Origin of the sequence: Streptomyces polygonati, from assembly GCF_042650325.1 — a bacterium.
GTDB lineage: Bacteria > Actinomycetota > Actinomycetes > Streptomycetales > Streptomycetaceae > Actinacidiphila > Actinacidiphila polygonati.
This window is the reverse complement of the sequence record NZ_JBHSBB010000003.1, coordinates 1-56,460: the sequence shown is the minus strand read 5'-3', so window position 1 is coordinate 56,460 and position 56,460 is coordinate 1. Positions and strand designations below refer to the sequence as shown.

The 56,460-nt window shown below is 71.9% G+C and carries 53 protein-coding genes and 1 pseudogene (1 of these 54 only partly in view); 35 read left to right on the top strand and 19 right to left on the bottom strand.

Annotated elements, in window-relative coordinates; translation table 11 throughout:
- Together ctaD and ctaC are read right to left on the bottom strand one after the other, a co-directional pair.
- Positions 1-1,169, bottom strand: partial view of an aa3-type cytochrome oxidase subunit I gene (gene ctaD / locus ACFO3J_RS02235; protein WP_386425495.1) — the 5' portion only. It extends 598 nt beyond the left edge of the window; the window shows 1,169 of its 1,767 coding nt (coding positions 1-1,169); it begins with the start codon at positions 1,167-1,169; its stop codon lies off the left edge, out of view.
- Positions 1,166-2,158, bottom strand: a complete 993-nt coding sequence (gene ctaC, locus ACFO3J_RS02230; RefSeq protein WP_386425492.1) for an aa3-type cytochrome oxidase subunit II — start codon at positions 2,156-2,158, stop codon at positions 1,166-1,168. The genes ctaD and ctaC overlap by 4 nt, the downstream gene beginning before the upstream one ends.
- A 250-nt stretch (positions 2,159-2,408) precedes the next feature.
- Here ctaC and ACFO3J_RS02225 point away from each other — a divergent pair, with 250 nt between their 5' ends.
- Positions 2,409-3,800 (top strand): cysteine desulfurase/sulfurtransferase TusA family protein, encoded by a 1,392-nt coding sequence (locus tag ACFO3J_RS02225; RefSeq protein WP_386425489.1) that lies wholly within the window; start codon positions 2,409-2,411, stop codon positions 3,798-3,800.
- 192 nt (positions 3,801-3,992) lie between these two features.
- On the opposite strand, the gene ACFO3J_RS02220 is transcribed toward ACFO3J_RS02225, so the two are convergent.
- Entirely contained in the window at positions 3,993-4,970 is a 978-nt protein-coding gene (locus ACFO3J_RS02220; RefSeq protein ID WP_386425486.1) for a carbohydrate kinase family protein, read from the bottom strand.
- A 184-nt stretch (positions 4,971-5,154) separates the two neighbouring features.
- Between ACFO3J_RS02220 and ACFO3J_RS02215 the strand changes: the two genes are divergently transcribed.
- Positions 5,155-5,370 carry a hypothetical protein gene (locus tag ACFO3J_RS02215; protein WP_386425483.1) on the top strand — a complete coding sequence of 72 codons (216 nt, stop codon included), beginning with the start codon at positions 5,155-5,157 and terminating at the stop codon, positions 5,368-5,370.
- Between the two features lie 131 nt (positions 5,371-5,501).
- On the top strand, positions 5,502-7,106 hold the full coding sequence (locus tag ACFO3J_RS02210; RefSeq protein ID WP_386425480.1) for a hypothetical protein: 1,605 nt from the start codon (positions 5,502-5,504) through the stop codon (positions 7,104-7,106).
- 136 nt (positions 7,107-7,242) lie between these two features.
- On the opposite strand, the gene ACFO3J_RS02205 is transcribed toward ACFO3J_RS02210, so the two are convergent.
- Entirely contained in the window at positions 7,243-7,602 is a 360-nt protein-coding gene (locus tag ACFO3J_RS02205; RefSeq protein ID WP_386425477.1) for a HesB/IscA family protein, read from the bottom strand.
- Between the two features lie 362 nt (positions 7,603-7,964).
- On the opposite strand from ACFO3J_RS02205, the gene nadA reads away from it, so the two are divergent.
- The 5 genes from nadA to ACFO3J_RS02180 all read left to right on the top strand — a co-directional run bounded on the left by nadA (position 7,965) and on the right by ACFO3J_RS02180 (position 12,827).
- Positions 7,965-9,137 carry a quinolinate synthase NadA gene (gene nadA, locus ACFO3J_RS02200; protein WP_386425474.1) on the top strand — a complete coding sequence of 391 codons (1,173 nt, stop codon included), beginning with the start codon at positions 7,965-7,967 and terminating at the stop codon, positions 9,135-9,137.
- Between the two features lie 22 nt (positions 9,138-9,159).
- Positions 9,160-10,107: a GNAT family N-acetyltransferase gene (locus ACFO3J_RS02195; RefSeq protein WP_386425472.1), complete on the top strand. Its 948-nt coding sequence runs from the start codon at positions 9,160-9,162 to the stop codon at positions 10,105-10,107.
- Between the two features lie 152 nt (positions 10,108-10,259).
- Positions 10,260-10,781, top strand: a complete 522-nt coding sequence (locus ACFO3J_RS02190) for a hypothetical protein (protein WP_386425469.1) — start codon at positions 10,260-10,262, stop codon at positions 10,779-10,781.
- A gap of 124 nt (positions 10,782-10,905) precedes the next feature.
- Positions 10,906-12,129 (top strand): sensor histidine kinase, encoded by a 1,224-nt coding sequence (locus ACFO3J_RS02185; protein ID WP_386425466.1) that lies wholly within the window; start codon positions 10,906-10,908, stop codon positions 12,127-12,129.
- Entirely contained in the window at positions 12,126-12,827 is a 702-nt protein-coding gene (locus ACFO3J_RS02180; RefSeq protein WP_386425464.1) for a response regulator transcription factor, read from the top strand. The genes ACFO3J_RS02185 and ACFO3J_RS02180 overlap by 4 nt, the downstream gene beginning before the upstream one ends.
- A gap of 8 nt (positions 12,828-12,835) precedes the next feature.
- On the opposite strand, the gene ACFO3J_RS02175 is transcribed toward ACFO3J_RS02180, so the two are convergent.
- The 5 genes from ACFO3J_RS02175 to ACFO3J_RS02155 all read right to left on the bottom strand — a co-directional run bounded on the left by ACFO3J_RS02175 (position 12,836) and on the right by ACFO3J_RS02155 (position 16,467).
- Entirely contained in the window at positions 12,836-13,087 is a 252-nt protein-coding gene (locus ACFO3J_RS02175; RefSeq protein ID WP_386425461.1) for a hypothetical protein, read from the bottom strand.
- Positions 13,088-13,204: 117 nt separating this feature from the next.
- A complete protein-coding gene (locus tag ACFO3J_RS02170; RefSeq protein WP_386425458.1) occupies positions 13,205-14,059 on the bottom strand; it encodes a hypothetical protein in 855 nt (284 codons plus the stop codon).
- Between the two features lie 118 nt (positions 14,060-14,177).
- Positions 14,178-14,789, bottom strand: coding sequence for a hypothetical protein (locus ACFO3J_RS02165; protein WP_386425456.1), 612 nt, complete (start codon positions 14,787-14,789; stop codon positions 14,178-14,180).
- A 569-nt stretch (positions 14,790-15,358) separates the two neighbouring features.
- Positions 15,359-15,577, bottom strand: a complete 219-nt coding sequence (locus tag ACFO3J_RS02160; RefSeq protein ID WP_386425453.1) for a DUF397 domain-containing protein — start codon at positions 15,575-15,577, stop codon at positions 15,359-15,361.
- 5 nt (positions 15,578-15,582) lie between these two features.
- Positions 15,583-16,467, bottom strand: coding sequence for a helix-turn-helix domain-containing protein (locus ACFO3J_RS02155; protein ID WP_386425451.1), 885 nt, complete (start codon positions 16,465-16,467; stop codon positions 15,583-15,585).
- A 302-nt stretch (positions 16,468-16,769) separates the two neighbouring features.
- On the opposite strand from ACFO3J_RS02155, the gene ACFO3J_RS02150 reads away from it, so the two are divergent.
- Positions 16,770-17,183, top strand: a complete 414-nt coding sequence (locus ACFO3J_RS02150) for a hypothetical protein (protein ID WP_386425448.1) — start codon at positions 16,770-16,772, stop codon at positions 17,181-17,183.
- A gap of 37 nt (positions 17,184-17,220) precedes the next feature.
- Complete coding sequence (locus ACFO3J_RS02145; protein ID WP_386425445.1) at positions 17,221-17,673, top strand: ATP-binding protein; 453 nt, start codon at positions 17,221-17,223, stop codon at positions 17,671-17,673.
- Positions 17,674-17,745: 72 nt separating this feature from the next.
- Here ACFO3J_RS02145 and pspAA read toward each other — a convergent pair whose 3' ends face one another.
- Entirely contained in the window at positions 17,746-18,024 is a 279-nt protein-coding gene (gene pspAA, locus ACFO3J_RS02140) for a PspA-associated protein PspAA (RefSeq protein WP_386425443.1), read from the bottom strand.
- A 94-nt stretch (positions 18,025-18,118) separates the two neighbouring features.
- Positions 18,119-18,910 (bottom strand): PspA/IM30 family protein, encoded by a 792-nt coding sequence (locus tag ACFO3J_RS02135; RefSeq protein ID WP_386425440.1) that lies wholly within the window; start codon positions 18,908-18,910, stop codon positions 18,119-18,121.
- Between the two features lie 207 nt (positions 18,911-19,117).
- On the opposite strand from ACFO3J_RS02135, the gene ACFO3J_RS02130 reads away from it, so the two are divergent.
- The 3 genes from ACFO3J_RS02130 to ACFO3J_RS02120 all read left to right on the top strand — a co-directional run bounded on the left by ACFO3J_RS02130 (position 19,118) and on the right by ACFO3J_RS02120 (position 21,784).
- Entirely contained in the window at positions 19,118-19,711 is a 594-nt protein-coding gene (locus ACFO3J_RS02130) for a DUF3043 domain-containing protein (protein WP_386425438.1), read from the top strand.
- Positions 19,712-19,791: 80 nt separating this feature from the next.
- The gene (locus ACFO3J_RS02125) at positions 19,792-20,556 is read left to right on the top strand and encodes a class I SAM-dependent methyltransferase (RefSeq protein WP_386426014.1); all 765 of its coding nucleotides are present in this window, start codon (positions 19,792-19,794) and stop codon (positions 20,554-20,556) included.
- Positions 20,557-20,686: 130 nt separating this feature from the next.
- Positions 20,687-21,784 (top strand): S1C family serine protease, encoded by a 1,098-nt coding sequence (locus tag ACFO3J_RS02120; RefSeq protein WP_386425436.1) that lies wholly within the window; start codon positions 20,687-20,689, stop codon positions 21,782-21,784.
- 69 nt (positions 21,785-21,853) lie between these two features.
- Here the strand turns inward: ACFO3J_RS02120 and ACFO3J_RS02115 are convergent, their stop codons facing one another.
- The gene (locus ACFO3J_RS02115) at positions 21,854-22,108 is read right to left on the bottom strand and encodes a hypothetical protein (RefSeq protein WP_386425434.1); all 255 of its coding nucleotides are present in this window, start codon (positions 22,106-22,108) and stop codon (positions 21,854-21,856) included.
- Positions 22,109-22,274: 166 nt separating this feature from the next.
- On the opposite strand from ACFO3J_RS02115, the gene ACFO3J_RS02110 reads away from it, so the two are divergent.
- The 12 genes from ACFO3J_RS02110 (at position 22,275) to ACFO3J_RS02055 (ending at position 40,056) form a co-directional block, all read left to right on the top strand.
- Complete coding sequence (locus ACFO3J_RS02110) at positions 22,275-23,465, top strand: bifunctional adenosylcobinamide kinase/adenosylcobinamide-phosphate guanylyltransferase (protein WP_386425431.1); 1,191 nt, start codon at positions 22,275-22,277, stop codon at positions 23,463-23,465.
- Positions 23,466-23,577: 112 nt separating this feature from the next.
- Positions 23,578-24,699: a nicotinate-nucleotide--dimethylbenzimidazole phosphoribosyltransferase gene (cobT, locus tag ACFO3J_RS02105; RefSeq protein WP_386425428.1), complete on the top strand. Its 1,122-nt coding sequence runs from the start codon at positions 23,578-23,580 to the stop codon at positions 24,697-24,699.
- A 1,064-nt stretch (positions 24,700-25,763) separates the two neighbouring features.
- Positions 25,764-26,561 (top strand): adenosylcobinamide-GDP ribazoletransferase, encoded by a 798-nt coding sequence (locus tag ACFO3J_RS02100; protein WP_386426013.1) that lies wholly within the window; start codon positions 25,764-25,766, stop codon positions 26,559-26,561.
- Positions 26,562-26,747: 186 nt separating this feature from the next.
- The gene (locus tag ACFO3J_RS02095; RefSeq protein ID WP_386425425.1) at positions 26,748-28,256 is read left to right on the top strand and encodes a leucyl aminopeptidase; all 1,509 of its coding nucleotides are present in this window, start codon (positions 26,748-26,750) and stop codon (positions 28,254-28,256) included.
- Positions 28,257-28,470: 214 nt separating this feature from the next.
- The gene (gene lpdA / locus ACFO3J_RS02090; protein WP_386425423.1) at positions 28,471-29,859 is read left to right on the top strand and encodes a dihydrolipoyl dehydrogenase; all 1,389 of its coding nucleotides are present in this window, start codon (positions 28,471-28,473) and stop codon (positions 29,857-29,859) included.
- Positions 29,860-29,911: 52 nt separating this feature from the next.
- The gene (sucB, locus tag ACFO3J_RS02085) at positions 29,912-31,759 is read left to right on the top strand and encodes a 2-oxoglutarate dehydrogenase, E2 component, dihydrolipoamide succinyltransferase (RefSeq protein WP_386425420.1); all 1,848 of its coding nucleotides are present in this window, start codon (positions 29,912-29,914) and stop codon (positions 31,757-31,759) included.
- 194 nt (positions 31,760-31,953) lie between these two features.
- Positions 31,954-32,607: a GntR family transcriptional regulator gene (locus tag ACFO3J_RS02080; RefSeq protein WP_386425418.1), complete on the top strand. Its 654-nt coding sequence runs from the start codon at positions 31,954-31,956 to the stop codon at positions 32,605-32,607.
- A gap of 221 nt (positions 32,608-32,828) precedes the next feature.
- Positions 32,829-35,507 (top strand): pyruvate dehydrogenase (acetyl-transferring), homodimeric type, encoded by a 2,679-nt coding sequence (gene aceE / locus ACFO3J_RS02075; protein WP_386425417.1) that lies wholly within the window; start codon positions 32,829-32,831, stop codon positions 35,505-35,507.
- A gap of 307 nt (positions 35,508-35,814) precedes the next feature.
- The gene (locus tag ACFO3J_RS02070; protein ID WP_386425414.1) at positions 35,815-36,810 is read left to right on the top strand and encodes a GNAT family N-acetyltransferase; all 996 of its coding nucleotides are present in this window, start codon (positions 35,815-35,817) and stop codon (positions 36,808-36,810) included.
- Positions 36,811-36,935: 125 nt separating this feature from the next.
- Positions 36,936-37,448 (top strand): DUF4240 domain-containing protein, encoded by a 513-nt coding sequence (locus ACFO3J_RS02065; RefSeq protein WP_386426011.1) that lies wholly within the window; start codon positions 36,936-36,938, stop codon positions 37,446-37,448.
- Positions 37,449-37,572: 124 nt separating this feature from the next.
- Entirely contained in the window at positions 37,573-38,475 is a 903-nt protein-coding gene (locus ACFO3J_RS02060) for a TIGR01777 family oxidoreductase (RefSeq protein ID WP_386425411.1), read from the top strand.
- A gap of 183 nt (positions 38,476-38,658) precedes the next feature.
- Positions 38,659-40,056 carry a pyridoxal phosphate-dependent decarboxylase family protein gene (locus ACFO3J_RS02055; RefSeq protein WP_386425408.1) on the top strand — a complete coding sequence of 466 codons (1,398 nt, stop codon included), beginning with the start codon at positions 38,659-38,661 and terminating at the stop codon, positions 40,054-40,056.
- Positions 40,057-40,115: 59 nt separating this feature from the next.
- Here the strand turns inward: ACFO3J_RS02055 and ACFO3J_RS02050 are convergent, their stop codons facing one another.
- Positions 40,116-41,771, bottom strand: coding sequence for a regulator (locus ACFO3J_RS02050; protein WP_386425405.1), 1,656 nt, complete (start codon positions 41,769-41,771; stop codon positions 40,116-40,118).
- Positions 41,772-42,116: 345 nt separating this feature from the next.
- Here ACFO3J_RS02050 and lipB point away from each other — a divergent pair, with 345 nt between their 5' ends.
- From lipB to ACFO3J_RS02030, 4 genes are all read left to right on the top strand, one after another.
- Positions 42,117-42,893 (top strand): lipoyl(octanoyl) transferase LipB, encoded by a 777-nt coding sequence (lipB, locus tag ACFO3J_RS02045; protein ID WP_386425403.1) that lies wholly within the window; start codon positions 42,117-42,119, stop codon positions 42,891-42,893.
- Between the two features lie 138 nt (positions 42,894-43,031).
- Complete coding sequence (locus ACFO3J_RS02040) at positions 43,032-43,985, top strand: lipoyl synthase (RefSeq protein ID WP_386425400.1); 954 nt, start codon at positions 43,032-43,034, stop codon at positions 43,983-43,985.
- Positions 43,986-44,104: 119 nt separating this feature from the next.
- Positions 44,105-44,332 carry a hypothetical protein gene (locus tag ACFO3J_RS02035; RefSeq protein WP_386425397.1) on the top strand — a complete coding sequence of 76 codons (228 nt, stop codon included), beginning with the start codon at positions 44,105-44,107 and terminating at the stop codon, positions 44,330-44,332.
- Positions 44,333-44,448: 116 nt separating this feature from the next.
- On the top strand, positions 44,449-45,126 hold the full coding sequence (locus ACFO3J_RS02030) for a DUF4191 domain-containing protein (RefSeq protein ID WP_386425394.1): 678 nt from the start codon (positions 44,449-44,451) through the stop codon (positions 45,124-45,126).
- A gap of 84 nt (positions 45,127-45,210) precedes the next feature.
- On the opposite strand, the gene ACFO3J_RS02025 is transcribed toward ACFO3J_RS02030, so the two are convergent.
- Entirely contained in the window at positions 45,211-45,678 is a 468-nt protein-coding gene (locus tag ACFO3J_RS02025; RefSeq protein ID WP_386425391.1) for an RDD family protein, read from the bottom strand.
- 197 nt (positions 45,679-45,875) lie between these two features.
- On the opposite strand from ACFO3J_RS02025, the gene glnA reads away from it, so the two are divergent.
- Together glnA and ACFO3J_RS02015 are read left to right on the top strand one after the other, a co-directional pair.
- Positions 45,876-47,285, top strand: coding sequence for a type I glutamate--ammonia ligase (glnA, locus tag ACFO3J_RS02020; protein WP_386425389.1), 1,410 nt, complete (start codon positions 45,876-45,878; stop codon positions 47,283-47,285).
- A 149-nt stretch (positions 47,286-47,434) separates the two neighbouring features.
- A complete protein-coding gene (locus ACFO3J_RS02015; RefSeq protein ID WP_386425387.1) occupies positions 47,435-47,683 on the top strand; it encodes a hypothetical protein in 249 nt (82 codons plus the stop codon).
- A 660-nt stretch (positions 47,684-48,343) separates the two neighbouring features.
- Here the strand turns inward: ACFO3J_RS02015 and ACFO3J_RS02010 are convergent.
- The 3 genes and pseudogenes from ACFO3J_RS02010 to ACFO3J_RS02000 all read right to left on the bottom strand — a co-directional run.
- A pseudogene (locus tag ACFO3J_RS02010) lies at positions 48,344-49,437 on the bottom strand (AAA family ATPase); the annotation flags it as partial.
- Positions 49,434-49,994 carry a flavoprotein gene (locus ACFO3J_RS02005; protein ID WP_386425384.1) on the bottom strand — a complete coding sequence of 187 codons (561 nt, stop codon included), beginning with the start codon at positions 49,992-49,994 and terminating at the stop codon, positions 49,434-49,436. The pseudogene ACFO3J_RS02010 and the gene ACFO3J_RS02005, both read right to left, overlap by 4 nt.
- Before the next feature lie 64 nt (positions 49,995-50,058).
- Complete coding sequence (locus ACFO3J_RS02000; protein ID WP_386425381.1) at positions 50,059-50,715, bottom strand: TetR/AcrR family transcriptional regulator; 657 nt, start codon at positions 50,713-50,715, stop codon at positions 50,059-50,061.
- 135 nt (positions 50,716-50,850) lie between these two features.
- On the opposite strand from ACFO3J_RS02000, the gene ACFO3J_RS01995 reads away from it, so the two are divergent.
- A complete protein-coding gene (locus tag ACFO3J_RS01995; RefSeq protein WP_386425379.1) occupies positions 50,851-52,278 on the top strand; it encodes an MFS transporter in 1,428 nt (475 codons plus the stop codon).
- 19 nt (positions 52,279-52,297) lie between these two features.
- Here the strand turns inward: ACFO3J_RS01995 and ACFO3J_RS01990 are convergent, their stop codons facing one another.
- Positions 52,298-53,203, bottom strand: a complete 906-nt coding sequence (locus ACFO3J_RS01990; protein ID WP_386425377.1) for a PHP domain-containing protein — start codon at positions 53,201-53,203, stop codon at positions 52,298-52,300.
- 243 nt (positions 53,204-53,446) lie between these two features.
- Here ACFO3J_RS01990 and ACFO3J_RS01985 point away from each other — a divergent pair, with 243 nt between their 5' ends.
- The 3 genes from ACFO3J_RS01985 (at position 53,447) to ACFO3J_RS01975 (ending at position 56,114) form a co-directional block, all read left to right on the top strand.
- Positions 53,447-53,617 (top strand): hydrophobic protein, encoded by a 171-nt coding sequence (locus ACFO3J_RS01985; protein ID WP_093735357.1) that lies wholly within the window; start codon positions 53,447-53,449, stop codon positions 53,615-53,617.
- Positions 53,618-53,895: 278 nt separating this feature from the next.
- Complete coding sequence (locus tag ACFO3J_RS01980; protein WP_386425374.1) at positions 53,896-54,705, top strand: alpha/beta fold hydrolase; 810 nt, start codon at positions 53,896-53,898, stop codon at positions 54,703-54,705.
- 2 nt (positions 54,706-54,707) lie between these two features.
- On the top strand, positions 54,708-56,114 hold the full coding sequence (locus ACFO3J_RS01975; RefSeq protein ID WP_386426010.1) for a PP2C family protein-serine/threonine phosphatase: 1,407 nt from the start codon (positions 54,708-54,710) through the stop codon (positions 56,112-56,114).
- Between the two features lie 80 nt (positions 56,115-56,194).
- On the opposite strand, the gene ACFO3J_RS01970 is transcribed toward ACFO3J_RS01975, so the two are convergent.
- A complete protein-coding gene (locus tag ACFO3J_RS01970) occupies positions 56,195-56,386 on the bottom strand; it encodes a hypothetical protein (protein WP_386426054.1) in 192 nt (63 codons plus the stop codon).
- Positions 56,387-56,460: the final 74 nt, after the last annotated feature.

Here is a 56,460-nt window from a genome sequence, read left to right as displayed (position 1 = left end):
TCCACCGGCGGCGCGGCCAGGATGACACCGGTCAGACCGCCGAAGGCGAAGGTGATCAGGAATCCGATCGCCCACAGCATCGGGGTCTCGAAACTCAGTGACCCCTTCCACATCGTGCCGATCCAGTTGAAGAACTTCACACCGGTGGGCACCGCGATGAGGAAGGTCATGAAGGAGAAGAACGGCAGCAGCACTCCGCCGGTGACGTACATGTGGTGCGCCCACACGGTCACGGACAGACCGGCGATGGAAATCGTCGCGGCCACCAGGCCGATGTAACCGAACATCGGCTTGCGGCTGAAGACCGGAATGACCTCGGAGATGATGCCGAAGAACGGAATGGCGATGATGTACACCTCTGGATGGCCGAAGAACCAGAAGAGGTGTTGCCACAGCAACGCGCCGCCGTTCGCGGAGTCGAAGATATGGGCCCCGAATTTTCGGTCGGCCTCCAGCGCCAGCAGCGCGGCGGCCAGTACCGGGAAGGCGAGCAGGACCAGCACGGCGGTCAGCAGCACGTTCCAGCAGAAGATCGGCATCCGGAACATCGTCATACCGGGAGCGCGCATGCAGATGATCGTGGTGATGAAGTTGACCGCGCCGAGGATGGTGCCGAAGCCGGACAGCGCCAGACCCATGATCCACATGTCGGCGCCGACGCTCGGCGAGTGCACGGCGTCGGACAGCGGCGAGTAGGCGAACCAGCCGAAGTCGGCCGCGCCCTGGGGGGTGACGAAGCCGCCGACCGCGATCAGCGAGCCGAACAGGTACAGCCAGTAGGCGAACATGTTCAGCCGGGGGAACGCCACATCGGGCGCGCCGATCTGCAGCGGCATGATCCAGTTGGTGAAACCGGCGAACAGCGGGGTCGCGAACATCAGCAGCATCACGGTGCCGTGCATCGTGAACGCCTGGTTGAACTGCTCGTTCGACAGGAACTGGTTCCCGGGACGGGCGAGTTCGGCTCGCATCATCAGCGCCAGCACGCCGCCGATGAGGAAGAAGATGAACGACGTCACCAGGTACAGCGTGCCGATGGTCTTGTGGTCAGTGGTAGTGAGCCACGAGATCACCACCGAACCGGGGCGCTTGGTGCGGACCGGCAGTTCGTCCGCGTAGGAATCGTCCTCGACGGGGGCCGCCCCCGCCGGTTCGTTGAGAATGCTCATGTGGTCTTGGGCTCCGAGTTCTTCGCGTTGCCCGTGGTGGCAATGCCGGCCGGGATGTAACCGGTCTGGCCCTTCGCCGCCAGGTCCTTGAGGTGCTGCTGGTACTGGGCCGGCGTCACGACCTTGACGTTGAAGAGCATCCGGGAGTGGTCCTGGCCGCACAGCTCGGCGCACTTGCCCTCGAAGGTGCCCAGCTTGTTCGGGGTCACCTGGAAGACGTTGGTGTGGCCGGGGATGACGTCCATCTTCATCAGGAAGGGAATCACCCAGAAGGAGTGGATCACGTCACGCGAGGTGAGCACGAAGCGTACGGACTGACCCTCGGCCAGCCAGAGCGTCGGGCCGGGGTTGCCGGTGTCCGGGTTCTTGCTGGACGGGGTGCCGATGTCGTAGACGCCCTCGGCGCCGGGCGGCAGGTCCAGTTTGTTGGCCGGGATCGTGGAGAGTTCCTTCGGCACGCCCACCGGGGTGGCCGGGTTGCCGTCCACGTTCTCGACGTAGTTGAAGCCCCAGCTCCACTGGAAGCCCACCACGTTGACGATGTGCTGCGGCTTCTTGGACGTGTCCAGGAGCTTCGACTCGTCGCGCGCGGTGAAGTAGAAGAGCACCGCGATCACGATGATCGGGACGATGGTGTACAGCGCCTCGATCGGCATGTTGTACCGGGTCTGCGGAGGGACCTCGATCTTGGTCCGGCTGCGCCGGTGGAAGATCACGCTCCACAGGATCAAGCCCCAGACGAGCACGCCCGTGGCCAATGCGGCGGCCCAGGAGCCCTGCCAGAGGGCAAGGATCCGGGGTGCCTCCGCCGTGGCCGGGCTGGGCATGCCCAGGCGGGGGTAGTCCTTGTACGAACAACCAGAGGCGGTCGCAAGGACCAGGCCCGCGGCCAGCGCCTGCGGCAGCCATCGCCGCATCGGGCGCCGCGACGCGGGGGTGCCACCCACGCCCGCAGGGCCGTGGGGGAGGTCGGAGCCGTTGGGACTCACGTAGCGCCTTCCCGAGAGTCTCGGCCGCGCGTTACGAGTGTTCCGGCCGTCTGCTGGTCGGTCGGCCCGCGCGCGGGCACATTAGGTGTGGATGTTTATGCGGACCAAACCCTACTGGACGCTATTTGGCGTCACGCGGGGAGGGGGGCCAACGCGCCGGGCCTCACCCGGAAGGGATGGAGTGCCGCCCTCCGGTGGTCATCTGACGCCGCACCGAGCCGTTGTCAGGGCTGGGTTGTAGCGTTCCGGCATGCCCTATTTCGACACGGCTTCGGCCGCCCCGCTGCATCCCGTGGCACGTCAGGCGCTGCTCGCCGCGCTCGACGAGGGCTGGGCCGATCCGGCCCGGCTGTACCGCGAGGGGCGCCGGGCCCGGCTGTTGCTGGACGCGGCCCGGGAGGCCGCGGCGCAGGCGGTGGGCTGCCGCCCGGACGAGTTGGCGTTCACCCCTTCGGGGACGCGCGCACTGCACTCGGCGGTGGCCGGCGCCGCCGCGGGCCGCCGCCGGACCGGCCGCCATCTGGTGCTGTCCGCGGTGGAGCATTCGGCGGTGCTGCACGCCGCCGAGCCCTACGACACCACGTCGGTGGGGGTGGACCGCGCCGGCCGGGTGGATCCCGGGGTGTTCGCGGCGGCACTGCGCCCCGACACCGCGCTGGCCGCCCTCCAGTCGGCCAACCACGAGGTGGGTACGGTCCAGCCGGTCGCCGAAGTGGCCGAGGCCTGCCGGGCGGCCGGGGTGCCGCTGCTGGTGGACGCGGCGCAGTCGCTGGCCTGGGGTCCGGTGGCCGGCCGCTGGTCGCTGCTGGCCGGCAGCGCGCACAAGTGGGGCGGACCGCCCGGAGTCGGACTGCTCGTGGTGCGCAAGGGGACCCGTTACGCGCCCCAGGAGCCCGCCGACGAGCGGGAGTCGGGACGCTCTCCCGGCTTCGAGAACCTGCCGGCGATCGTGGCGGCGGCCGCCTCCCTGCGCGCGGTGCGGGCCGAGGCGGCGGCGGAGGCGGCGCGGCTGTCCGCGCTGGTGGACCGGATCAGGGTCCGGGTGCCGCAACTCGTCCCCGATGTCGAGGTGGTGGGCCACGACCGCCTGCGACTGCCGCACCTGGTCACCTTCTCCTGCCTCTATGTGGACGGTGAGGCGCTGCTGACCGGTCTGGACCGGGCCGGCTTCTCGGTGTCGTCCGGTTCGTCCTGCACATCGAGCACGCTGACGCCGAGCCATGTGCTCAAGGCGATGGGGGTGCTGTCCGAGGGCAATGTCCGGGTGTCCCTCCCGGCCGGTACGAGCGAGGAGGAGGTGACGCGCTTCCTCGCGGCCCTGCCGGAGGTGGTGGCCGAGGTGCGCGGCCGGCTCGGCGCGCCGTCCTCCGGCACGGAGGCCGCCCCCGTCGCGGACGCGGTCCCCGTCGAGCCCGGCGCGGACCTGCTGGTGGACTCCCTCGGCAAGCGCTGCCCGATCCCGGTCATCGAACTGGCCAAGGTGATCGGCGATGTCCCGGTCGGCGGCCTGATCACCGTCCTGTCCGACGACGAGGCCGCCCGCCTCGACATCCCGGCGTGGTGCGCGATGCGCGACCAGGAGTACGCCGGCGAGCGCCCGGCCGAACGCGGCACCGCGTATCTGGTGCGGCGCCGCGTCTGAGCGGGCGGGCCGGGGCCGGGCGGGAGCCGGTTAGGGTCTGTCGTTTGGATCTCCGTGGGTGGAGGAGCGGTGTCCGGTGCGTGCAGCTGCAAGGCGGAGGAGGGAGGCGACGCAGAGCGTCGTCGACCGACGAGAACGCGGCAGATGTGCGTGCCGGGCGCCGCGACGCCGCGGAGATCCAAACGACAGACCCTAGGCGTGCAGGTGCTTGCGGACCTCGGCGGCGGCCTCGTCGCCGTACGCCTTGGTGAAGCGGTCCATGAAGTGGCCGCGGCGCAGCTCGTACTCCTGGGTGCCCAGCGTCTCGATGACGAGGGTCGCCAGCATGCAGCCGATCTGCGCGGCGCGCTCCAGGCCGACACCCCAGGCCAGGCCGGACAGGAAGCCGGCCCGGAAGCCGTCACCGACTCCGGTGGGGTCGACCTTGGCCTCCTCCTGCGCGCAGCCGACCTCGATCGCCGGTTCGCCCTTGCGCTCGATGCGCACACCGTGCGCGCCCAGCGTGGTGACCCGGACGCCGACCCGGTCCATGATCTCCTCGGCGGACCAGCCGGTCTTGCTCTCGATCAGGCCCTTCTCGTACTCATTGCTGAACAGATATGCCGCGCCGTCCACCAGCAGCCGGATGTCCTCGCCCTCCATCCGGGCGATCTGCTGGGAGAAGTCCGCGGCGAAGGGGATACCGCGCGAGCGGCACTCCTCGGTGTGGCGGATCATCGCCTCCGGGTCGTCGGCGCCGATGGACACCAGGTCCAGGCCGCCCACCCGTTCGGCCACCGTCTGCAGCTCGATCAGCCGGGCCTCGCTCATCGCGCCGGTGTAGAAGGAGCCGATCTGGTTGTGGTCGCTGTCGGTGGTGCAGATGAAGCGGGCGGTGTGCAGCACCTCGGAGATGTGCACCGAGGCGGTGTCCACGCCGTGCCGCTCCAGCCAGGCGCGGTACTCGTCGAAGTCGTTGCCGGCCGCGCCGACCAGGACCGGCCGGGTGCCGAGCTGACCCATCCCGAAGCAGATGTTGGCCCCGACCCCGCCGCGCCGCACATCGAGGGCGTCCACGAGGAAGGACAGCGAGACCGTGTGCAGTTGGTCGGCGACGAACTGGTCGGCGAACCGGCCGGGGAAGTTCATCAGATGGTCGGTGGCGATGGATCCGGTGACGGCGATACGCACAGCGAGGGCTCCTGGGGGCGGGGAGGACAGGACGATACGCGGTCCGGGCGAGGCGGCGCGGAACAGCGGGAAGAGCGGGGAACGGTGGCGCGCGTGAGGATATCGCGGGCGGCTCGGTAAGACACGGCGAAACTACCTGATAGTAGGGCTTTCTCCAGTGCTGAGGCTTCCCTAGGGTCGGGTCATGAGATCTGTTCCGCCAGTCGTACTCCCCTCCTCCTCGCTCGCCGAACCCGACTCGCTGGAAGCGCTGATCGGCGACAGCCGGCGGATGGCCCCGCACTGGAAGCCCCCGGCCGTCGCGGCACGCGCCGCGGTCGCCCCGGCGAGTCTGCACGGCATCACCGTGCCGGCCGCCTCCGCGCACCTGGTGGACGGGATGTCGCAGTACGGCGACTGAGCATGACCGGGGCGGCCGGAACCGGCGCCGGAACGACCGGGCGGGCGCCGCCCGTCCGGTCGGCGGAACCGGATCGGGGTGAGCCACGTCTCATCGGCATCTGAGGGCAATCGGAGCCGAAGGAGTACGCGGTGAGCACCGAACGCGACGACCGCAGCGTCGAACACCCCGAAGAGAGCGTCACCGGCCCGGCGGAGCGGCATGACGAGGCCGAACGCGTCCGCCGCCCGGCCGGCCGGTCGCGGCTGACGGTGGGCGCGGTGGCCGCGGCCGTGCTGCTGGCCGGGGCCGGCGGGGCCTTCTGGGTGGCGAAGGCCGGTGGCGGTGAGAACCGGACGGCCGAGCGGAACGCGGCGGCGCCGCTGCGGCTCGACGATCCGCGGCCGCCGGGGAGCGGCGCCCCCGCTCCCGGCGGCGCGCTCTTGCGGCTGACCGGGAGCCTTCCCGAGGAGGGCCCGAAGTCCGCCGCCGTCTACCGGGCGACCGCCGCGGTGGACGAGGCGCAGGCCGAGCGGCTGGCCGCGCTGCTCAAGGTCGGCGGTCCCACCGCGTCGGTCAGCGGTTCCTGGCAGGTCGGCCGGGTGACGAACGCCGGCCCGGCGCTGCTGGTGAGCCGGGCCGCGCCGGGCAACTGGTCCTACACCGGCAGCCCGGCCGCCCCTCCCCCCGCTCCGGGTACGGGTACAGGTTCGCCGCCGGTCTCCGCGAGGAGGGCCGAGGCGGTGGCCGCTCCGCTGCTCGCCGGGCTGGGCCTGACCGGGGCGCGGATCGACGCGGCCCAGACGGTCGGGGCCGAGCGGATCGTGACCGCCGACCCGGTGGTGGGCGGGCTGCCCACCAGCGGCTGGCGCACGACCCTGCGAGTCGGCCCGGACGGCACGCTGACCGGCGCGAGCGGGCGGCTGTCCGCGCTCGCCGAGGGCGCCAGCTATCAGGTGGTGTCGGCCACCGCCGCCTTCCAGCGGCTGGTCGCCGCCTCGGGTCCGCATCCCGACCACGGGGTGTCGTCCTGCGTGGTGCCGATGGTCCCGGTAGCTCCGGGCGGCCGGGCCGCGCCGGCCGGGCCGGGCGGGGACCGCAAGCTGGCGCGCACCTTGCCGTGCGTCGCGGGCAGCGGCCACCCCACCCAGGTGCGCGGGGCGGTCTTCGGGCTGTCGCCCGCGTCCGTGTCGGGCGTCCAGACGCTGATCCCGTCCTGGCTGTTCGACACCGCGCCCGCCGGGGTGTCCGTCACCACGGTGCTGGCCGAGCCGGCGGTCGACCCCGCGTACCTCCAGACGCCCGGCGGGGGTCCGGGGACGACGGCGCCCGGCGCCCCGGCCCCGCTGCCGCCCGGTGGCCCGGTCGACCCGGGCGGTCCGATGCGGCCGGGCGGTCCGGCCGCTCCCCCGGTGAGCCAGCGTCCCGCCGACCCGCCGCCGGTGGCCGCGCCGCCCGCCGCCCCGCTGCCGGGCGACCCTTCACCGGCCGGACAGGCCGTCAAGGTGTCCGGCTACCACGCCGACGGCAGCACGCTGGACATCGAGTTCAGCGGCGGGGTCTGCAGTACGTACCAGGCACGGGTCGCGGAGACCGACGGCCAGGTGCGGGTGACCGTGACGGACACGCCGGACGGGAAGCACCGGATGTGTCCGATGATCGCCCGCGATTTCACCCGAACGGTGGTACTCCAGCAGCCGTTGGGTAACCGAACCGTCGTGGACACATCAGACGGGCAGCCAGTCAGGGGACAGTGACTGACTGCCGCACAAAAAGCGGCGGCACCTGGTGGGGGTGCCGCCGCTTTCTCATGCCCTCAAGTCCACTGCCCTGAAGTGCCAGGAGCCCGCGGTGCTCGACCGCCGCGCGCCGGGCCTCAGTGGAGGCCGCGCCTCAGTGGAAGGAGTCTCCGCAGGCGCAGGAGCCCGTGGCGTTCGGGTTGTCGATCGTGAAGCCCTGCTTCTCGATGGTGTCCACGAAGTCGATGGAGGCGCCACCCAGGTAGGGAGCGCTCATCCGGTCGGTGACGACCTTGACGCCGCCGAAGTCCTTGAGGACGTCGCCGTCGAGCGATCGCTCGTCGAAGAAGAGCGAGTAACGCAGGCCCGAGCAGCCGCCGGGCTGGACCGCGACACGCAGCGCGAGGTCCTCGCGGCCCTCCTGCTCAAGCAGGCTCTTCACCTTGCCGGCGGCGGCGTCGGACAGGAGGATGCCGTCGCTCGTGGTCGTCGTGGTCTCGTCCTGAACCGTCATGTGCTTCTCTCCCGGGTTGTACGGACTGCTGGCTACCGATGGCTAACGGGTGCCCTCTCGGATTCATTCCGTGTCGTACCGACGTCCGCTCCGACTTATTCCCTCCATGCTCGCACATGCCCGGCCGCCACAGTCCGCCGTCGGCACACTCGCTGGTCACTCCCCCGCCGAGGGGCCTGTGACCCGCCCCACAGCGAGACCGGCAGCGGGACCGGCGGCGCGGCCCCCGACCCGGGCCCACCCCGCTCCGGCGAATGCGTCACATTGACGAAACCGCCATCGTCAATCTGACGCAAACGGGCTATGATAGATAGCGTCAAGTAGACGAAAAGGTCTGCGTCGAAAGAAAGGGCTACGGGCCCGTGACCACCACAGAAACGCTGGACGTCCAGCCCACGCCGCTCGCGCTGCTCCTGCTCGGCCGCGAGTCCGACCCCCGCAGCGAGCGCGGGGTGGACTGCCCCGGAGACCTGCCCGCGCCGTCGGACCCGCACCTGGTGGAGCGCGCCCGGGCCGCCAAGGCCCGCCTCGGCGGCAAGGTCTTCATCCTCGGTCACCACTACCAGCGGGACGAGGTCATCGAGTTCGCCGATGTCACCGGGGACTCCTTCAAACTGGCCCGGGACGCGGCGGGCAGGCCGGAAGCGGAGTACATCGTCTTCTGCGGCGTCCACTTCATGGCCGAATCCGCGGACATCCTCACCTCCGAGCGGCAGCAGGTGATCCTGCCGGACCTGGCGGCCGGCTGCTCGATGGCCGACATGGCCAGCGCCGAGCAGGTCGCCGAGTGCTGGGACGTGCTGGCCGACGCCGGGGTCGCCGATGTGACCGTGCCGGTGTCGTACATGAACTCCTCGGCGGACATCAAGGCCTTCACCGGTCGGCACGGCGGCACGATCTGCACCTCGTCCAACGCCGAGCGCGCCCTGGAGTGGGCCTTCGGGCAGGGCGAGAAGGTGCTCTTCCTGCCGGACCAGCACCTCGGCCGGAACACCGCGGTACGCGACCTGGGCCTGTCGCCGGCGGACTGCGTCGTCTACAACCCGCACAAGCCCGGCGGCGGACTCACCGTCGAACAGCTGCGGGCGGCGAAGATGATCCTGTGGCGCGGCCACTGCTCGGTGCACGGGCGCTTCTCGCTGGAGTCGGTGGAGGACGTCCGCTCCCGTATCCCCGGGGTCAATGTGCTGGTGCACCCCGAGTGCAAGCACGAGGTCGTCGGCGCGGCGGACTACGTCGGCTCCACCGAGCACATCATCCAGAAGCTGGCGGAAGCGCCGGCCGGCTCGGCGTGGGCGCTGGGCACCGAACTGAATCTGGTACGGCGGCTGGCCAAGGCCCATCCGGACAAGCAGATCGTCTTCCTGGACAAGACCGTCTGCTTCTGCTCCACCATGAATCGGATCGACCTGCCGCATCTGGTGTGGACACTGGAGTCGCTGGCCGACGGCAAGGTCGTGAACCGTATCCAAGTGGACGCCGAGACCGAGCACTTCGCCAAGCTGGCGCTTGAGCAGATGCTGGCACTGCCGTAAGCCGTCGGGCGATGATGGCGGGGTGATCCTTCGACCGGTCCGTGACGACGAGGAGGACGCGGAGGTCGTACGGGAGATCTCCGCGGCGGCCTTCGGCTCCACGCACGCGCTGTACGGCGCCGCCTCCGCGAGCCCCGGCGCCCACTTCAAGGCCGGTTACGGCGCGATCTGGGGCGCGGCCGGCCCGCCGGACGGCCCCGGCGGCTGGCCGGCCGAGCGGATCGCCCGCCACCACGGCCGAACCCGGCACCTGGCCCGTACCGACCCCGGCGGCTGCTGGCTCATCGAGGACCAGGCCGCCGGGCCGGTGGGCGCGGTGCTGTCCTACCGGCGCGAGGGCACCTGGGCGCTGTCGCTGCTCGCGGTGGTGCCGGGCGCGCAGGGCAAGGGCGTCGGCAAGGCGCTGCTCGCCCGGGCGCTGATGCACGGCAGGGCCTGCCTGCGCGGGGTGATCTGCCTGCCGGACGACCCGGTGGCGGCCCGCACCTTCCGGCGGGCCGGATTCCACCTCCACCCCACGATGCGGCTGTCGGGCCTGCCCGATCCGGCCCGGCTGCCCCCGCTGGACGGCCCGGTGCACGCGGGCACCGAGCGCCACCGCGACCTGATGGACTCGGTGGACCGTCGCACCCGCGGCGGCGCGCGCGGCGCCGACCACGAGGAGCTGCTGCGGCACTACGGCCTGCTCGTGGTGGACGACCTGGCCGGCAGCGGCTACTGCTACACCCGCGGCGGCCGGGTCGAAACCCTCGCGGCCACCTCCCGCCGCCTGTCCACCCGCCTGCTCACCGCGGCCCTGCTGGCCGCCCCGCCCGGCGAGCCGGTCCGGGTCGACCACATCCTGGCGGAGACCCAGTGGGCGGTGGACGTGGGCGTCGCGGCCGGCCTGGAGATCACCAACTCCGGCTTCCTCGCGCTGCGCGGCATGCGCCCGGCGGAACTGGCGCTGCCGTCACGGGCGCTGCCGTAGCGCGATGCCCGGGTGACCCGCTGGGCGCGGCGGGGACTGCGGCTTCGGCTGCGGCTGCGGCTCGTCAACCCGTGGGTGGACGAGCGGTGCCAACCCGGGGGTCAACCTGACGGCCGACGTCGCGCGGCGGCGCGAAAGGCAAGCTCAGCGGCATGACGACGACTGATTACCTCATCTCCGCGGCGCTGGTCCTCCTGGTGATCCCGCAGATCCGCGGCGCCCGCCTGACCATGCGCACCACGCTGCTCCCGGTGGTGGCCGTGCTGGCGGCGGCCGCCTACTACCTCAAGTCCTTCCCGACCCAGGGCCACGACGTGCGGCTCGACGTGGTCGGTGTCGTCGCCGGCGCGGTGCTGGGCCTGGCGTGCGGGGCGGCCACCCGGCTGAGCCGCGGCTCGGACGGTGTCGCCTTCGCCAAGGCCGGGGCTGTCGCGGCGGCGCTGTGGATAGCCGGCATGGTCTCGCGGGCCGGATTCGAGTACTGGGCCACCCACGGCGGCGCCGGCAGCGTCGCGCGGTTCAGCCGCGACCGTCTGATCACCAGCTCGGCCGCCTGGACCACCGCGCTGCTGCTGATGGCCTTCGCGCAGGTCCTGTGCCGGCTCGCCGTGGTACGGCTCAAGGCGCGGCAGATCTCCGCGACCGCCGGCGCCACTGTGCCGGCCAGGGCCTGAGTCCATGGCACCGGTCCCGCCGCAGCCCTCGCACCGGACCCGTTCGCCGGCCCGGACCCGCACCCCCGGGCCCGGGCCGGAGGCCGTTGGCCCGGCCTCGGCCCACCCGCCTATCCTTCAGCGTATGAAGGATTCCGCGGCCGACCCACCTGTCGCGGTCAGTCCGCGGCTGGCCGTGGCGCTGGCCCGGGTCCAGGACCGGCGCGAACGCCGGAGCAAGCGGCTGCTGCCCGTCCTGTGGGTCATCTTCGCGACCATCGCCGGCCAGTCCCTGTCCGCCGATCCCGCGCCCGGCGCCGGCGGGAGGCATCTCGCCGTCTCCCTGGTGCTCGCCGGCTGCCTGCTGCCACTGGGCGCCGTCGCCTCCGGCCGGTGGCGGCTGACCGTGCCCCTTCAGTGCGTCGTCTACTGCCTGCTGGTCGGCGGGTTCGGGCTGGCGCTCGGAATTTTGCAGCCCGGGTCCGAGTCCGTGCTCCCGCCGGCGGTGGGGGTGATGACCGCTTTCCTCGTGCTGCGCCTGCTCCCGGCCCTGCTGCTCGGCGGTGTCCTGACCGGCGCCCTGGTCGGCACCGCGATCACCGGGACGGACGGCAGCGTGACCAATGTGGTCAGCCAGATCCTCTTCTGCGTGGTGCTCGCCCTGATGGCGCTCAGCATCCGGCAGGCGGGCGGCAACGAGGAGCGGGCGGAGCTGCTCCTGGCCCAGCTGGAGGACGCCCGCGAGGCCGAGGCGGCGGCCGCGGCGCTGGCCGAGCGGACCCGGATCGCCCAGGACCTGCACGATGTGCTGGCCCAGACCCTGTCCGGCCTCGCCATCCAGGTCCAGGCCGCCCGTCGGATGGCTCGCCGCGACCAGGCCGCCGACGATCTGCGCGACCTGCTGGACCGCACCGCGAAGCTGGTCAAGGACGGCCTGGGCGACGCCCGCCGGGCGGTCGGAGCGCTGCGCGGGGAGGGCCCGCCCTCCCTGGACCGCCTGATCGAACTGGTCGAGCGCTACCGCACCGACCTCGAACTCGACGTGACGATGACCGTCAGCGGGCTCCAGCGCGGCCTGCCCGCCGACGCGGGCCTGGCGCTGTACCGGGGCGCGCAGGAAGCGCTCACCAACACGGCACGCTACGCACGCGGCGCGCGTACCACCGTGACCCTCTGCTACGAGCCGCAGGCCACGACCCTGACGATCGAGGACCGCCGCGACGCCGACAGCCCGCCCCGCCCGGCGCTGGCCGGCGGCTCGGGCCTCGGCCTGACCGGCATGCGCGAGCGGCTGACCCAGGTGGGCGGCAACGCCAGCGCGGGACCGACCGCCCACGGATGGACCGTACGGATGGAGATACCCGCGTGACGCAGCCCGCCCCGACGCCCCCGGACGGCGGGAGGATCCGGGTCCTGATCGCGGACGACCAGCGTGTCGTACGCGATGGGCTCGTGCTGCTGGTCGGCATGCTCGACGGCATCGAGGTCGTCGGCGCGGCCAGCAACGGCTCCGAAGCGGTCGAACTCGCCGAGCGGCTGCGCCCCGACGTGGTGCTGATGGACCTGGACATGCCGGTCCTCGGCGGCGTCGCCGCGACCGCGCTCCTGCGCGAACGGCTGCCGGACGTCCCCGTACTGGTGCTGACCACCTACGCGGACGACGACTCGGTCTTCCCGGCCCTGCGAGCCGGCGCACGCGGCTACCTCACCAAGGACGCGGACGACGACCAGGTCGAGACCGCGATCCACAACCTCCACAGCGGCCGCACCTGGCTCGACCCCGTCGTCCAGGCCCGCCTCGTCGCCACGATCCAGCCGGGCGACCCCGCACCGCCCCACGACTCCCCGGACTCCGGAACCGCCCCCCTGCCCGACGGCCTGACCCCGCGCGAGGCCGAAGTCCTCACCCTCATCGCCGAGGGCCTCTCCAACGCCCAGATCTGCGCCCACCTGGTGGTCAGCCAGGCCACCGTCAAAACCCACATCAACCGAATCTTCGCGAAGATCGCCGTCACCGACCGCGCCCAGGCCGTCCGCTACGCCTACCGCAACAACCTGACGTCCTAGCGGGACGGTCAGGCGAACACGTCCTCGGCCCGCTCGGCGGTGGCGGCCCGGCTGAACCACTGGTCGAGGGTGCTCTCGTCCGTGCAACTGGTGATGCGCTCACGCTCGGCTTCAGTGATCGCAATGTTCCGGATCCGCAGCAAGGAGAGGATGTTGCTGATCTTTTCCTGCCTCCGACCCTCCTCGCGACCTTCGATCCGACCCTCCTCGCGGAGCTTCTCGGAAGTCTCCGAGCGGAAGAAATGCGTGGGGATGGCCATGAGGTCCTTCCAGATTGAGGACCGAAGTCGGCGAAGGCTACCGGGGCAGCGGGAGCCGGGGTCCGAACCAGGTCGGTGCTCCACCGACTCGGACCACACGTCCCAGTGGGACGACGGTCAGGCGAAGACGTCCTCGGCCCGCTCGGCGGTGGCGGCCCGGCTGAACCACCGGTCGAGGATGTCGTACTCCGTGCAAGCGGCAACGCGCTCACGGTGGGCTTCAGTGATCGAGACGCTTCGGATCTGCAGAAGGGAGAGGATGTCCTTGATCTTCTGCTGCCTCCGGCCCTCCTCACGACCCTCCTCGCGGAGCTTCTCGGAAGTCTCGGAGCGGAAGAAGTGCGTGGGGATGGCCATGAGATCCTTCCAGATCTTTCCCGCCGGGCCGGAGCCCAGGCCGATTTCGGTGAGTTCCTTGAAGAGGTCGGCGGTGTCCAGATCCGCCTTCCTCAGGGCTGTGGCCAGCGCCTCCAGCATGATATCTGCCTGCCGGTGCTTACCGTGGGTGATTGCCGCGAAGGCGGCCATCGGGATGTCGTCGGCCGCAGCCGAGGCGTCGGTGATGATCGGGACGTTGTGGGGGCCCAGGACGAGCGGGCGAACCGTGAGGGTGCGCCACTGCGCTGTGCCGATGTGGAAGGGTCTCTTGGCCCACCGGGAGGTCGCCTCGTCCTGGCAGACGACCAGGAGCAACGGGGGCGTACGGTACTTGGCGTACAAGTACGACATGTAGTACGCCCAACTGCCGTGCTTGTCCGGGTCCTTCCTTCCCTGGGCCTCGACCGCCAGGAGATAGCTGTCGCCGTCGGCCATGTCGAACCGGAGCAGCGTGTCCAGCCGGCGTTCCAGCGGCTTGATCTCGGTGAGATCGGTGGGCGGGAGCGAGACGGCGATCGGGTCGGGAAAGGGAAGCCCGAGCCGTTTGAAGGTCCGGGTGAAGATGCGCGGGTCTTCTTGGAAGATCCGATGCATTGCCTCATGTGATGAGCTGACCATGCCCTGAACGTAGCGGGCCGCTCACGCGCAGAAACGATATGCCACTGGCATATTCACACGAACGAGTGAGCGACTCAGCTGGGCCGGGAGACCGCTACTTGCGGGCGGGGAACGCCTCGTCCAGCGTGCGGACGGTGAGCCTGTCGGTGGTCAGGGCCTCCTGGACGTCTTCGAGGCGGAGGTAACGGCCCTGCTGGATCGACGGGGTGATGGTGCCGATGCCGCCGATCCGGGTGAGGTGGAAGACGGTCCACGGCTGGCCCGACGTGCCCAGCGGCGCGTCGTCGCGGACGATGTTCCAGGTGCGCAGCGCCGTGTCCCGGGTGCCGGGGACGGCCTGGTTGACGGTTTCCACCGCTGTGACCTCGAAGACCTGGCCGCTGCCGCCCTTCTCGTACGTCACCAGGGTCTCGGGACGGGCCAGTCCGACGTGGCCGCTGGTCAGCGGGCACAAGTAGACGCCGTACGCCTTGATTTCGCTCAGCGCGAGCGCACCCGCCGACACGATCACCGCGTGCTCGTGCAGCGACCGGAACCAGTCCGTCGCGGCCGGCTCCTGCCAGACGGCCCTGCCCTGGTGCCGATGGGTCGGGGCAGCGGCCAGGCCGCGGGCCGCCATCAACTCGACGCCACGCGGATCACGTCCGACCAGCGAGGCCAGATCGGACCTCAGCAGGATCTCCGGCAGGTCAGCAAACTCGGGCATGCAACTCGACCACTCTCAGGGGGAATTGGGGCGTTCGCCCGCTATTCCCGCTGAGTGTAGTGGTTTCCGCACGTCAGGTTACCGGTCGTCCGCGACCTCACCGCGCGCACAGGTAGCCACGCCGCACCGCGGGCCGGGACCTGGCCAGCGCGGGCACAGGCGCCCACTGGCCGCGGTGCGCCCGGTGCGCCCCGCGCGGCGGCGGACCGTACGGCGACTGCCAGGCCGGCCGCCCGGTTCGACCCGAGCCGCTCCGGGGGCGGTTGGACACAGGGATACACCGGTTTCCGTGAGAAGACCGCAGCGAAAAGGAGCGCGGCGCACAGGGGCGACGCGCGACGGATCAGCGCTCGGGGGTTCTCACGTGGTGTACAACGGCTCGTCCTTGACGGGGTGACGGTGGGCGCAAGCACGGTAACGGCAGCCGTGAGTCCGGCTCCACCGGTTTTCGGGTGGGTGGCGATGCTTCGCGGCGGGCACCCTCGACGCACTCGCCACGGGCTGCCAGTACGCCTCGGCCCCGCCTCCCCCGAGTGGGTGGGATGACGGGGCCGGAGGGGCTACGGCGGTCAGGCCGTGGGGAGTTCGCCGTCGCGCACGGCCGCCGCGAAGGCGGACCAGGCGGCGGCGGGGAAGACCAGGGCGGGGCCCTGCGGGTCCTTGGAGTCACGGACCGCCATCGCCCCGCCATCAAGGCGGGCACCCTCGACGCACTCGCCACCTTGGGCATTGCTGTAGCTCGACTTGAACCAAGCGGCGCCGGTCAGAGTGTCAGCCTTGATGGTCATGGGTATCAGTGCTCCTTGATCGCTTCCTTGATCATGCCCAAGGACTCCTTCGGTCCCGGAGCAAGGGCTTGGAGATCGGAAAACGCCTCCGCGTATCGTTCCACGTCGTTGCTACCGCGCTTGACCCACGCGTCCACCAGACCTTCCAGGTAGACCATCGGCTTCAGCGACAGCTTGTCCGGGAACTGGATGACGACGAACGACCCTTCCATCCCCGAGTGAGCGCCGACGCGGTACGGCAGGACCTGCACCCGTACGTTGGGGCGCGATTCCATCACCTCGACGATGTGGGTGAGTTGGTCACGCATGACGGGCGGTTCCCCCACAGGCCGGTGCAGCACCGCCTCATTGATGATCGCTGTGTACTTGAGCGGCGAGTCCGGACGGCTCAGAATCTTCTGCCGGGTCGTCCGCAGGACCACCATGCGGTCGATGTCCCCGGGTGGGAGTCCGCGTAGGGCCCGCTCGTAGATCACGCGGACGTATGCCTCGGTCTGCAACAGGCCGGGGACGTACTCGGCCTGATAGTTCTGAAACCCCGTTGCCGTGGCCTCAAGGTCCAAGTAGGCCTTGAACCCCGGTGGAATGACCGGACGGTACTCGGGCGACAGCCACCAGTCGCGCTTCGTCTTGGTGACGGCCGCGTAGCCCCGTAGCCGGGCTGTGGTCTCCGCGTCCGCTTCGTAGATGGAGCACAGGGCCACCACGTCCGCCGGTTCGACGGTCGTGTTCTCACCGGTCTCCAGCCGGCTCAGCTTCGACGGGCTCCAGATCAGCTTTTTGACCACCCGGGCGCCGGTAATGCCAGCGGTCAGGCGGAGTTGGCGCAGCTCACTGCCGAGCTGAAGACGGCAGAGGGCGGGCGTTGCCGCCTCCACGTCTGTGATCATCTGCTTCTCCTCTGCGCAAGGTCCAGTGTGTCGGCGAGGCTTCCGCTCCGGCAAGGAACTTTCTGCGCCACAGCGGGAGCTGTCGGTGGGGTGCGGCAACCCGCGACTCGGGCGCGAAAGATCGCACGCAAGGTTGGTTGCCAGAATTGCGTCATCCGCTGTCACCGTAACCACTCCGCTGCCACGATTACAGGCAGTTGCTCACATTGCGCAGCCAACCTCCCACTTTCCGTGGTGAGTCAATGGCTCGCATGCTCCCTTCCGCGCTCTGTGCGCCCCCCGAAACACCAGAGAGCCGAACGATGACAGACCACCCCACGCCCCCCAACTATCCCGACCCGCCCGGCCCGCTCGACCCGCCCGACCGACGAGTCTGCGGCGACCGGGCCCACCTACCGACCAGGCTCGTATTGCTCGCTCTACGGCTCGCCCCGTCACGCGAAGGCCAACGGGAAGACGTCCAGCGGGAGTTGCGCTGCGTGATGGAGGAGGCGCATGCCGGGGCGCACCACGGGTTCGCGATGGAACTGGACGGCGTCGATACCGGATCGGTGTGGACGCGCTGGCTGGCCGGCGAAGAGCCGGGCGACGTGGTGGTGCTCGCGGACTGCAATGCGGCGCGGGCGGACGGGATGGACGCCTGCGGGGAGTTCGCGGGGCATCCGGGCGCGCACAGCTGGGAGTTGGACGACCCGTGGCGCGCGACCCGCGCCTGACGTATCGCGTATCGAGGACAGCGAGGAGGTCGGGCCGATGCGTCAGCCCGCCGTAGAGAACGAGCGAGACACCGCGGAGGGCGGCACCCTCTCGGACACCGAGGCCGTACTGGTCCGGGACACCAACGCGCCGCGCCAGGCCCGGCGTTACGTGACGCGGGTGCTGTACTCGCTGCGGGCGCCGGCGGCCGTGGTGGAGGCGGCCGAGATCATCGCCAGCGAGCTGGTCACCAACAGCGTGAAATACGGGCGGGCCCGGATGGTGCGGGTGGCGCTGACCGTACGGGCGGGGGCCGCGACGATCACGGTGTCGGACGGGACCCCTTACGTACCGCTGCCGCCCGTCACCCCGGCGGGCGAGGACGACGAGAACGGGCGCGGGTTGTTCCTGGTCGAGGCCCTGGCCGCCCGCTGGGGGCACCGCTGTGCCGGGTCGGAGCCGTCCGACGGTACGGCGGTGTGGGCCGAGCTGCCCTGGCAGGCGGCGTGATCACCGGGGCCCGGGCGCGCACCGGCCCGGGAGCGGGCCGCGAGGAGTGGCCGGGCAGCCGGCGGCGGGGCCTCAGCCAGGGATCAGGCCGTCGTCGCGGAGCATGGAGCGGACCTCTTCGAGGCTCGCGTCCGGGGAGGGGAGGATGAGCTCCGACGGCTCCAGGGAGTCGTCGGGGAGCGGCTCACCGAGTCGGCGGACGCCGTCGAGCAGGGCGCCCAGCGTGCGGTGGAAGCCCTTCTCGTCGCCGGACTCGATCGCGGCGAGCAATTCGGCGTCCAGCGTGTTCAGCTCGGTGACCTGGGCGTTGTCCAGTCTCACCTGGCCTTCCCCCATGATCCGCACGATCATGACGGCCTCCTCCGTAAGCCCGGGGCTGCTCTGCCCGCGGGCGGCGTCCGCTGCCGGCACCGGTGGCGGGCGCCGCCGGTGCCTCCTGCTTGTCCTACTCCTTGTTGAACCGCGGGGCATCCTGAGGCTGGCCCTCGGCGGTCTTGCCGCCCTGACCACCCTCGATCGCCTGCTGGGGGGCACCGCCCGCCAGCTCCGCCTTCATCCGCTGAAGCTCCAGCTCGACATCGCTGCCGCCGGACAGCCGCTCCAGCTCGGCCTGGATGTCGTCCTTGGCCAGGCCGCTCGGGTCGTCCAGCGCGCCGGAGGCCAGCAGCTCGTCCAGGGCGCCGGCCCGGGCCCGCAGCTGCTCGGTCTTGTCCTCGGCCCGCTGGATCGCCATGCCGACGTCGCCCATCTCCTCGGAGATGCCGGAGAAGGCCTCGCCGATCTGGGTCTGCGCCTGGGCGGCGGTGTAGGTGGCCTTGATGGTCTCCTTCTTCGTACGGAAGGCATCCACCTTGGCCTGCAGCCGCTGGGAGGCGACCGTCAGCTTCTCCTCCTCGCCCTGGAGCGTGGTGTGCTGCGTCTCCAGGTCGGTGACCTGCTGCTGGAGGGCGGCCCGGCGGGACAGCGCCTCCCGGGCCAGGTCCTCACGGCCGAGCGCCAGCGCCTTGCGGCCCTGGTCCTCATAGGTCGTGGACTTCTTCTGCAACTCGGTGAGCTGCAGTTCGAGCCGCTTGCGGGAAGTCGCGACGTCCGCCACGCCCCGACGCACCTTCTGCAGCAGCTCAAGCTGCTTCTGGTACGAATAGTCGAGCGTCTCGCGCGGGTCCTCGGCCCGGTCCAGGGCCTTATTGGCCTTCGCGCGGAAGATCAGTCCCATCCGCTTCATGACACCGCTCATGGGCCTCGCGCGCCCCCTTCTCGGCAACTGCTCCAGTAGCTGTACAGACCCCAGCGTACGGGCCATGGTTCCATTACCGCACTGTTCGGCGCCGGATGCGCTCATCCGCAAGGACGATCACCGCCCGGCCGCCTCAGGCCCAAGGAGTACAGGCGGGGAGTACGAGGGGGCTGGGGCGCGGGCCCCGGAGCACGTAACCTGGAGCACGTGTTCCGACGCCGTTCCGAAGATGAGCCGTCCTCCACCACTGGCACCGCCGTGCTCGAGGACCAGTCCCGCGACCCGCAGGCTCCCAAGGGTCGCCCCACGCCCAAGCGCAGCGAGGCCCAGACCCTGCGGCGCAAAGCCGCGGTCGTGCCCACCGACCGCAAGGCCGCGGCCAAGCAGGCCCGCGAGACGCGGCGCACCGAGATGGCCAGGCAGCGCGCGGCGCTGGCCGGGGGCGACGAGCGCTATCTGCCGGTCCGCGACCGCGGCCCGGTGCGCAAATTCGCCCGGGACTACGTGGACGCGCGGATGCGGGTCGCCGAGTTCTTCCTGCCGATCGCACTGCTGATCCTGGTGCTCAGCGTGGTGCGGATCGGCTCGCTGCAGAACCTCTCGCTGCTGCTGTGGCTGGTGGTGATCGTCGGCATCCTGGTGGACTCCGTGATCACCGGGCTGCGGCTGCGCGGACTGCTGCGGACGCGCTTCCCGGACAAGAACGTCAAGGGCGCCGTCGCGTACGGCCTGATGCGCACGCTCCAGATGCGCCGGCTGCGGATGCCCAAGCCGCAGGTCGAGCGCGGCGCCAAGCTCTGAACGGCGGTCATACGGCGGGCGGCGGCCTCCCGGCGGTCCGCGGCGGCTTCGCCGGCGGCGCGGACGCCTGGCTGGCCAAGCTGGGCGGCCTGCGGAACACCGTCCGGCAGGAGCTGGTCGCCCGGCAGGTGGACGAACAGCTGGCCGCGCACTTCCCCCAGCCGGCCGGCGCGCACGCCCGGCGGCGGCTGCGGGTGCTGGACATCGGCCCCGGACAGGGCACGCAGGCGCTGCGGCTGGCCAGGGCCGGCCATCTGGTGACCGGCCTTGAGGCCGATCCGGTGATGCTGACGGCGCTGCGTGCCTCGGTGGCGGCCGAGCCCGCCGAGGTACGCGAGCGCTTCGTGGTCGTGCAGGGCGACGGCCGGGAGACGGGACGGCACTTCGACCCGGCCTGCTTCGACGTGGTGCTCTGCCACGGTGTGCTGATGTACGTACCCGACCCGGAGCCGATGCTGGCCGCGCTGGCCCGGGTGCTGGCGCCCGGCGGACTGCTGTCCCTGCTGGTGCGCAACGGCGACGCGCTGGCGCTGCGGCCCGGTCTGTTCGGCGACTGGGCGGCCACGCTCGACGCCTTCGGCTCCGACCGCTACACCAACCGGCTGGGCCTTGCGACGCGGGCCGACCGGCGGGGGCCGCTGACCGCGACGCTCGCCGGGATCGGGGTGCCGCTGGCCGCCTGGTACGGGGTGCGGGTCTTCACCGACACCGCCTCCGACGTGGCCAGGGCGCCACAGGACACCCGGGAGCTGGGGCTGCTGCTGGCGGCGGAGGAGCGGGCCGGGCGGACCGATCCGTATCGCTCGGTGGCGGCGCTGCTCCATCTGTGCGGCATACGCGGCTGAGCCCGGCCGCGACGGCGCGGGTCCGGTGGCCTTCCGGCGTGGTGGTCCGCGGCGGACCGCCGTTTCCGGCCGGGCACCCGATTGGCGGTCCGGCCGAGCCGCACCGCCGGGCAAAAGCAACAATGCGGACATGAGTGGATCGCATCCGTCCCGTACCCGCGTCCTGCTGCCCGTCGCCGCCGTCCTGTCCGTGACAGCGCTGCTGGCCACCGGTTGCAGCGCGCAGTCCGACGCCGGCGCCCCCGGCTCCTCAACCGGCGTCCCGGCGGCCCACGACGCCGCGGTCGCCGCCTCCTCGGGCGGCAACGGCCTGCAGAACGCCTACCAGGACGCGGTCAGGAACGTGCTGCCCTCGGTCGTGCAGATCACCACCAACACCGACCTGGGCTCCGGTGTGGTCTTCGACACCAAGGGCGACATCGTCACCAACGCGCATGTGGTCGGCAAGGCCAAGAACTTCAAGGTGTCGCTGGCGACCGGCGGCAAGGCGCTGGACGCCAAGCTGCTCTCCGCGTTCCCGGCGAGCGACCTTGCCGTGATCCGGCTGACGTCCACCCCGAGCGGACTGAAGACCGCGGCCTTCGCCGACTCCAGCAAGGTGGCCGTCGGCCAGATCGTGCTGGCCATGGGCAATCCGCTGGGGCTGTCCGGCAGCGTGACCGAGGGCATCGTCTCGGCGACGGGCCGTACCGTCAGTGAGAGCCAGGGCGGGTCCAACAGCACCGGCGCCACCATCCCCGACCTGATCCAGACCTCGGCGGCGATCAACCCCGGCAACAGCGGCGGCGCGCTGGTGAACCTCGACAACCAGGTGATCGGCATCCCGACGCTGGCGGCCACCGATCCTCAGCTGGGCAGCGGCGCGGCGCCCGGAATCGGCTTCGCCATCCCGTCCTCGACGGTCGTGATGATCGCGAATCAGATCATCACCAACGGCAAGGTCACCAACTCCGGACGGGCCGCCCTGGACGTCACCGTCCGCGGTGTGGTGGGCAAGAACTTCCTGCCGTCCGGGGCGGCGATCGTCACGGTGGAGAAGAACGGGGCCGCGGCCAAGGCGGGTCTGCGGGCCGGGGACGTGATCACCAAGCTGGGCAACACCACGATCGGCACGGTCCAGTCGCTGACGGACGCGCTGGCCCGGCTGAAGCCGGGGAACAAGGTCAGGATCGAGTTCGGCCGCGGCAACACCGGCCACGCGGCGGAAGTCACGCTGGGAACGCTGTAGTCACACGGCCGGGGAGCGGCGCGCCCACCGGGGGTGGGCCCGCCGCTCGCCCGTCGGCCGACTGGGCGGTCAGGATTCGTCGGTGGCTTCGGGGGCTTTGGAGGCTTCGGGCGCTTCAGGGGCTTCGGCGTGCAGGCTCATCGGGCCGTAGATGCGGGTCTCGCCGTCGAAGAGGACGACCTGGTCGGCGCCGCCCTCGACCAGTTCCTTCCAGATCTCGCCGATCCAGGACTCGGCGTCCCCCTGAGTGGTGAACTCCTCCGGCTGCACCGCGGGCGGCACCTCGGTGCCGTCGGCCTTCTCGAACCGCCACGTCCACGCCATGTGCTTCTCCCTCGGTCCGGTGGTCAGGGCTGCTGTCGTCTGTTCGGTCTGGTGCGGTCTGCGCTCTGCCGTCGCAGCGTAGCGGCAGCGGACGCGGGGGAAGAGGTGCTGTCCGCTCGGCGGGGTCCCGCGCGCCGCGGCCGGTCGGACGCGAGACGATCGTGCGGTGGAACTGACTCTGCTCGGCACCGGCGGCCCCGAGGGACTACCGGAGCCCGACTGTCCCTGCGCGGCCTGCGCGCTCGCCGTCGGCGCCGGGACGCGGGCGGCGACCGCCGTGGTGGTGGACGGTGTGGTGCTGCTCGATCTCACCCCGGGGATGGCGCTGGCCGCGGCCCGCGCCGGGCAGCCGCTCGGCGGGCTGCGCCTGGTCGTGCTGTCGCACCCGCACGACGGCCCCCCGCTGGAGATCCCGCCCGGCCTTCCCGCCCCCGCCCGGCTGCCGGACGGTCAGCGGCTGCCGCTGATCACCGGGCACCGGGTGGAGGCGCTCGCGATGGACGCGCCGGGCACGGGCTACGCCGTGGAGTCGCCCAGCGGGCTGCGGCTGCTCTATCTGCCCCCGGGCTGCGCGCCCGCGGGTCTCGCCGAGTTCCACGGTCCGCCCTACGACCTGGTGCTGCTGGACCTGGTCGGCCGGCCGGACGCGCTGGCCCGGCTCCGGGCGGCCGGCGCGGTGACCCGAACAACCGACGTGGTCGCCGTCCATCTCGACCACCACGCAGCGCCCGAGCCGGAGTTGACCCGCCGGCTCGCCGCGCTCGGCGCCCGCGCGGTGCCCGACGGCACGACGCTGGCCGTCGGCGACTACCAGCAGGTGCCGGATGTGCCGCGGCGCACGCTGGTCCTGGGCGGCGCCCGTTCCGGCAAGTCCGCCGAGGCGGAGCGACGGCTGGCGGCCTTCCCCGGCGTGGTCTACGTGGCCACCGGCGGCACCCGCGAGGACGACCCGGACTGGGCCCTGCGGGTGTCCCAGCACCGGGAGCGCCGCCCGCCCGGCTGGCGCACCGAGGAGACCTGCGACCTCCTCCCCCTCCTCGCCGACGCCGACGGCCCGCCCCTGCTCATCGACTGCCTAGGCCTCTGGCTCACCCACGCCGTCGACGACGCCGCCGCCTGGTCCGACCCCGCCGCCCTGGCCGACGTCCACGCCCGCACCGCCGCCCTCACCACCGCCTGGCGCACCACCCGCCGCACGGTCGTGGCCGTCTCCAACGAGGTCGGCTCCGGCATCGTCCCCGCCACCCCCTCGGGGCGTCTCTTCCGCGACGAACTGGGCCGCCTGAACGCGGCGATCTCGGCGGAGTCCGAGCGGGTGCTCCTGGTGGTGGCGGGAAACGCGGTGACGCTGCGGTAGGGGGTGGGGCCTCGGGCCGCCCTTTTCCCCGCCAGCCGAAAACCGCCAGCCGAGAACCGCCACCCGCCCCCGATCGAGCCACCCCGGCGAGGGGACCGGTACTGTTCGGGCCGTGAGCGGGATCGAGATGGACGACTTCGGGGCCCTGGTGGAGCGGCCGGACGCCGGGGTGCGGCGGGAATCCGTCGAGCGGTGGCGGCGGCTGGTGAAGCCGGCCGGCGGGCTGGGGAAGGCCGCCGGGCTGGCGGACTGGCTGGCGGCGGTGCAGGGGCAGTTGCCCGCGCGGCCGATCGAGCGGGCCCGGGTGCTGGTGTTCGCCGCGGACCACGGCGTGGCCGTCCTCGGGGTGTCCGCGCGGCCCGCGGGCACCGCGAGCGTGCTGGCGCGGGCCGTTATCGACGGGACCGCGCCGGTGAGCGTGCTGGCCCGGCGGTACGGCGCGCAGGTGCGGGTGGTGGACATGGCGCTGGACTGCGATCCGGCGGAGCTTCCCGCCGAGGTCACCGCCCACCGGGTGCGGCGCGGTTCCGGCCGGCTGGACATCGAGGACGCGCTGACCGTCGAGGAGGCCGAGCAGGCGTTCCGTACCGGGATGGCGCTGGCCGACGAGGAGGCCGATTCCGGCACCGACCTCGTGCTGCTCGGGGACATCAGCGTGGGCGGCACCACCCCCGCGGCGGTGCTGATCGCCGCGCTGTGCGGCACCGACGCCTCCGTGGTCACCGGCCGCGGCTCCGGCATCGACGACCTGGCCTGGATGCGCAAGTGCGCCGCAATCCGCGACGGCCTGCGCCGCGCCCGCCCGGTGCTGGGTGACCAGCTCGCCCTGCTCGCCGCGGTCGGCGGCGCCGACTTCGCCGCGATCACCGGCTTCCTGTTGCAGTCGGCCGTACGCAAGCTGCCCGTCGTACTCGACGGTGTGGTGAGCGCGGCCTGCGCGCTGGTCGCCCAGCGGATCGCCTTCCGGGCCCCCGACTGGTGGGTCGCGGGGCACGCCAGCTCCGAGGCGGGCCAGGACAAGGCGCTGGACCGGATCTCGCTGGAACCGCTGCTGGACCAGGGCATCGCCTCCGGCGGCGGTACGGGCGCGGTGCTCGCGCTGCCGCTGCTCCAGGCCGCGGCCGACCTGTCCGCCGAACTGCCGGACGAGGCCGAGCCGGTGGAGCCGGCCGGGTCCGAGGAGCCGCGAGCCCCGGAGCACCCGGAGCACCCGGACGACACTCCTGAGGCATAGCCCGGTCCTGGCCCGGCCCCGCTTAACTGAAAATCAGACAAAAGCCCGTAAACTCTCCGGTCATGGGAACGGGCAGCGGGGCCGCCGGGCCCGGCGGCCGGCTGTGGCGCTTCGCCGCCGCCGAGTGGGGCAAGGTCTTCCCGGCGGCCTGGCGCCGGCTCCGGCTGCGCGGGCTCCGGGCGGTGCCGCTCACGCTGGCGGGGTGTGTGGGCGTCCTGGCGCTCCAGTTGCTCCAGCACGAGCCGCGCACCCGGGGGTGGGTGGACCGGCTCGGCGGGGTCTACGCGACCCTGCCGTGGTGGCAGGAACTGCTGCGCACGCCGCTGTCCGTCTTCGTACCCGACGCCTCGCTGCCCGTGTGGGGGCTGGTGCTCCAACTCGTCGTCGTCTTCGGCGTCGCGGAGACGATGCTGCGCACTCCCCGCACGCTCGCGGTCGCCCTCCTCGCGACCCTCGCGGGGACGTGTTTCGCCCGCTACTCCCTCTGGATCGGGCCCGGGGGTTTTCTGGGCCTGCCCACCGACGATCTGCGCGTCCGCGATACGGGGCCTTCGGCGGCGGTGGTGGCGCTCGGCGTCTACACGGCGTGTCGCTACCGGGCGTACGGGATGTCGGCGGTGATCGCGGGGGCGATGGTGGTCGAGGTGGTCTGGGTGCCGAATCTGGCGGGGGTCGCGGCGATCCTCTCTCTTGCGGCGGCGGAGTCCCTCCGGGTCCCGCCCCGCCCCCGGTCCCCCGCCGCGGGGCTGACGCCGCGCTCCCGGGTGCCGGTGCGTCGTGGCTGGTCGCGCAGTTCCCCGCGCCCCTTCGGGGCCCGGACAGGTCCCGTCGGGGCACGGTTCTCCTCCCGGGCGGAGGACGCCCGGCCAGGGGCGCGGGGAACTGCGCCACAAGCCACAGCGGACCCGCACCCGGCAACAAAACCGCACCACCCACCACCCACCCCGAAAGGGGCGCGGGGAACTGCGCGACAAGCCACAACGAGCCCGCACCCGGCAACAAAACCGCACCACCCACCACCCACCCCAAAGGGGCGCGGGGAACCGCGCGGTAGCCTCGGCGGGGTGAGCGAGGACGCCGGGCGGAAAGGCTCCGCAGGAGACGCGTGGAGGTTTGCGTTCGGGACGCTCAGCGTGCTGCCGGTGACGCTGACCCGGTGGGACCGCACCGCCGCGGCCGGCGGGATGGCCGTCGCGCCCGGGGTGGGCGTCGTGGTCGGCGGGGCGGCGGCCGCCGCCGGGGCCCTGCTGACCGGCCTCGGGGCGACCGCGCTGATCGCCGCCGTCGCCACCGTCGCCGTCGAGGCCGTGCTGACCCGGGGCCTGCACCTGGACGGCCTCGCGGACACCGCCGACGCGCTGGGCAGCGGCAAACCCGCCGAGGACGCGCTGCGGATCATGAAGCAGTCGGACATCGGCCCCTTCGGCGTGGTCACCCTCGTCCTCGTACTGCTCGCGCAGACCGCCGCGCTGACCGCCTGCTACGGCCACGGCTGGGTCTACGGCGGCGCCGCCGCCGTCCTGGCCGGCGCCGCGGGCCGGACCGCGATGACGCTCGCCTGCCGCCAGGGAGTCCCGGCCGCGCGCCCCGGCGGGCTCGGCGCCGCGGTGGCCGGCGCCGTCCGGCCGCGTACCGCGCTGGCCGCGGCCGCGGCCGGCGCGGTGGCCGCCGGCCTGGCCGGCGCCGCGTTCGGCGGGCCGACCGCGCTGCGGGCGGTGATCGCCTGGTGCCTGGGACTGCTGGCCGCCGAGGCCCTGCTGCGCCGCTGCCGTCACCGCTTCGGGGGCGTCACCGGCGACGTCTTCGGCGCGCTGTGCGAAACCGCGGCCACCGCCACCCTCCTCGTACTGGCCCTGCGCTGACCCCCGCGGCCCCGGTCCAGCGGTCCACCCACCAGGGCATAGTGACTGGGCGTAAGCTCAGGAACTCCTTACGGCCCCACGTACCCCCCTCCGTTCCAGCGGAGTGGCGGAATACGATGCGAAAGGCCGGGCCGGGCCACCCACCGGCCGCCGACAGGACCTCGACCGAATAGGACCTCATCCACCGTGACTGCACTGACACTGAGCACCTCCTCCGCCGCGGCCCTGCGGGCGGACGCCGTCGTCATCGGCGTGGCCAAGGGCCCCAAGGGCCCGCGCATCGCGCCGGGCGGTGAGACGGTGGACTCCGCGTTCGACGGCAAGCTCGCCGCCACGCTGGAGACCCTGGGTGCCTCGGGCGCCGAGGGCGAGGTGACCAAACTGCCCGCGCCGGCCGGCGTGAAGGCACCGGTCGTCGTCGCGGTCGGTCTCGGTGAGGAACCGCGGGACGGCGAGGGCTTCGACGCCGAGGCGCTGCGCAAGGCCGCGGGTGTCGCGGCCCGCGCGCTGGCCGGATCGAAGAAGGCGGCGTTCGCGCTGCCCGCCTCCGACCCGGTGGGCGTGGAGGCGGTCGGCACCGGCGCCCTGCTGGGCGCGTACGCCTTCACCACCTACCAGGCGAAGGACGGCGGCAAGGCCCCGCTGGCCGAGGTGTCGATCACCGGCGCCAGGCCACGCGACAAGGAGCACAAGGCCGCCGCCGAGCGCGCCACTGCCGTGGGCGTCGAGGTCAACCGCGCCCGCGACCTGATCAACACCCCCTCCAACGACCTGGACCCGAAGGCCTTCGCGGCCGCCGTGCAGACGGCCGGCAAGGAGTTCGGCTTCAGCGTCGAGGTGCTGGACGAGAAGGCGCTGGCCAAGGGCGGCTACGGCGGCATCCTGGGCGTCGGCCAGGGCTCGGCGACCCCGCCCCGGCTGGTCCGGCTGGCGTACACGCACGCCAAGGCCACCCGTACGCTCGCCTTCGTCGGCAAGGGCATCACCTACGACTCGGGCGGCATCTCGCTCAAGCCGGCCGGTCACAACGAGACGATGAAGTGCGACATGAGCGGCGCCGCCGCGGTGTTCGCCGCGATCGTGGCCAGCGCCAAGCTCGGCCTCGAAGTGAACCTCACCGGCTGGCTCGCGCTGGCCGAGAACATGCCGGGCGGCAACGCGACCCGCCCCGGCGACGTACTGCGGATGTACAGCGGCAAGACCGTCGAGGTGCTGAACACCGACGCCGAGGGCCGGCTGGTGCTGGCGGACGCGCTGGCCCGCGCCTCGGAGGAGAACCCGGACGCGATCGTGGACGTGGCGACGCTGACCGGCGCGATGGTGCTGGCCCTGGGCGAGGGCCGGTTCGGGATCATGTCCAACGACGAGGGCTTCCGTACCGCGATCCACACCTCCGCGCTGGCCGAGGGCGAGGACTCCTGGCCGATGCCGCTGCCGAAGGCGCTGCGCAAGACCTTCGACTCCCCCACCGCCGACATCGCCAACATGGGTGTGCGGATGGGCGGCGGGCTGATCGCCGGGCTGTTCCTGAAGGAGTTCGTCGGCGAGGGCATCACCTGGGCGCACCTGGACATCGCGGGCCCGGCCTTCCACGAGGGGGCGCCGTTCGGCTACACCCCCAAGGGCGGCACCGGCAGCGCGGTGCGCACGCTGGTGAGCCTGGCCCGGCAGGCCGCTGACGGGGACCTGCTCTGAACGGGTGACATCGGTCACGTACGGCCCCGGGCGACGTGCCCGGGGCCGTACCTCGTGTTCCCGCGGGATGGGCCGGTGGCCCGTACGCCCCCGAGAAGTGCGAAGATGTTGTCTCGGCACGACAGGGCCCCCTTTGAGACAAAGCGGCCGAACCTAAGCCGCCGCCCGGTCTTGGTGGACCGGCTCCGGCGAACCCATGCATGGAGGACGTGACGTGGCGAACGACGCCAGCACTGTTTTCGACCTAGTGATCCTCGGCGGTGGCAGCGGAGGCTACGCAGCCGCCCTGCGTGCCGCGCAGCTGGGACTTGACGTCGCCCTGATCGAGAAGAACAAGCTCGGGGGCACCTGTCTGCACCAGGGATGCATTCCCACCAAGGCGCTGCTGCACGCCGGTGAGATCGCGGACCAGGCTCGCGAGAGCGAGCAGTTCGGTGTGAAGACCACCTTCGAGGGCATCGACATCGCGGCCGTCCACAAGTACAAGGACGACGTGGTGGCGGGCCTCTACAAGGGCCTGCAGGGCCTGGTGGCCTCGCGCAAGGTGACGTACATCGAGGGCGAGGGCCGGCTGTCCTCGCCCACCTCGGTCGACGTGAACGGCCAGCGGGTCGAGGGGCGCCATGTGCTGCTCGCGACCGGTTCCGTACCGCGCTCGCTGCCGGGGCTGAACATCGACGGCGACCGGATCATCTCCTCCGACCACGCCCTGGTGCTGAACCGGGTGCCGCAGTCGGCGATCATCCTGGGCGGCGGTGTGATCGGCGTCGAGTTCGCCTCGGCGTGGAAGTCCTTCGGCACCGACGTGACCATCGTCGAGGGCCTGCCGCACCTGGTGCCGGTCGAGGACGAGAACAGCTCCAAGCTGCTGGAGCGGGCCTTCCGCAAGCGCGGCATCAAGTTCAACCTCGGCACCTTCTTCCAGAGCGCCGAGTACACCGCGGACGGCGTGCGGGTCACCCTCGCCGACGGCAAGACCTTCGAGGCCGAGGTGCTGCTGGTCGCGATCGGCCGCGGCCCGGTCTCGCAGAACCTGGGGTACGAGGAGCAGGGCGTCGCGATGGACCGCGGCTATGTCCTGGTCGACGAGTACATGCGGACGAACGTGCCGACCCTCTCGGCCGTCGGCGACCTGGTGCCGACCCTGCAGCTGGCGCACGTCGGCTTCGCCGAGGGCATCCTGGTCGCCGAGCGGCTGGCCGGCCTCAAGCCGGTGCCGATCGACTACGACGGTGTGCCGCGCGTGACGTACTGCCACCCGGAGGTCGCCTCGATGGGCATCTCCGAGGCGAAGGCCAAGGAGCTGTACGGCGCCGACAAGGTCGTCACCCTCAAGTACAACCTGGCCGGCAACGGCAAGAGCAAGATCCTCAAGACCTCCGGCGAGGTCAAGCTCGTCCAGGTCCGCGACGGAGCGGTCGTCGGCATCCACATGGTCGGCGACCGGATGGGCGAGCAGGTCGGCGAAGCTCAGCTGATCTACAACTGGGAGGCGCTGCCCGCCGAGGTCGCGCAGCTCATCCACGCGCACCCGACGCAGAGCGAGGCGCTCGGCGAGGCCCACCTGGCCCTCGCGGGCAAGCCGCTGCACGCACACGACTGACCCTCATCCACGCCACCCCATCCGCACAGATCCGTGAGGAGCAACCGCAACCATGGCGGTTTCCGTAACCCTGCCGGCGCTCGGTGAGAGCGTGACCGAGGGCACTGTCACCCGCTGGCTGAAGGCCGAGGGTGAGCACGTCGAGGCCGACGAGCCGCTGCTCGAGGTGTCCACCGACAAGGTGGACACCGAGATCCCCTCGCCGGCGTCCGGTGTGCTCGCGTCCATCAAGGTCGCCGAGGACGAGACGGTGGAGGTCGGCGCCGAGCTGGCCATCATCGATGACGGCAGCGGCGGCGCCCCCGCCGCCGCTCCCGCCCCGGCCGCCGAGCAGCAGCCCGCGCCCGCGCAGCCCGCACCCGAGCCCGCTCAGCCCGAGCCCGCCGCCGAGGCCCCGGCCCCGGCTCCCGAGGCCACCCCGTCCACCGAGGTCCAGGCACCGGCGCCCGCGCCGACCGCCGAGGCCGCCAAGGGCGGCAGCAGCGCCGCCGGCACCGACGTCACGCTGCCCGCGCTCGGTGAGAGCGTCACCGAGGGCACCGTCACCCGCTGGCTGAAGCAGGTCGGCGAGAGCGTCGAGGCCGACGAGCCGCTGCTGGAGGTGTCCACCGACAAGGTCGACACCGAGATCCCGTCCCCGGTGGCGGGCACCCTGCTGGAGATCCTGGTCCAGGAGGACGAGTCGGCCGAGGTCGGCGCCCGCCTGGCGGTCATCGGCGCCGCCGGTGCCGCTCCGGCCCAGGCACCCGCGCCCGCCGCGCCCGCCCCTGCTCCGGCCGCCCAAGCGCCCGCCGCACCGGCACCGGCACCCGCTGCTCCGGCTCCGGCGGCACCCGCGCCGCAGGCACCGGCCCCGCAGCCGAAGGCCGCCCCGGCGCCCGCGCCGGCCGCGCAGGCACCCGCCCCGGCACCCACGCCCACGCCCGCCGCGCAGGCTCCGGCCGCCCCGGCCCCGTCCGCCACCGCCCCCAGTGACGAGGGCGCCTACGTCACCCCGCTGGTCCGCAAGCTCGCCGCCGAGAACGGCGTGTCCCTCGGCTCGGTGCGCGGCACCGGTGTCGGCGGCCGGATCCGCAAGCAGGACGTGCTCGCCGCCGCCGAGGCGGCGAAGGCCGCGGCGGCCGCCCCCGCCGCTCCGGCCGCCGCCACCGAGCGGAAGGCCGCCCCGGCGGTCTCCCCGCTGCGCGGCCAGACGGTCAAGATGACCCGGATGCGCAAGGTCATCGGCGAGAACATGATGAAGGCCCTGCACAGCCAGGCGCAGCTGACCACCGTGGTCGAGGTGGACATCACCCGGATCATGCGGCTGCGCAACCAGGCCAAGGACGCCTTCTTCAGCCGCGAGGGCGTGAAGCTGTCCCCGATGCCCTTCTTCGTGAAGGCCGCCGCCCAGGCGCTCAAGGCGCACCCGGCGATCAACGCGCGGATCAACGTGGACGAGGGCACCATCACCTACTTCGACTCCGAGAACATCGGGATCGCGGTGGACTCCGAGCGCGGTCTGATGACCCCGGTCATCAAGGGCGCCGGCGACCTGAACATCGCCGGTATCGCCAAGAAGACCGCCGAGCTGGCGGGCAACGTCCGGGCCAGCAAGATCACCCCGGACGACCTGGCGGGCGCCACCTTCACCATCAGCAACACCGGTTCGCGCGGCGCGCTGTTCGACACGGTCATCGTGCCGCCGAACCAGGCCGCCATCCTGGGCATCGGCGCGACCGTCAAGCGCCCGGTGGTCGTCGAGACCCCCGAGGGCACGGTCATCGGCATCCGGGACATGACGTATCTGGCGCTCTCCTACGACCACCAGCTGGTGGACGGTGCCGACGCGGCCCGTTACCTGACGGCGGTCAAGGAGATCCTGGAGGCGGGCGAGTTCGAGGTCGAGCTGGGCCTGTAGTCCGCCGGGGGGCGCCGCACGGCGTCCGTACGGCATCCGCGGCGCCCCCGTCCCGGTCAGTCCGGGGCGGGGGCGCCGTCGTCCTTGCGGAGCCCCCGTCCCGGACCGGCCGATATCCGTCCCGGTCCGGGTGGAGGCACGGTTGCTTCCCCGTCGTATCGTCTACCTCACGCAGATCGGAAGGAGTGCACCCCATGGCCGCTGCCGCAGCTCAGCAAGCCGAGGCCCGGCACCTGGTCGTGCACAGCCTGCGCGAGCAGATCCGCGAGCACATCCTCGAAGGCATCGTCAGCGGGCGCTGGCAGCCGGGCGAGCGGATCGTCGAGCGCCGAATCGCGGTGGAGCTGGAGGTCAGCCAGACGCCGGTACGGGAGGCGCTGCGCGAGCTGGAGACGCTGCGGCTGATCGAGTCGGCGCCGAACAAGGGCGTGCGGGTCCGCAATCTCACCGCGGCCGACCTCAAGGAGAGCTATCCGGTGCGGGCCGGCCTGGAGCAGGTGGCGGCCGAGCTGGCCGCCGGGGCGCTGGCCGACGACCCCTCCGCGCTGGTGCGGGAGGTCGCCGCGCTGCGGGCGGCGGACGCGGCCTTCGACGACGAGGCGCAGGTGCGGCACACGGTGGCCTTCCACCACGAGCTGGTCCGGGCGGCCGGCAACGCGGTGCTGCTGCACAGCTGGGAGTCGCTGGGCATCGAGGTGTGGACGACGCTGTCGATCCGCTGGCTCAGCCCGGCACCGCGGGCGTACGCGGCCGAGCATCAGGACATAGTGGACGCTTTCGTCCGGCGCGACCCGGGCATCTGCGGACTGATCAAGGCCCATGTGCTGAGCTGCGCCCCCCAAGTGTGAGGCGCGAACCGGCTGAGGCCGATCTTTCCAAGGTCGCGCACCGCTGACACTCTGTGCCCTCAAGGCTGTCACCGGGTGCCGACTTTCGAAATCATGTCCGTTGCCCATTGATCGATCATCGATCGGCGACGTACCGTGGACGGCGGAGGAGCGAGCCCTGTCATGCCGACCAAGTGAACTCGCACTCTCCATCCCTCCCTCCGTTCGGAAGGCGGCACCCCATGCCCGACGACGACGTACGCCGACCACGGCTGAGTCAGCTCGACCAGATCCCGGACCGCGACCCGGAAGAGACCGCCGAGTGGCGCGCCTCGCTCGCGGCTGTCACCGCGTCCGCAGGTCCGCACCGGGCCGCGTACCTGATGCGTCGCACCCTGGAGTCCGCCGCGCCCGAGGTGGCGCTGCCGCCGCTTCTGGAGACGGAGTACATCAACACCATCCCGACCTCCGCCGAGCCCGCCTACCCGGGCGACGAGGCGCTGGAGGCCAGGATCACCGCCTGGAACCGGTGGAACGCCGCCGCGATGGTGACCCGCGGCAGCCGGCAGGGCCTGGGCGGCCACATCGCCACCTTCGCCTCGGCCGCCTGGCTGTACGAAACGGGCTTCCAGCACTTCTTCCGCGGCAAGGAGGACGGCTCCGGGGACCAGCTCTACCTCCAGGGCCACGCCTCCCCCGGCATCTATGCCCGCGCCTTCCTCGACGGACGGCTCTCCGAGGGCCAGCTCGACCGCTTCCGCCAGGAGGCCGGCGGTGACGGCCTGCCCTCCTACCCGCACCCGCGGCGGCTGCCGTGGCTGTGGGAGTTCCCGACCGTCTCCATGGGCCTCGGCCCGCTGTCCGCGATCTACCAGGCGCGCTTCAACCGCTATCTGGAGCACCGCGGCATCAAGGACACCTCGGGCTCGCGGGTCTGGGCCTTCCTCGGCGACGGCGAGATGGACGAGCCCGAGTCGACCGCCTCCCTGGCGCTGGCCGGGCGTGAGGGCCTGGACAATCTGACCTTCGTGATCAACTGCAATCTGCAGCGTCTCGACGGCCCGGTCCGCCCCAACTTCAAGATCGTGCAGGAGCTGGAGGCGCAGTTCCGCGCGGCCGGCTGGCACGTCGTGAAGGCGCTGTGGGGCGTGGCCTGGGACGAGGTGATCGCCCAGGACTTCGACGGCGCGCTGCTCAGGCGGCTGCGGGAGACCCCCGACGCGCAGTTCCAGACGTACGCCACCCGGGACGCCGCCTATGTGCGCGAGCACTTCTTCGGCGCGGACGCCTCGCTGCGCGCGATCGGTGCCCGGCTGTCCGACGCCAAGCTGCTGGAGCTCTTCCAGGTCTCCCGCGCCGGGCACGAGCCGCGCAAGGTGTACGCGGCCTACCGCGCGGCCGTCGAGCACAAGGGCGCCCCGACGGTGATCCTCGCGCAGACGGTGAAGGGCTACACGCTCGGCGCCGGCTTCGAGTCCCGCAACGCCAACCACCAGATGAAGAAGCTCACCGGCGCGCAGTTCCGCACCATGCGCGACCTGCTGGAGCTGCCGATCCCGGACAGCGCGCTGGACGCTGACGTGGTCCCGTACTGGCACCCCGGTGAGGACTCCCCCGAGATGCGCTATCTGCGGGAGCGGCGCGCGGCCCTCGGCGGTCCGGCCCCGGCCCGCAAGGTCGTCACCAAACCGCTGCCGATGCCGCCCGACAAGCCCTTCGCGTCGCTGGAGAAGGGCTCCGGCGGCCAGGAGATCGCCACCACGATGGCGTTCGTCCGGCTGGTCAAGGACCTGATGCGGGAGAAGGAGACCGGACGCCGCTGGGTGCCGATCGTGCCCGACGAGGCCCGGACCTTCGGCATGGAGTCGCTCTTCCCGTCGGCGGGCCTTTACTCGCCCAAGGGCCAGACCTACGACCCGGTGGACCGCGACCAACTCCTCTACTACAAGGAGGCGAAGGACGGCCAGATCCTCAACGAGGGGATCACCGAGGCCGGTTCGCTCGCCGACTTCACCGCCGCGGCCACGTCGTACGCCACGCACGGCGAGCCGATGATCCCGTTCTACATCTTCTACTCGATGTTCGGCTTCCAGCGGACCGCCGACCAGTTCTGGGCGCTCGCCGACCAGCTGGGCCGCGGCTTCGTGATCGGCGCCACCGCGGGCAGGACCACGATGACCGGTGAGGGCCTCCAGCACGCGGACGGCCACTCGCACCTGATCGCCTCCACCAACCCGGCGGCGATCTCCTACGACCCGGCGTTCGCGTACGAGGTCGCGGTGATCGTCCGCGAGGGCCTGCGGCGGATGTACGGCCCCGAGGCCGAGGACGTCTTCTACTACCTGACGGTCTACAACGAGCCGAAGATCCAGCCGGCCATGCCCGAGGGCGTCGAGGAGGGCATCCTCAAGGGCCTGTACCGCTACCGCACCGCCGAGGGCTCGGTCACCGTGCCGGCCGGCGCGCCCCGGGCCCAGCTGCTGGCCTCCGGCACCGCCATCCACTGGGCGCTGGAGACCCAGCGGCTGCTCGCCGAGGACTGGGGGGTGGCGGCCGACGTATGGTCCGCGCCGTCCTGGACCGAGCTGCGGCGCGAGGCGCTGGAGTGCGACGCGGCCGGGCTGCGCGGCGACGAGCGGGTGCCGTACGTGACCCGCGCGCTGGAGGGCGCTCCCGGGCCGGTCATCGCCTTCAGCGACTGGATGCGGGCCGTGCCGGACCAGATAGCCCCCTGGGTCCAGCAGGACTGGACCTCGGTCGGCACCGACGGGTTCGGCCTGTCCGACACCCGGGACGCCGCCCGCCGCCACTTCGGGGTGGACCCGCAGTCGCTGGTGGTCCAGACCCTCGCGGCGCTGGCCCGGCGCGGCGAGGTCCGCGCCCAGACCGTCAAGGAAGCGGCCGTGCGCTACGGACTGTGATCCCCGCTGCGCCGTCCGTCGCCGCGGCGGATGGCGCAGACAGCACACGCAGGGCGGCGTACGGCGGACCGACCCCCCGTCGTACGCCGTCCTGCGCACCGCGCGGGACGAACGCGCGGTGAACGCGGGATGATCCCCGGGGCCCCGCGCCGCGGCGCTACGGGCCGCGAAACATGCAGGACACCGTTATCGACCGCTTCTGTGACACCTGTGGCAGCCGGGCAGGAGGTGATCGGGCCGGTCACGGCGAATCTACCGGCCCGAAAGGGATTGCGGGCCTCCGGCACCAGCGGTTACGGTCCCCCCGATGGCTGCCAACCCAAGCCCGCTGACGGCTCCCACCGCCGAAGACTTCCGTGCCTGGCACCGGGTCCAGGCCGCCGCGCTCGCGCACGACCGGCCGGGCGACCCCATACCCTCCGAGGACGCCCTGCGGGCCGCGCTGACCACGAGCGGCAGCGCCTACCGGCAGGTGCTGTGGCTGGTCCGCGGTTCCGGCGCGGACCCGGTGGCGACCGCGCGGCTGCGGCTGTTCACCGAGCCGGCCCGCCAGCAGCTCGCCGAGGTGGAGCTGACGGTCCATCCGGCGCACCGGCGGATGGGCGCGGGCTCCCGGCTGCTGGCGACCGTCACCGAGGCGGCCACCGACGCGGGCTGCCGCAGCCTGGCCACCGAGGTGGTGGCCCGCAGCTCCGGCGAGAGCTTTCTGGCCACCCGCGACTTCCATCCCGTGCTGCGGATGAGCTGGCTGCGCCTGGTACTGGACGAGCTGCCGGAGCAGATCGCCAAGCTGCCCCAACTCCCCCATCCCGGCTATCGGTTGACCTCCTGGGAAGGGGTGGTCCCGGACCCGCTGGCGGCCGGTCTGGCCCGCGCCAAGCAGGGCATGGCCGACATGCCGGTGGGCGCGGTCGACTTCGGACCGGCCGAGTGGGACGAGGAGCGGGTCCGCGAGTCCGCGCGGGTCGTCGCCCGGCGCGGTGAGCGGCTGCTGACGGTGGCCGCGCTCGCCGAGGCGGACGGTTCGGTGGCCGGCTACACCGAGCTGGTGCTGCCCGCCGACGGCTCCGGGATCGCCCAGCAGTACGACACCGCGGCGCTGCCCGGCCACCGCGGCCACGGACTCGGCCTGTGGATGAAGGCCGAGATGCTGCGGCTGACGCGATCCCGTTACCCGGAGATCACCGAGGTCATGACGGACAACGCCGACGACAACCGGCACATGCTGGCCGTCAACACGGCGCTGGGCTTCCGGCCCCGGCGGCGTACGGTGATCTACCAGCTCAAGCTACGGGTACGCTGACGTGTTCCGGCACATGCCGGGGACTCCGGGACGACCTGGCGGTCCTGGGAAGATCGTAACGACACGGGTGTAACCGGGGCGCTCCGCGTGCGTGCCGGAGCGGCAACCGGGAAGCTGGACGCGTGATGGACGAGACGGAGTTCTGGGAGATCGTCGACAGTACCCGCGAGGACGCGGACGGCGATCCGGAGGAGCATGCGGATCTGCTCGTCGACCGGCTGGCCCAGCTCGATCCGGACGCGGTCATCGACTTCGCCCGGCATTTCGAGACCCGCTTCAGCCGGGCCTTCCGCTGGGACCTGTGGGCCGCCGCCGACATCATGCTGGGCGGCGCGGACGACGAGTCCTTCGACTATTTCCGTTGCTGGCTGATCGCCCAGGGCCGCCATGTCTTCGAGGGCGCCCTGAACTCCCCGGACGACCTGGCCGTGCTGGCCGAGGACTTCGACCCGGAGACGGACGGCGACGCCGAGGAGATCGGCTACGCGGCGGACGAGGCGTACGAGCAACTGACCGCCGTCCGGCTGCCCGACCTCGGTCTGCCGGAGCCGGACGCGCCCGAGGGCGATCCGATCGACATGGACGACGAGCGGTTGCTGGCGGAGCGCTTTCCGCGGCTGTGGGCGCGTTTCGCCTGAGCGGGCCGCCCGGGGCGGGCCCCGGCACCGGCCCTGGCACCGGCGCGGGTCCGCCGGGGTCCGGGCCGCCGGCTCCCGCGGTGCCCGCCGTGCCTGACGCGCCGTCGGCGCCGGGCCCTGCACAATGGCCCCCATGCGTATCGCAGTCACCGGCGCCTCAGGACTGATCGGCTCCACGCTCGTCCGCTCCCTCGGCGCGGACGGCCACGACGTCGTCCGGCTGGTGCGGCGGGTGCCCGGCGGGGACGACGAAGTGCGCTGGGACCCGGACGGCGGCACCGTGGACACCGCCGGGCTGACCGGCTGCGAGGCCATCGTCCACCTGGCGGGCGCCGGCATCGGCGACCGGCGCTGGACCGAGGCCCGCAAGAAGGTGCTGCGGGACAGCCGGGTACGCGGCACCGACACCATCGCCCGCGCGGCGGCCTCCCTCGACACCCCGCCGCGGCTGCTGCTGTGCGGCAGCGCCATCGGCTTCTACGGCGACACCGGCGACTCCTGGGTGGACGAGGACAGCCCGGCCGGCGACGGCTTCCTGGCCGACCTGGTCCAGCAGTGGGAGGCCGCCGCCGCTCCGGCCCGCGCGGCGGGCATCCGCACCGCGCACGCCCGCACCGGCCTGGTGGTGTCCGGCCGGGGCGGCGCCTGGGGACGGCTCTTCCCGGTCTTCCGGGCCGGACTGGGCGGCCGGATGGGCAGCGGGCGGCAGTACTGGAGCTTTATCGCCCTGCACGACGAGATCGCCGCCCTGCGGCACATCATCGACGACGACCGCCTGTCGGGCCCGGTCAACCTCACCGCCCCGGAGCCCCTCACCAACAGCCAGGTCACCGCGGCGATGGGCCGCGCCCTGCACCGCCCCACCCTCGCCGCCGTCCCGGCGCCGGTACTGCGCGTCGCCCTCGGCGAGTTCGCCGGCGACGTACTGAGCAGCCAACGCGTCCGCCCCAGGCGGCTGTTGGACTCCGGCTTCGCCTTCGCGTTCCCGGAGATCGACCAGGCCATCGGCGCGGCACTGGAGGCGTAGAGCCTGTGCGCCCCGGCCGCCGGGGCCGCGTACGGGGGCCTGCGCGGTCCGTGCGCTGGTGGGGGCGGCCCGGGGCCGGAGCCGGGCCGGGAGGGCGGCTGGGGGGCTCAGGGGGCCACTCGGGGGCCACTCGGGGGCAAGTGGACCGGGACATCGGGTGCGGGCGGTGCCTAGGGTGCCTTCATGGATGCTCTGCTCGCCGACGACCTGGCCCGGCTGCCCGAACTGCTCGGTATGACCCGGGAGTACGCCACCCGCTTCCTGACCGGGCTCGCCGAACGGCCCGTCGCGCACGTGGAGTGGCGGGCCGTCAGCAAGGCGGTGGGGCTGCCCGCCCAGGGGCAAGGCCTCGAAGGCGCGCTGGCCGAGTTCGGCGCCCGGTGGGAAGAAGGGCTGTCGGCGAGCGCCGGGCCGCGCTATCTCGGCTTCGTCACCGGCGGCGCCACCCCCGCGGGCCTGGCCGGAGACTGGCTCACCGCCGCCTTCGACCAGAACGCCGCGTCCGGCGGCGACTCCTGCGCCGCCGAGCTGGAGAAGGAAACACTGGGCTGGCTGCGGGAGTTGTTCGGCCTCGGCGCGGCCCACCACGGCGCCTTCGTCAGCGGGGCGTCGATGTCGAACACCGTCGGGCTGGCCATCGCCCGGGAGTGGGTGGGCAGGCGGCTCGGCGTGCGCGTGTCCGAGGCGGGCGCCGCCGCGCTCGGCCCGGTCGAGGTGCTGTCCGGCAGCCCGCACTCCAGCGTCGGCAAGGCGCTGTCGGTGCTGGGGATCGGGCGCGAGCGGCTGCGTACCGTACCGACGCTGCCCGGGCGGGAGGCGGTCGACGTGGACGCGCTGGCCGCCGCGCTGGCGGCGCTGGACGGCCGGCCGGCGATCGTGGTGGCGAACGCCGGCACCGTCAACACCGTCGACTTCGACGATCTGCGGGCCATAGCCGCGCTCCGGGACCGCTTCGACTTCTGGCTGCACGTGGACGCCGCCTTCGGCGGCTTCGCCGCCCTCTCGCCGGCGCACGCCCACCTCACGGCCGGGCTCGACCTGGCCGACTCAGTCTGCGTCGACCTGCACAAATGGCTCAACGTCCCCTATGACTCGGCGGTCCAGTTCACCCGCCACCTCGAACTCCAGACCGCCGTCTTCCACAACGCCTCCCCGTATCTCGGCGCTCCCGACCCCGCCGACCCCGACTTCCTCCACCTCACCCCGGAGAACTCCCGCCGCCTGCGCGCCCTGCCCGCCTGGCTCACCCTCGCGGCGTACGGCGCGGCAGGCCATCGCGAGATCGTCGTCCGCAACACGGCCTCGGCCGCCTCCCTGGCCGCCGCCCTCGACGCCCACCCCGCCTTCCGCGTCCTCGCCCCCGCCCGCCTGAACGTCGTCTGCTTCACCCTCGCCGACCGCCCCACCCCTGCCCGGCTCGCCGCCCTCAGCAGCGCGGTGACCGCCTCCGGCGAGGCCTTCCTCACCCCCACCGTCTACGCGGGCGCCCCGGCCCTGCGCGCCGCCTTCTCCAACTGGCGCACCACGGAGGCCGACACGAGGCGCGTCCTCGACGCGCTCGTGGCGGCGGCGGGCTCCTGAGGGCGCCGCGCTCCCGTGACCCGGGCCGGGCCCGATCCGGCCCGGCCCGTCGAGGACGCTCACTGCCGCAGCGCCGCCAACCGGTCGTAGAACGCCCGCGCCGCCGCCGTGTCGCGATACGGCTCCAGCCGGCGGCCGAAGTCGCGGACGTACTCCGCCGCCCGCAGCGACCTCATGTCGGCCGCCTGCTTGGCCACCTCGGTGCCGTGGCCGCAGGCGATGTCCAGTTCGCCGAGGCCGAGGCGGGCGCACGCCAGGACCGTACGGGAGAACAGCCGGCTGCGGGCGTAGGCCGGGGAACGCAGCTGGAGGGAGCGCTCCGCGTGCTGCGCCGCCGTACGCCACTGCTGGAGGTCGCGGTGGCAGTGCCCGAACTCGTCGGCGAGCTGGGCCTCGTCGAAGAAGCGGGCCCAGCCGGGGATCTCGTCGCCGCCCCGGGCCACCGACAGAGCGCGCTCGGAGCGGGCCAGCGCGGCGGCGCACGAGCGGGCCTCGCCCAGCAGGCCGTGCCCGCGCGCCTCGGCGGCGTGCAGGATCGCCTGCACGACGGCCGGGGCGCCCGTACCGACGCCCTGCTGGGCGACCCGGGCGAGCTGGACGGCCTCGCGCCCGTGTCCGAGGTAGACCGCCTGCCTGCTCATGGTGACCAGCACATAGCCGCCGTACACCCGGTCCCCCGCGGCCTGCGAGAGCCGCAGCGCCTGGACGAAATAGCGCTGGGCGAGCCCGTGGGCGCCGATGTCGTACGACGTCCAGCCGGCCAGCCGGGTCAGGTCGGCGACGGCGGCGAACAGACGGCGGCCCAGCGCCTCGCCGTAACTGCCGCGCAGCATCGGCTCGGCCTCGTGCTCCAGATAGCGGACCAGGGCCTGACGGGCGTGGCCGCCGCCGTAGGCGTCGTCGAGGCTGCGGAAGAGGTCGCCGACCGCGCGGACCGCGGCGATGTCGCCGGCGCCGATCCGCTGCCGCGCCGCCTCGGGCCGCGTGACACGGGCGCTGCCCGGCTCGACCGGGTCCACGGCGCCCTGGGGTCCCTGGGGCGGCAGCGCCGGGAGTTCATGGCCTCTGCTCTGGGTCGGCACCCGGGCCGCCGGATCGGGGTTCCGGGCGTCCGGTGCCACCACCGTGTCGTCCTCCCGTCCGATCAGCCAGTCCCGGCTGGGCACGACGAGTCCGGCCGGGGTGAAGGCGATCTTGCGCAGCTCCGTCTGGTTGCCGGTGTCCTTGCGCCACAGCCCGCTGACGATGTCCACCGCCTCGCCGGGGGTGGCCGCGTACTCCAGCCCCGCGTAGACCGGCGCGACCGCGTCGAGTCCGAGGTCCTGGGCGGACAGCCGTCGTCCCAGCCGCTGGGTGAACACCTCGGCGATCAGCGCCGGGGTGGTGCCCCGGGGCTGCTGGCCGCGCAGCCAGCGGGTGACGGAGGTCTTGTCGTAGCGCAGGTCGAGGCCGTGTTCGGTGCCGAGCTGGTCCACCCGGCGGGCGAGCCCGGCGTTGGAGAAGCCCGCTTCGGCGATCAGCGCGGCGAGTCTGCTGTTCGGACGGGTGGAGTTGTGCGACCGGCCGGAACGGGCCGCGGGGGTCTCAGGGGTCGTACGGCCCGCCCTGCTCGGCTGGTCCGGGCGGTCGGGCTCGGCCGGGCCCTGCTGACCGGCGACCGGGCTGTCGGGGCGGTCCGGGCGGTCAGGGGTTCGCTGCGTGGCATGGTCCGTCATCGGCAGTGCGGTCCACTTCCGCTCGGATTCCGCTCGGAATCTTCGAATCTCACGATCGGCGTGAATGTAACGGTCTGTGCCGAGAAGTTCACCGTAAGAACGGCATATTCGCCCGAATGGGGGACAACAGGGGCGTGCTGGCGGCCCGGACCGCACGGTCCGTAGGGCCGTAGACCGGACCGGACAGGACCGGACAGGACAGGACCGGAGCCGGCGGGAAGCGGCCGGGGAGCGGAGGGGGGCCGACCGGCCCGCGGTGCGGCGCCGGCGCCGCCGTACAGTGAACGGAGCGCCTTGTGAGACCCACAGCCGGCGCCACCGAGGGGCACAGCAGAAGGAGTCGTCGTGAGTGAGCTGGACTTCGTTCACCTGGGGTTCGGCGCCAGCGCCGTCGAGTACCGCGAGGCCTGGCAGGAGCAGCGCCGCGTGCACGCGGCGCGCTTCGCGGACGAGATCCCGGACACCTGCCTGCTGCTCGAACACCCCGCGGTCTACACCGCGGGCCGCCGTACCGCCGACAGCGAACGCCCGCTGGACGGCACCCCGGTGGTGGACGTCGACCGCGGCGGCAAGATCACCTGGCACGGCCCCGGCCAGCTCGTCGGCTACCCGATCCTGAAGCTGCCCCGGCCGGTCGACGTGATCGCCCATGTGCGGCGGCTGGAGGAGGCGCTGATCCGTACCGCCGCCGACTTCGGCCTGGAGACCAGCCGGGTGGAGGGGCGCAGCGGGGTGTGGGTGCTCGGGGACCCGGTGCGGGCCCGCACCGGCGGCCTGACGCTCGACTTCGACCCCCGGCTGGCGGACGACGAGTTCGACCCGCGGCTGAACGGCCCCGAGTACGCCCCCTCCAACGCCGGGCAGCGCCACGAGGACCGCAAGCTCGCCGCGATCGGCATCCGCGTCGCCAAGGGCGTGACCATGCACGGCTTCGCGATCAACTGCGACCCGGACAACACCTGGTTCGACCGGATCGTGCCGTGCGGGATCCGGGACGCGGGCGTCACCTCGCTCTCGGCGGAGCTGGGGCGTACGGTCCCGGTCGCCGAGGTGCTGCCGGTGGTGGAGAAGCATCTGGCCGGCGTGCTGGCGTCGGCGGTGCCGCTGCCCCGCGCGGTGTGAGCCGGCCCGGGCTGGCGCGAGCCGGCGGGTCGGCCGGGAATGCACCCGCGAGGCCGCTGGTTGGTTCGTTGTGGAGCCGTAGGAATCACGGGCGTACGCTGGTGTTCGCCGAAGAATCAAAGCTTTAGGGAGCCGGTCGTGTCCGCAGTCGCACCCGACGGACGCAAGATGCTGCGCCTCGAGGTCCGTAACAGCCAGACCCCCATCGAGCGCAAGCCCGAATGGATCAAGACCCGGGCGAAGATGGGCCCCGAGTACACGCAGATGCAGAAACTCGTCAAGAGCGAGGGCCTGCACACCGTGTGCCAGGAAGCCGGCTGCCCCAACATCTACGAGTGCTGGGAAGACCGCGAGGCGACCTTCCTGATCGGCGGCGACCAGTGCACCAGGCGCTGCGACTTCTGCCAGATCGACACCGGCAGGCCGGCCGCCCTGGACCGCGACGAGCCGCGCCGGGTCGGTGAGTCCGTGGTCACCATGGACCTCAACTACGCGACCATCACCGGTGTCGCCCGCGACGACCTGCCGGACGGCGGTTCCTGGCTGTACGCCGAGACGGTCCGGCAGATCCACGCGATGACCGCGGAGCGCGCCGAGGGCCGTACCAAGGTCGAGCTGCTCATCCCCGACTTCAACGCCGAGCCGGACCAGCTCGCCGAGGTCTTCGGCTCCCGCCCCGAGGTGCTGGCGCACAACGTGGAGACGGTGCCGCGGATCTTCAAGCGGATCCGCCCGGCCTTCCGCTACGAGCGGTCGCTGGAGGTCATCACCCGGGCCCGCGCGGCCGGTCTGGTCACCAAGTCCAACCTGATCCTGGGCATGGGCGAGGAGCGCGCCGAGATCAGCCAGGCGCTGGAGGACCTGCACGCCGCCGGCTGCGAGCTGATCACCATCACCCAGTACCTGCGGCCGACCGTGCGGCACCACCCGGTGGAGCGGTGGGTGAAGCCCGCGGAGTTCGTGGAGCTGAAGGAGGAGGCCGAGGAGATCGGCTTCGCCGGGGTGATGTCCGGGCCGCTGGTGCGCTCGTCGTACCGCGCCGGACGGCTGTTCCAGCAGGCGGTGGACCGCCGCGCGCAGACGCTGGCGTAACGGCCGTGAGGCTTTTCATATGAGTTTGACCGAGTGGTCACCGGCTGGTAACACATTGTGGTGAGGCTGGTTTCATCGCATCGCCGTATCAGCTGACTTTTGACTTTGAAGGGGACGCCATGCCGTCCAGGCCCGTGCACGTTGCCCCGCTGCGCGTCGTACGCCCGCACGCCCCTGTCTCCGGCGCGCTGCGGGCCGTGGAGTCGTTCCTGCTCAGCGGTGGCCAGCAGACCGCCCGGCGCAACGCCTGGGCCGCCGTGGTCGCCGACCGGCAGCGGGCCAGGGACCGCAGGGAGGCCGAGCACGAGATGGCCGCGCTGATGAGCGGGGCGCTCGGCCCGCGCTGACGCCGGTCGGCCGGTGCGCCGGTCCTTGACGGGCCGGTGATCGGCCCGGGGATCGGCCGGTGACCGGTCGGTGCCCGCGGTGACGGCGTACCGACAGGCCACGTATCCTTTTCTGCATGGCGAGGAAGGAAACATCCGAGAACCCTGGACGTCTGAAGCAGATCGTCCAGACCTACAAGATGACCAGGCAGGCCGATTCCAAGATCGGGCTTGTCATTGCGGCTGTGGGAATCGTCACCTTCGGTGTCATCCTCGCCATCGGCTTCTTGATCAGCCACCCCATCTACGCCGGCATCCTCGGCGTCCTGCTGGCGGTTCTCGCCATGGCGGTCGTCTTCGGCCGCCGCGCCGAGGGGGCCGCCTTCGGGCAGCTCGAAGGCAAGCCGGGCGCCGCCGCCGCGGTGCTGCAGAACGTCAAGGGCTGGACCGTCACCCCCGCGGTGACGATGAACAAGAGCCAGGACGTGGTGCACCGGGCCGTCGGCAAGGCCGGCGTGGTGCTGGTCGGCGAGGGCAACCCGAACCGGGTCAAGGGCCTGCTGGCCGCCGAGAAGAGGAAGGTCGCCCGGGTCGTCTACGACGTGCCGGTGCACGACTTCATCGTCGGCAACGGCGAGGGCGAGCTGCCGCTGAAGAAGATCCGCACCACGCTGATGCGGCTGCCCCGCACGCTGAGCGGCCCGAAGACCACCGAGGTCAACGACCGGCTGCGCGCGCTGGGCGATCTGATGAGCAATATGCCGATCCCGAAGGGTCCGATGCCGCGGGGCATGCGGATGCCGAGGGGCCGCTGAGCGGTTCCGCTCTTCTGGCAGCGAGGGTCCGGACGCCCGGCGCGGGCGTCCGGGCCCTCTTCCGTCGGCGGACGCCTCGGGCTGCTAGATGCGGATCTGTACGGCGCCGGCCGCCTTGTCGTGCAGGCCGCGGGTGTCGCGGTCCCAGATGACGGCGGGGACGACAAGCAGCAGCAGCACCGTACGGATGAGCACTCCCAGCGGCAGCAGCCGCCCGCCGTCGAGGCGCACCACGCGCAGCCGCAGCAGCCGCTTTCCCGGGGTGCTGCCGACCAGCGCCAGACTCACCAGGCTCAGCGCGGCGAACAGCGCGAGCGCCCACGGATTGGACGCGTTGTAGTCACGGTGCGCGATCAGGCCGTATGCGATCAGCACGCACAGAATCCAGTCGATGAACACGGCGACCAGGCGGCGGCCGACCGGTGCGATCGATCCGGGGCCCTCCTCGGGGAGGCCGAGCCGCTCGCCGCGGTAGCCGAATTCGACGCCCATGTCTTCGGCTGCCGCGCGGGGCCCCGACAACCACGATCCGATGACTTCCCTGTTGTCCACGCGTCCACGGTAACCCCCCGTAAGAGGGGTCCTACCGCCCGGGTACCAGGGCTTCGGCGTAGCGGTTAACACCTCAGAAACAAATGGGTCATGCTGGAGAAATCCCTGATCTCTATGGTCGGGGCAGTGTGCGCCACCGCACTGGCCGCACCTCGATCGCCAACCCGACCCCCGGGGCCGGGCCTAGGAGGAGTTGGATGTTCCAGAACGCCGACGACGTCAAGAAGTTCATCTCGGACGAGGACGTCAAGTTCGTCGACGTCCGGTTCTGTGACCTGCCCGGCGTCATGCAGCACTTCACGGTCCCGGTGTCCTCGTTCGACCCGACCGATGAACTTGCCTTCGACGGGTCGTCCATCCGCGGCTTCCAGGCGATCCACGAGTCGGACATGGCGCTGCGGGCCGACCTCTCCACGTCCCGGGTCGACCCGTTCCGCAAGGACAAGACGCTCAACATCAACTTCTTCATCCACGACCCGATCACCGGCGAGCAGTACAGCCGTGACCCGCGGAACGTGGCGAAGAAGGCCGAGGCGTACCTCAAGTCCACCGGCATCGCCGACACGGCGTACTTCGGCCCCGAGGCCGAGTTCTACGTCTTCGACAGCGCGCGCTTCGCCACCCGGGCGAATGAGTCCTTCTACCACATCGACTCCGAGGCCGGCGCCTGGAACACCGGAGCGGTCGAGGACAACCGGGGTTACAAGGTCCGTTACAAGGGCGGCTACTTCCCGACCCCGCCGGTCGACCACTTCGCCGACCTGCGCGCCGAGATCTCGCTCCAGCTCGAAGCCTCCGGCCTCCAGGTCGAGCGCCAGCACCACGAGGTGGGCACGGCCGGCCAGGCCGAGATCAACTACAAGTTCAACACGCTGCTGGCCGCCGCCGACGACCTGATGCTCTTCAAGTACATCGTGAAGAACGTCGCCTGGCGTAACGGCAAGACCGCGACCTTCATGCCCAAGCCGATCTTCGGTGACAACGGCTCCGGTATGCACGTCCACCAGTCGCTGTGGCAGGGCGGCAACCCGCTCTTCTACGACGAGGCCGGTTACGCGGGCCTGTCCGACACCGCCCGCTACTACATCGGCGGCATCCTCAAGCACGCCCCCTCCCTGCTGGCCTTCACCAACCCGACGGTGAACTCCTACCACCGCCTGGTCCCCGGCTTCGAGGCCCCGGTCAACCTGGTCTACTCGCAGCGCAACCGCTCGGCCGCGATGCGTATCCCGATCACCGGTTCCAACCCGAAGGCCAAGCGCGTCGAGTTCCGCGCCCCGGACCCGTCCTCCAACCCGTACCTGGCCTTCTCGGCCCTGCTGCTGGCCGGCCTGGACGGCGTCAAGAACAAGATCGAGCCCGCCGAGCCGATCGACAAGGACCTCTACGAACTCGCCCCGGAAGAGCACGCGAGCGTCCCCCAGGTCCCGACCTCCCTCCCCGCCGTCCTCACCGCCCTCGAGGGTGACAACGACTACCTCCAGGCCGGCGGCGTCTTCACCGCCGACCTGATCGAGACCTGGATCGATTTCAAGCGCACCGCCGAGATCGCCCCCATCCAGCTCCGCCCGCACCCGCACGAGTTCGAGCTCTACTTCGACATCTAGGCCGCCCGGGCCCGCACCCGGGCCCCGCTCCCCCGGAGATGTCCACGACGCGAGGCCGTCGACCCCCGCCATGAGACGGCGGGGGTCGACGGCTTTCTTCGCCTTTCTTCGCCTTTCTTGGACTTCCTTGGACCGAAGAAGAGGACGCCGTGCCGACGCTCGCCGTGACCGGCCACATCGACCTGACGGACGCCTCCGTCCCCCTGATCCGGGCCGCCCTCCGCGACCTGCTCGCCGCGTACGCCGGTCCCGACCGCCTCATCGCCATCTGGAACGGCCAACCCCCCACCGGCAAGGGCGGCGGCACCGCCGACGCGGTCCTCGAAGCCCGAGCGGCGGGCATCCCGGTGGACATGGTGTGGCCGCGGGACGCGGGGCGTGAGAGGTCTGACTTCTGAAAAGTGTTCCGGGCGAAAAGAAGGGCCGCGGTGACGCCCGGAACCCCTCGCCGAACCCGGAGGGGTTCAGATCCACGCCCCTTCGAGATCAGCGACGAAATCATCGTAGGAACGGTTCGAGCCCTTCGGCTTGCCGACCAGTCCGTACTCGTGTGCCGCTCGTGCCACCCGAGGGCCATCGCTCTCCCGGCACGTCGGAATGCCGAGTCCGTGCTTCAGCTTCTCCTTCGGGCCTTCGATCCGGCCGGTGTCCTTGTCGCTCAGGGAAGACGGCGCTTTCCAGCGCGGGTGGACCCGGGTGAAAGCGTCCGGGAAGAGCAGGATCCATGCTTCGGACTCCCAAGCCGCCAGGGCGAAGACCGCGTCGCAAGGAGAGATTTGGCGCGTCAGTTCCGCGGACACCGACGCACGTACGCCGGAGTACCGGGCGCCGGTGAAGCCGTCGAAGTCCTCGTGGACGACGATTCCGTGGAGTGCGGCCCGCTGTTGCAGAGCCTTCGCCCGGGCCTTGCCCACGAGTGCCTTCACGGCCGCGGAGAGATCGGCACCGGATTTCTTGCGCAGCCGAACGGGATCGTTGATACGTACCAGCTTCGCGACGTCGCACACGTCGGGACGATGTGCGCGTATGAGGGCGGCCAGGATTTCGCAATCATTCTGCACACCGGAGACCCACAGCTCCCCGAGCGGCTGGTCCCCCGATTCCTCAACGATCTCCTTGACCTCGTCAACAGTCAGCGCCGGGATGATCGAGGCGCCGAACTCATCGCGGTCACACATGATGAACTCCTCCGGACGGAGCCGGTTCACCAGAGCGGGAGAGTGCGTGGCGACAATGAGCTGAGTGTGCTCCGAAGCCTCACGCAAACGCTGGACCACCAGTTCCAGGGCCTGTGGATGCAGACCGTGGTCGATCTCTTCGATACGGGTAAAGGCCGGAGGGGCGGGATCGTACAGGAGAGCGAGCAAGCCCAGAAGGCGAACAGTGCCGAATGAGGCGTCGGCAAGCGGGGTGAGGCGACGAAGACCGTGTTCACGCAAGACCACGGTGAGACGGTCCGTCGAGCCTCCGGTCTCTTCGAACTCAATGTTCTCCAACTGGGGCAGTACGGTTCGAGCATCCTCGACCAGGTTGTCCCAGACAGATTCCTGTCCGCTCAGGTAGATCAGAAAGGCCGCCAGATTCTCCGCGTGTGGGGACAGCACACCGAGGTTTGCCCCACTCAGTCGGGTCGGCATGCGTGCCGCTGCTACATCGACATCGAACACCCGGAAGGAAGAAAGGCGGTTCACGACGCTGGTGACCTCGTCTCCACCGTCCGCGGGTCCCAGTCTGGGCAGAGTCGACAGGCCGCTGCTGAGTCTTCTGATGCCGAAACTTCCGCTGGCCTGCTCCTTACCCGCTCGCTTGTCGACGACGCGTGCCTGTTCACCGGTGATCGTGATGCGCCGGCCGCGTCCCTGAGTCCGCTTGAACTGGAAGCTCTCCTCCCGGGACAGGCTGTACGCGTCCCGGTTGCCGTCGCGGTTTGACGGCAGCGCGCGGCGCCGAATGGTGAGACCGTACTCATCAGGGGCATGGGCGTCGAGTTGCTGGTCCAGGTGGCCTTCAACTGGATGCGCATCGTTGTCGGCGGCTTGGTTCCGCCCCAGAAAGCGACCTCGTCGAAGCCTCCGCGAGCGTCGAGAGCGGGGCGTAAGAACCCGAGGAGGGGCACGACGCAGGTCACGCCCTGTCTGCCTGCCCCGCTCACGCGGTCCGCTCGGCCGCGTCCAGTACCGCGCCCCAGGGGAGTTCGCGTTCCGCCGGGGCCTCGCGGGGCTCGTGGAGGGGCCAGATGGCTGGGCCGTAGATGAGGCGGACGTGGGACCGGCGGAGGGTGTCGAGGTGGTGGGGCCAGGCGGGGTGGCGGGCGTGGGCGGCGTTGACCTGGGGGAAGACGACGACCGGGAGGTGAGGGGTGCCGAGGGCCTCGCACACTTGGGTCAGGGCCTGGTTGTCGGCGATGCCGGACGCGAGTTTGGCGACGGTGTTGGCGCTGGCCGGGGCCACCACGTAGCAGTCCACGGGTGGGTGGGGGCGGGGCTGGTCGGGGAAGCGGGGCTGGTCGCGTACGGGGAGGCCGGTCAGTCGCTCCAGCGGCTCGACCTCGCCCATCCGGCGGAGCCAGGCCCCTGCGGTCGGTGTGAGGGTCACCGCCACGCGCCAGCCCCGGGCGAGGGCGGGCTCCACGAGTCCCTCGCGGAGGGCCTGCACTCCCCCGGCGGCCGAGGCCACCACCCCCAGCACACCGCGTGTCGCCGTCGTCATCGGACCGCCCTTCGTTCTCGGGGATCAGCTCGGGGATCGGTTGGGGGATCGGTTCGGGGATCGGCTACCGCGTACGCGCGCCGGCCCGGATCCCGGCGATGATTCTGGCCGAGCCGCGGGTGTAGTAGAGGTCGTGGCTCGCGCATCCGGCCAGCGAGTCGGCCGCTGCCACCAGGTACGGGTAGCGGGTCGGGGACAGGGTGGCCAGGGCGGCGCGTTTGGCCTCGACATGGGCGTCCTGGGCGGCGCGGTCGGCGTCGGTGCGGCCGGGTTCGGAGATCGCCAGGGTGACCAGCGCGCAGAGCACTTGGCTGGCGATCTCCGCCGCCTCGTCCACCGGGAAGCCGCCCTCGGCGAGCAGCGCGAGGGTGCGCTCGGTGAGCGCGAGGCCGGGTTCGGAGGCGAGGATCCGGGTCATGACCAGGCCCGCGACCTCCGGGTGCTCGCGCAGCGCGGGCAGCAGGGCGTCCAGCACCTCCTGCAACTGCTCGTGCCAGGGGCGGCTGTCCGGGTCCGGAACGGTCACCAGGGACAGCAACCGCTCGGCGAGCGCGTCGAGGATCGCCTCCTTGTCGCGGAAGTGGCGGTAGAGGGCCATCGGTGTCGCGCCGTGGTGCTGGGCGACCCGGCGGGTGGTGACCGCGTCGAGACCTTCCGCGTCGGCCAGCGCGAGGGCGGTGGAGACCAGTTCGTCCCTGCTCAGCCGTGCCTTGGCTCCCATGGCCGCAGCCCCTTTCCTCGTCCGGCGACTGGGATGAGTGTACTGCGTAGACTTTTTCAGTATACGTTGTATGCTTACGCCGCAGACTTTGACGGCGACCACTTGTCCCCATCGCAACCCCTCCCGAGGTAACTCATGCGACGCAGCCCCTGGGCCACCCTGGCCGTACTGGCATTCGCCCAGTTCATCGTGGTGCTCGACGTGACGATCGTGAACGTCGCGCTCCCCGACATCCAGACCGACCTCCACTTCTCCGCCGAGAACCTCCAGTGGGTGATCAGCGCCTACACCCTGCTCTTCGGCGGTTTCCTGCTGCTCGGCGGCCGCATGGCCGACCTGCTCGGATCACGACGGGTCTTCGTGATCGGGCTCGCCCTCTTCGGCGCGATGTCGCTGCTGGCCGGCCTGGCGACCTCCCCCGGCATGCTGATCGGCGCGCGCGCCGTGCAGGGGCTGGGCGGCGCGCTGCTGTCGCCGGCCGCGCTGTCCATCCTGACCGTCACCTTCCCGCACGGCCGGCAGCGCAATATCGCCATGGGCGTCTGGGGCGGCCTCGCCGGGCTGGGCGGCACGCTCGGTGTGGTGGCCGGCGGCCTGCTCGTGGACAGCCTCGACTGGCGCTGGGTGTTCTTCGTCAATGTGCCGATCGTCGCCGTCATCACGGTCATCACACCGGTCTTCGTCCGTCACGTCGCCGCGGCCCGCGCCGGGGACCGGGCCTTCGACGCGGCCGGCGCCGCGCTCGGCACCACCGGGCTGCTCGCCGTCGTCTACGGCGTCGTGCGCGCCGAGCCGGCCGGCTGGAGCTCGCCGGAGGTCATCGGCTTCCTGGCGGCCGGCGTCATACTGCTGGCGGCGTTCGTACGGGTCGAGGCCCGCGCGAAGGCGCCGCTGGTACCACTGGGGCTGTTCCGCTCCCGCGCCCTGTCCACGTCGAGCATCGCGCTCGGGCTCAACGGCGCGGCCTTCCTCAGCATGTTCTTCCTGACCTCGCTCTACCTCCAGCAGGTACGCGGCGACTCGGCGCTGGCGGCCGGCGTCCACTTCCTGCCGATGGGAGGCGCGGCCATCGCCGCCGCCGTGCTCAGCACCCCGCTGATCCAGCGCTTCGGCACCCAGCGCGTCCAGTTGGGCGGCGCCGCGCTCGGCGTGGCCGGGCTCTTCCTGCTGATGACGGCCGACGCCCACGGCGGCTACGCGACCGCGCTGCTGCCCGGACTGCTGCTGTTCGGCACCGGCATCATCGGCGTCGGCGTGCCCGCCCAGATCTCGGCGGTGGTGGATGTCCAGCGCCATGAGGCCGGCGCGGCCTCCGGTGTGGTGACCGCCTTCTACCAGGTCGGCGGCGCGCTGGGCCTCGCCATCGTCACCACGCTGTCGCTCTCCCGCACCAACGCGGCCGTCGCCGAAGGCGCCTCGCACCAGCAGTCGCTGGTGGACGGCTTCCACCGCGGGCTGCTGATCGCCGCCATCGTCGCGGCCGTCAACATCGCCGTCACCCTCGCCTCACCCCAGCTCACCCCGGACGCCGAGCTGATCGCGGAAGCCGCGGCCGTCGCCTGACCGCTGGACGCGCCGGGAGCTACGCCAGGCGGATCGGGTTGCTCCAGGCGCGGGCGCCGGACGAATCCTCCACGGTGATACGGCAGTAGGCGCTTCCCGTCGTGAACCCCTCCAGGGGCAGCGAGCATTCCGTCAGCCCGCTGCCCCGCACGACGCGCGCCCCCGGGGCACCACCGGTGAGCAGGACCTTGGCGGCCGGGGAGCAGCGGACCGTGATCATGCCGTCGTGCAGCTGGATGTCGTGGAGTTCGGGGCCGGTGCTCGCGTAGTAGTGGCCGGCCTTGAGGGCGGCGAGCAGCGCGGCCGGGTCCAGGGTCTCGGCGCGGACCCGCACCCAGGCGGCGCAGGCGGGAGGGTCATGCGGCTGGAAGTGCGCGTCGTCCGCCGCGTAGGCGGTGAGGCGGTGGCCCTGGGCGAGCAGTACGTCGCACAGGTGCCAGCTGTCGCCGCGGTCCTCGCGGGCCGCCAGGGCGTTGTAGACCTCCACGGCGTGGGCGGCGTCCAGGCTGCGGGCGTCGGCGGAGGTGAGCAGGGAGGCCGCCGGGTGGGCCATGCCGATGAACGCGCCGGCCGCCCGGGCCCGCCGGGCCAGTTCCGGTCCGGTCTCGCCGGGGCCGGGCGGCGGGAATCCGAGCGGCAGTCCCACCGCGATGATGTGCCACTCCGAGGAGAACTCGGTGCGCGGGGCGTGCAGTTCGGCGCCCAGGATGGTGGTGAAGGAAGGCGTCCGCAGGCCGCGGGTGTCCGTCTGCCGGAAACCGTACGCGGCCCGGAAGTGGTCGGTGACGGCCAGGAAGTCGTAACCGGCCTCCCGATAGCGGCGCGTGACCTCCTCGGGCGGCAGCGCTCCGTCGGACCGGTCCGAGTGGGTGTGCAGATTGCCGCGCCAGAAGCGTCCCGGGCGGTCGAACGGCTCCACGTGCACCGGCTGCGGCCTCCCCGAAGTGCCTGGATCTGTCCGCCGATCGGCTGACCGCGCCGACCCTCGTCGCCCCCGATCGTACGGCCCCGGGGACGCGCTCGGCGAGCAGCGGGGGGATCGGGACCGCGGTCCCCGGCGGTGGAGACCGGCGGCCGGCGGCGGACAACGGACAGCGGACAGCGGACCGAATCCCGAGTGCATGACACGTTCACGCCGGGGAAGCCGGATTCCTGGAGGTAGATAATCATGGGACCGTTGCTTCTCGTTCTTCTGCTCGCACTGATTCTCTTCGGCGCGGGATTCGCGCTCAAGATTCTGTGGTGGGTCGCCGTCATCGTGCTGATCGTCTGGGTGCTGGGCTTCGTCATGCGGGGCACGCATTCCAGCGGCGGCAGAAATCGCTGGTATCGATGGTAGAAACCGCTCGTGGTAACCGCTGGTCGTAACAGCGGTGTGCGGTACGGAGGGCGGCGCCCATCCCCTGGGGATGGGCGCCGCCCTCCGTCGCGTGCGGCCGACGTTTTCGGTACGGGGAGGGATGGGCCCGGCGATCGAGGACAGGAGAAGCATGCCGGGGTGTTTCCGGGAATACGCAGCGGCTCGACCTCCACCGGAAACGCCCCGGCACCCCGGCTCCGGGAACTCCGGTCACTGCGAGGGGAATTCGGGCCCGCCCTATGACAAGGATGTTCGGCATGGACGTACGCGGCCGGAACAATGTCGTGGTGACCGGCCGGGACGACGGGCCGGTGGTGATGCTGGCACACGGCTTCGGGTGCGACCAGAACATGTGGCGGCTGGTGCTGCCCGAACTGCGGCGGCGCTTCCGGGTGGTGCTGTTCGACCATGTGGGGGCCGGCCGGTCGGACCTGTCGGCGTGGAGCGAGGAGCGGTACGGGCGGCTGGACGGCTACGCGGCGGACATCGTGGGGATCTGCGAGGATCTCGCGCTCGGACCCGTGACGTTCGTCGGGCATTCCGTCAGCTCGATGATGGGCGTGCTGGCCGCGGTGGACCGCCCCGAGCTGTTCGAGAGGCTGGTGCTGCTCACGCCCTCGCCGTGTTACGTGGACGACCCGGAGCGCGGCTACCGGGGCGGCTTCAGCGCGGCCGACATCGATGAGCTGCTGGAGTCGCTGGAGAGCAACTACCTCGGCTGGTCAGCTGCGATGGCCCCGGTCATCATGGGCAACGCCGACCGTCCCGAACTGGGTGAGGAGCTGACCAACAGCTTCTGCCGCACCGATCCGGCCGTCGCGCGGGTCTTCGCCCGTACGACCTTCCGGTCCGACAACCGGGCCGACCTGGCCGGGGTGCGGGTGCCGACGCTGATCGTGGAGTGCTCGAACGACGCCATAGCGCCGGCGGGCGTGGGCGCGTTCGTCCGGTCCAGGATCCCCGGGAGCGAGCTGGTCACCCTGGAAGCGACCGGGCACTGCCCGCAGTTGAGCGCCCCCGAGGCCACGGCCGCCGCGATCACCGGCTTCGTCACGACCCCGCGGTGAATATGTGCGCGACCGGGGACGACGCCTCGCACGCGGAGCCGTCCAGCGACGCGGTGGCGTTCTCCGCGCTGCTGGAGGACAGCGTCGAGGATCTCTACGAGAACGCCCCCTGCGGTTATCTGTCGACCCTGCTCGACGGGCAGATCGCCAAGGTCAACACCACCCTGCTGGACTGGCTGGGCTACCGCCGCGAGGAGCTGGTCGGCCGCCGCCGCTTCGCCGACCTGCTGACCGTCGGCGGCAGGATCTACCACGAGACCCATTTCGCGCCGCTGCTGAGCATGCAGGGCGAGGTGGGCGGCATAGCGCTGGAACTCAGGGCCGCCGACGGCACCCGGCTGCCGGTGCTGGTCACCTCCGTCGTCAAGCACGGCCACCAGGGGCGGCCGCTGCTGATCCGCACCACCGTCTTCGACGCCCGCGACCGCCGCGCCTACGAGACCGAGCTGCTGCGCGCCACCCAGGAGGCGCGGGCCGCCCGGGAGGCGGCCGAGGCGGCGCGCGACCAGACCGAGCGCGAGCGGGCCCGCTGGCAGCAGCTGGCCGTCACCCTGCAACGCACCCTGCTGCCCCCGACGCTGACCGCGCCGCCCGGTATGCGGGTCGCGGCCCACTACCGCATCGCCTCGACCGAGCAGGTCGGCGGCGACTTCTACGACCTCTTCCCGCTGGCCGGCGGCAGCTGGGGGCTGTTCCTCGGCGATGTCTGCGGCAAGGGCGCCGAGGCGGCGGCGATCACTTCGCTGGCCCGCTACACGCTGCGCGCCGCCGCTGTCTACGACCCGGAGCCCGCCGCGGTGGTCGCCAACCTCAACACGGTGCTGAACTTCGAGTACCAGGGGCTGATGCCGCGCTTCTGCACGGTGCTGTTCGGGGTGCTGACCCCGGACGGACCCGGGCGGCCGGATCAGGCCGAGGGCGCCCCGGGAGCGGGGGGCTGCGCGCAGGCTTTCACTCTCACGCTGGCCGGCGGCGGCCACCCGCCGGCCCTCCTCATCCGCGCCGACGCGAGCGTCGAGGAGGTGCAGCTGCCCGGCGGCCAGCTCATCGGCGCGCTGCCCGATCCGTACATCGCCACCGCCACGGTGCGGCTGGCTCCCGGCGACACGCTGCTGCTCTACACCGACGGCCTCACCGAGGCCCGTACCGCCGGACCGGGCCGCGACCGCTACGGCGACGAGGCGCTGCTGGACTTCGCCGCCGCGCTCGCGCCGAGCACGGCGGCCGGCGTCGTCGACGCCGTGACCGGTCTGCTGGACGCCCTCGGCGAGGGAGTGGAGGACGACACCGCCGTCCTGGCCCTGAGTGTCCCGGCCCGCACCGCCGGAGGGAGCCCCGACGCGGTCCGCACCGTGCACCCGACCGTGGCCGGCGCCGCGACCGGCGACCCCCGGCACCCGGCTCCCTGACTCCGGCCGGCGGGGTGGCGGGGGTCACCGAGGCCGCCGGAGCCGCCGGGTCCACCGAAGGCCGGAGAACCGCGCGGGTCTCAGGAATCCTGGCGGGAGTCGCGCCGGGAGGAGTCGTCCTGGCCGTGGTCGTCCCAGTGGTCCTCGTGCTGGGCGTGACGGTGGCCGTCGTGGAGGTAGTCCATGTGGCCGTCGTGCGGGATCGCGGTGTGACCGCAGTCGGGGCCGTGCCGGTGGGTGTGGTTCGGGTGCGGTACGTGTGCGGTGGTCATGGCTCTCTCCGTAAGTTGTTGGGCGGCCCGGGAGGGCCGGGTGTGGCTTATGGCTTCTTGCCTTCAGTGGCTTC

Coding starts and splice junctions, on each gene's coding strand:
- ACFO3J_RS02165 (WP_386425456.1), bottom strand. CDS start 14,789: ATGCCCGAGTTTGCTGACCTGCCGGAGATCCTGCTGAGGTCCGATCTG.
- ACFO3J_RS02050 (WP_386425405.1), bottom strand. CDS start 41,771: ATGACGGACCATGCCACGCAGCGAACCCCTGACCGCCCGGACCGCCCC.
- ACFO3J_RS02225 (WP_386425489.1), top strand. CDS start 2,409: ATGCCCTATTTCGACACGGCTTCGGCCGCCCCGCTGCATCCCGTGGCA.
- ACFO3J_RS02215 (WP_386425483.1), top strand. CDS start 5,155: ATGAGATCTGTTCCGCCAGTCGTACTCCCCTCCTCCTCGCTCGCCGAA.
- ACFO3J_RS02150 (WP_386425448.1), top strand. CDS start 16,770: ATGACAGACCACCCCACGCCCCCCAACTATCCCGACCCGCCCGGCCCG.
- ACFO3J_RS01995 (WP_386425379.1), top strand. CDS start 50,851: ATGCGACGCAGCCCCTGGGCCACCCTGGCCGTACTGGCATTCGCCCAG.
- ACFO3J_RS02170 (WP_386425458.1), bottom strand. CDS start 14,059: ATGCATCGGATCTTCCAAGAAGACCCGCGCATCTTCACCCGGACCTTC.
- aceE (WP_386425417.1), top strand. CDS start 32,829: ATGCCCGACGACGACGTACGCCGACCACGGCTGAGTCAGCTCGACCAG.
- ACFO3J_RS01975 (WP_386426010.1), top strand. CDS start 54,708: ATGTGCGCGACCGGGGACGACGCCTCGCACGCGGAGCCGTCCAGCGAC.
- ACFO3J_RS02065 (WP_386426011.1), top strand. CDS start 36,936: ATGGACGAGACGGAGTTCTGGGAGATCGTCGACAGTACCCGCGAGGAC.
- ACFO3J_RS02190 (WP_386425469.1), top strand. CDS start 10,260: ATGACGACGACTGATTACCTCATCTCCGCGGCGCTGGTCCTCCTGGTG.
- pspAA (WP_386425443.1), bottom strand. CDS start 18,024: ATGATCGTGCGGATCATGGGGGAAGGCCAGGTGAGACTGGACAACGCC.
- ACFO3J_RS02070 (WP_386425414.1), top strand. CDS start 35,815: ATGGCTGCCAACCCAAGCCCGCTGACGGCTCCCACCGCCGAAGACTTC.
- ACFO3J_RS02205 (WP_386425477.1), bottom strand. CDS start 7,602: ATGACGGTTCAGGACGAGACCACGACGACCACGAGCGACGGCATCCTC.
- ACFO3J_RS02155 (WP_386425451.1), bottom strand. CDS start 16,467: ATGATCACAGACGTGGAGGCGGCAACGCCCGCCCTCTGCCGTCTTCAG.
- ACFO3J_RS02175 (WP_386425461.1), bottom strand. CDS start 13,087: ATGGCCATCCCCACGCATTTCTTCCGCTCGGAGACTTCCGAGAAGCTC.
- ACFO3J_RS02000 (WP_386425381.1), bottom strand. CDS start 50,715: ATGGGAGCCAAGGCACGGCTGAGCAGGGACGAACTGGTCTCCACCGCC.
- ACFO3J_RS02055 (WP_386425408.1), top strand. CDS start 38,659: ATGGATGCTCTGCTCGCCGACGACCTGGCCCGGCTGCCCGAACTGCTC.
- ACFO3J_RS02035 (WP_386425397.1), top strand. CDS start 44,105: ATGCCGTCCAGGCCCGTGCACGTTGCCCCGCTGCGCGTCGTACGCCCG.
- sucB (WP_386425420.1), top strand. CDS start 29,912: ATGGCGGTTTCCGTAACCCTGCCGGCGCTCGGTGAGAGCGTGACCGAG.
- ACFO3J_RS01980 (WP_386425374.1), top strand. CDS start 53,896: ATGGACGTACGCGGCCGGAACAATGTCGTGGTGACCGGCCGGGACGAC.
- ACFO3J_RS02005 (WP_386425384.1), bottom strand. CDS start 49,994: ATGACGACGGCGACACGCGGTGTGCTGGGGGTGGTGGCCTCGGCCGCC.
- ACFO3J_RS01985 (WP_093735357.1), top strand. CDS start 53,447: ATGGGACCGTTGCTTCTCGTTCTTCTGCTCGCACTGATTCTCTTCGGC.
- ACFO3J_RS02185 (WP_386425466.1), top strand. CDS start 10,906: ATGAAGGATTCCGCGGCCGACCCACCTGTCGCGGTCAGTCCGCGGCTG.
- ACFO3J_RS02030 (WP_386425394.1), top strand. CDS start 44,449: ATGGCGAGGAAGGAAACATCCGAGAACCCTGGACGTCTGAAGCAGATC.
- ACFO3J_RS02080 (WP_386425418.1), top strand. CDS start 31,954: ATGGCCGCTGCCGCAGCTCAGCAAGCCGAGGCCCGGCACCTGGTCGTG.
- ACFO3J_RS02160 (WP_386425453.1), bottom strand. CDS start 15,577: ATGACCATCAAGGCTGACACTCTGACCGGCGCCGCTTGGTTCAAGTCG.
- ACFO3J_RS02115 (WP_386425434.1), bottom strand. CDS start 22,108: ATGGCGTGGACGTGGCGGTTCGAGAAGGCCGACGGCACCGAGGTGCCG.
- ACFO3J_RS02060 (WP_386425411.1), top strand. CDS start 37,573: ATGGCCCCCATGCGTATCGCAGTCACCGGCGCCTCAGGACTGATCGGC.
- glnA (WP_386425389.1), top strand. CDS start 45,876: ATGTTCCAGAACGCCGACGACGTCAAGAAGTTCATCTCGGACGAGGAC.
- ACFO3J_RS01970 (WP_386426054.1), bottom strand. CDS start 56,386: ATGACCACCGCACACGTACCGCACCCGAACCACACCCACCGGCACGGC.
- ACFO3J_RS02145 (WP_386425445.1), top strand. CDS start 17,221: ATGCGTCAGCCCGCCGTAGAGAACGAGCGAGACACCGCGGAGGGCGGC.
- ACFO3J_RS02135 (WP_386425440.1), bottom strand. CDS start 18,910: ATGAGCGGTGTCATGAAGCGGATGGGACTGATCTTCCGCGCGAAGGCC.
- ACFO3J_RS02120 (WP_386425436.1), top strand. CDS start 20,687: ATGAGTGGATCGCATCCGTCCCGTACCCGCGTCCTGCTGCCCGTCGCC.